Origin of the sequence: Streptomyces sp. NPDC048192 (assembly GCF_043202415.1) — a bacterium.
Classification (GTDB): domain Bacteria; phylum Actinomycetota; class Actinomycetes; order Streptomycetales; family Streptomycetaceae; genus Streptomyces.
The window spans coordinates 1-56812 of record NZ_JBIDAL010000021.1 but is presented as its reverse complement, the minus strand read 5'-3'; the positions used below and the strand labels follow the sequence as shown (position 1 = coordinate 56812).

51 protein-coding genes and 4 pseudogenes (1 of these 55 cut by a window edge) are annotated in these 56812 nt (G+C 70.6%); 17 read left to right on the top strand and 38 right to left on the bottom strand.

Annotated elements, in window-relative coordinates; all coding sequences use genetic code 11:
* From ACGFZN_RS34600 to ACGFZN_RS34565, 8 genes are all read right to left on the bottom strand, one after another.
* On the bottom strand, positions 1-953 hold the 5' portion of the coding sequence (locus tag ACGFZN_RS34600; RefSeq protein ID WP_393862425.1) for an amino acid adenylation domain-containing protein. It extends 895 nt beyond the left edge of the window; the window shows 953 of its 1848 coding nt (coding positions 1-953); it begins with the start codon at positions 951-953; its stop codon lies beyond the left edge, outside the window.
* A complete protein-coding gene (locus ACGFZN_RS34595; protein ID WP_393862424.1) occupies positions 950-1990 on the bottom strand; it encodes an acyl-CoA dehydrogenase family protein in 1041 nt (346 codons plus the stop codon). Before ACGFZN_RS34595 ends, ACGFZN_RS34600 begins: the two co-directional genes overlap by 4 nt.
* A complete protein-coding gene (locus ACGFZN_RS34590; protein WP_393862423.1) occupies positions 1980-3137 on the bottom strand; it encodes an acyl-CoA dehydrogenase family protein in 1158 nt (385 codons plus the stop codon). The genes ACGFZN_RS34595 and ACGFZN_RS34590 overlap by 11 nt, the downstream gene beginning before the upstream one ends.
* Positions 3122-4012, bottom strand: a complete 891-nt coding sequence (locus ACGFZN_RS34585) for a thioesterase domain-containing protein (RefSeq protein WP_393862422.1) — start codon at positions 4010-4012, stop codon at positions 3122-3124. Before ACGFZN_RS34585 ends, ACGFZN_RS34590 begins: the two co-directional genes overlap by 16 nt.
* Positions 4009-5325: a condensation domain-containing protein gene (locus ACGFZN_RS34580; protein ID WP_393862421.1), complete on the bottom strand. Its 1317-nt coding sequence runs from the start codon at positions 5323-5325 to the stop codon at positions 4009-4011. Before ACGFZN_RS34580 ends, ACGFZN_RS34585 begins: the two co-directional genes overlap by 4 nt.
* Before the next feature lie 107 nt (positions 5326-5432).
* Complete coding sequence (locus ACGFZN_RS34575) at positions 5433-6293, bottom strand: class I SAM-dependent methyltransferase (RefSeq protein WP_393862420.1); 861 nt, start codon at positions 6291-6293, stop codon at positions 5433-5435.
* 116 nt (positions 6294-6409) lie between these two features.
* Positions 6410-7732, bottom strand: coding sequence for an arginine deiminase family protein (locus tag ACGFZN_RS34570; protein WP_393862419.1), 1323 nt, complete (start codon positions 7730-7732; stop codon positions 6410-6412).
* Between the two features lie 167 nt (positions 7733-7899).
* Entirely contained in the window at positions 7900-8109 is a 210-nt protein-coding gene (locus tag ACGFZN_RS34565) for a phosphopantetheine-binding protein (RefSeq protein ID WP_393862418.1), read from the bottom strand.
* Between the two features lie 490 nt (positions 8110-8599).
* Here ACGFZN_RS34565 and ACGFZN_RS34560 point away from each other — a divergent pair, with 490 nt between their 5' ends.
* Positions 8600-10183: an amino acid adenylation domain-containing protein gene (locus tag ACGFZN_RS34560; RefSeq protein ID WP_393862417.1), complete on the top strand. Its 1584-nt coding sequence runs from the start codon at positions 8600-8602 to the stop codon at positions 10181-10183.
* 371 nt (positions 10184-10554) lie between these two features.
* Here the strand turns inward: ACGFZN_RS34560 and ACGFZN_RS34555 are convergent, their stop codons facing one another.
* Complete coding sequence (locus ACGFZN_RS34555; RefSeq protein WP_393862416.1) at positions 10555-10734, bottom strand: hypothetical protein; 180 nt, start codon at positions 10732-10734, stop codon at positions 10555-10557.
* A 1004-nt stretch (positions 10735-11738) separates the two neighbouring features.
* Here ACGFZN_RS34555 and ACGFZN_RS34550 point away from each other — a divergent pair.
* The 4 genes from ACGFZN_RS34550 to ACGFZN_RS34535 all read left to right on the top strand — a co-directional run bounded on the left by ACGFZN_RS34550 (position 11739) and on the right by ACGFZN_RS34535 (position 16812).
* Positions 11739-12335 carry an RICIN domain-containing protein gene (locus ACGFZN_RS34550; RefSeq protein ID WP_393862415.1) on the top strand — a complete coding sequence of 199 codons (597 nt, stop codon included), beginning with the start codon at positions 11739-11741 and terminating at the stop codon, positions 12333-12335.
* Positions 12336-13222: 887 nt separating this feature from the next.
* Complete coding sequence (locus tag ACGFZN_RS34545; protein ID WP_393862414.1) at positions 13223-13840, top strand: hypothetical protein; 618 nt, start codon at positions 13223-13225, stop codon at positions 13838-13840.
* A 564-nt stretch (positions 13841-14404) separates the two neighbouring features.
* Positions 14405-15010: a hypothetical protein gene (locus tag ACGFZN_RS34540; RefSeq protein WP_393862413.1), complete on the top strand. Its 606-nt coding sequence runs from the start codon at positions 14405-14407 to the stop codon at positions 15008-15010.
* A gap of 737 nt (positions 15011-15747) precedes the next feature.
* A complete protein-coding gene (locus ACGFZN_RS34535; protein WP_393862412.1) occupies positions 15748-16812 on the top strand; it encodes a sodium:calcium antiporter in 1065 nt (354 codons plus the stop codon).
* Between the two features lie 449 nt (positions 16813-17261).
* Here the strand turns inward: ACGFZN_RS34535 and ACGFZN_RS34530 are convergent.
* The 5 genes and pseudogenes from ACGFZN_RS34530 to ACGFZN_RS34510 form a co-directional block, all read right to left on the bottom strand.
* A pseudogene (locus ACGFZN_RS34530) lies at positions 17262-17964 on the bottom strand (SDR family NAD(P)-dependent oxidoreductase); the annotation flags it as partial.
* 471 nt (positions 17965-18435) lie between these two features.
* Positions 18436-18807, bottom strand: coding sequence for an SgcJ/EcaC family oxidoreductase (locus ACGFZN_RS34525; RefSeq protein WP_393862411.1), 372 nt, complete (start codon positions 18805-18807; stop codon positions 18436-18438).
* 14 nt (positions 18808-18821) lie between these two features.
* Entirely contained in the window at positions 18822-19136 is a 315-nt protein-coding gene (locus ACGFZN_RS34520) for a muconolactone Delta-isomerase family protein (RefSeq protein WP_393862410.1), read from the bottom strand.
* 231 nt (positions 19137-19367) lie between these two features.
* Positions 19368-19979, bottom strand: a complete 612-nt coding sequence (gene wrbA / locus ACGFZN_RS34515; protein ID WP_393862409.1) for an NAD(P)H:quinone oxidoreductase — start codon at positions 19977-19979, stop codon at positions 19368-19370.
* A gap of 236 nt (positions 19980-20215) precedes the next feature.
* Positions 20216-20788, bottom strand: a complete 573-nt coding sequence (locus tag ACGFZN_RS34510; protein WP_393862408.1) for a TetR family transcriptional regulator C-terminal domain-containing protein — start codon at positions 20786-20788, stop codon at positions 20216-20218.
* A gap of 325 nt (positions 20789-21113) precedes the next feature.
* Here ACGFZN_RS34510 and ACGFZN_RS34505 point away from each other — a divergent pair, with 325 nt between their 5' ends.
* From ACGFZN_RS34505 to ACGFZN_RS34495, 3 genes are all read left to right on the top strand, one after another.
* Positions 21114-22130 carry an alcohol dehydrogenase gene (locus ACGFZN_RS34505; RefSeq protein WP_393862407.1) on the top strand — a complete coding sequence of 339 codons (1017 nt, stop codon included), beginning with the start codon at positions 21114-21116 and terminating at the stop codon, positions 22128-22130.
* Positions 22131-22279: 149 nt separating this feature from the next.
* On the top strand, positions 22280-23323 hold the full coding sequence (locus tag ACGFZN_RS34500) for a hypothetical protein (protein WP_393862406.1): 1044 nt from the start codon (positions 22280-22282) through the stop codon (positions 23321-23323).
* 253 nt (positions 23324-23576) lie between these two features.
* The gene (locus ACGFZN_RS34495; RefSeq protein WP_393862405.1) at positions 23577-24293 is read left to right on the top strand and encodes an alpha/beta fold hydrolase; all 717 of its coding nucleotides are present in this window, start codon (positions 23577-23579) and stop codon (positions 24291-24293) included.
* Positions 24294-24381: 88 nt separating this feature from the next.
* Here the strand turns inward: ACGFZN_RS34495 and trxB are convergent, their stop codons facing one another.
* Together trxB and ACGFZN_RS34485 are read right to left on the bottom strand one after the other, a co-directional pair.
* The gene (gene trxB / locus ACGFZN_RS34490; RefSeq protein ID WP_393862404.1) at positions 24382-25377 is read right to left on the bottom strand and encodes a thioredoxin-disulfide reductase; all 996 of its coding nucleotides are present in this window, start codon (positions 25375-25377) and stop codon (positions 24382-24384) included.
* A 511-nt stretch (positions 25378-25888) separates the two neighbouring features.
* Complete coding sequence (locus ACGFZN_RS34485) at positions 25889-26533, bottom strand: TetR/AcrR family transcriptional regulator (protein WP_393862403.1); 645 nt, start codon at positions 26531-26533, stop codon at positions 25889-25891.
* 56 nt (positions 26534-26589) lie between these two features.
* Between ACGFZN_RS34485 and ACGFZN_RS34480 the strand changes: the two genes are divergently transcribed.
* Positions 26590-27546 carry an NADP-dependent oxidoreductase gene (locus ACGFZN_RS34480; RefSeq protein ID WP_393862402.1) on the top strand — a complete coding sequence of 319 codons (957 nt, stop codon included), beginning with the start codon at positions 26590-26592 and terminating at the stop codon, positions 27544-27546.
* Between the two features lie 360 nt (positions 27547-27906).
* Here the strand turns inward: ACGFZN_RS34480 and ACGFZN_RS34475 are convergent, their stop codons facing one another.
* Entirely contained in the window at positions 27907-28848 is a 942-nt protein-coding gene (locus ACGFZN_RS34475; protein WP_393862401.1) for an SDR family NAD(P)-dependent oxidoreductase, read from the bottom strand.
* Positions 28849-29047: 199 nt separating this feature from the next.
* Here ACGFZN_RS34475 and ACGFZN_RS34470 point away from each other — a divergent pair, with 199 nt between their 5' ends.
* On the top strand, positions 29048-29629 hold the full coding sequence (locus ACGFZN_RS34470) for a TetR/AcrR family transcriptional regulator (protein ID WP_393862400.1): 582 nt from the start codon (positions 29048-29050) through the stop codon (positions 29627-29629).
* Between the two features lie 25 nt (positions 29630-29654).
* On the opposite strand, the gene ACGFZN_RS34465 is transcribed toward ACGFZN_RS34470, so the two are convergent.
* The gene (locus ACGFZN_RS34465; protein ID WP_393862399.1) at positions 29655-30524 is read right to left on the bottom strand and encodes a helix-turn-helix transcriptional regulator; all 870 of its coding nucleotides are present in this window, start codon (positions 30522-30524) and stop codon (positions 29655-29657) included.
* A gap of 190 nt (positions 30525-30714) precedes the next feature.
* On the opposite strand from ACGFZN_RS34465, the gene ACGFZN_RS34460 reads away from it, so the two are divergent.
* Positions 30715-31503: an SDR family oxidoreductase gene (locus ACGFZN_RS34460; RefSeq protein WP_393862398.1), complete on the top strand. Its 789-nt coding sequence runs from the start codon at positions 30715-30717 to the stop codon at positions 31501-31503.
* A gap of 148 nt (positions 31504-31651) precedes the next feature.
* Here the strand turns inward: ACGFZN_RS34460 and ACGFZN_RS34455 are convergent, their stop codons facing one another.
* From ACGFZN_RS34455 to ACGFZN_RS34445, 3 genes are all read right to left on the bottom strand, one after another.
* On the bottom strand, positions 31652-32458 hold the full coding sequence (locus tag ACGFZN_RS34455; protein ID WP_393862501.1) for an alpha/beta fold hydrolase: 807 nt from the start codon (positions 32456-32458) through the stop codon (positions 31652-31654).
* Positions 32459-32662: 204 nt separating this feature from the next.
* Positions 32663-33538 (bottom strand): alpha/beta fold hydrolase, encoded by an 876-nt coding sequence (locus ACGFZN_RS34450; protein WP_393862397.1) that lies wholly within the window; start codon positions 33536-33538, stop codon positions 32663-32665.
* 339 nt (positions 33539-33877) lie between these two features.
* Complete coding sequence (locus ACGFZN_RS34445; RefSeq protein WP_393862396.1) at positions 33878-34561, bottom strand: haloacid dehalogenase type II; 684 nt, start codon at positions 34559-34561, stop codon at positions 33878-33880.
* A 193-nt stretch (positions 34562-34754) separates the two neighbouring features.
* On the opposite strand from ACGFZN_RS34445, the gene ACGFZN_RS34440 reads away from it, so the two are divergent.
* A complete protein-coding gene (locus ACGFZN_RS34440) occupies positions 34755-35396 on the top strand; it encodes a uracil-DNA glycosylase (RefSeq protein WP_393862395.1) in 642 nt (213 codons plus the stop codon).
* Between the two features lie 499 nt (positions 35397-35895).
* Here ACGFZN_RS34440 and ACGFZN_RS34435 read toward each other — a convergent pair.
* A pseudogene (locus ACGFZN_RS34435) lies at positions 35896-36090 on the bottom strand (transposase family protein); the annotation flags it as partial.
* A 381-nt stretch (positions 36091-36471) separates the two neighbouring features.
* On the opposite strand from ACGFZN_RS34435, the gene ACGFZN_RS34430 reads away from it, so the two are divergent.
* The 4 genes and pseudogenes from ACGFZN_RS34430 (at position 36472) to ACGFZN_RS34415 (ending at position 39072) form a co-directional block, all read left to right on the top strand.
* A complete protein-coding gene (locus ACGFZN_RS34430; protein WP_393862394.1) occupies positions 36472-37059 on the top strand; it encodes a hypothetical protein in 588 nt (195 codons plus the stop codon).
* Positions 37050-37574 (top strand): annotated as a pseudogene (locus tag ACGFZN_RS34425) (trypsin-like serine protease); the annotation flags it as partial. The gene ACGFZN_RS34430 and the pseudogene ACGFZN_RS34425, both read left to right, overlap by 10 nt.
* Entirely contained in the window at positions 37516-37836 is a 321-nt protein-coding gene (locus tag ACGFZN_RS34420) for a trypsin-like serine protease (RefSeq protein ID WP_393862393.1), read from the top strand. The pseudogene ACGFZN_RS34425 and the gene ACGFZN_RS34420, both read left to right, overlap by 59 nt.
* A gap of 384 nt (positions 37837-38220) precedes the next feature.
* Positions 38221-39072 (top strand): MarR family transcriptional regulator, encoded by an 852-nt coding sequence (locus ACGFZN_RS34415; protein WP_393862392.1) that lies wholly within the window; start codon positions 38221-38223, stop codon positions 39070-39072.
* A gap of 377 nt (positions 39073-39449) precedes the next feature.
* Here ACGFZN_RS34415 and ACGFZN_RS34410 read toward each other — a convergent pair whose 3' ends face one another.
* Positions 39450-40241: a hypothetical protein gene (locus tag ACGFZN_RS34410; protein WP_393862391.1), complete on the bottom strand. Its 792-nt coding sequence runs from the start codon at positions 40239-40241 to the stop codon at positions 39450-39452.
* 122 nt (positions 40242-40363) lie between these two features.
* Between ACGFZN_RS34410 and ACGFZN_RS34405 the strand changes: the two genes are divergently transcribed.
* Entirely contained in the window at positions 40364-40900 is a 537-nt protein-coding gene (locus ACGFZN_RS34405; RefSeq protein ID WP_393862390.1) for a MarR family winged helix-turn-helix transcriptional regulator, read from the top strand.
* 54 nt (positions 40901-40954) lie between these two features.
* On the opposite strand, the gene ACGFZN_RS34400 is transcribed toward ACGFZN_RS34405, so the two are convergent.
* From ACGFZN_RS34400 to ACGFZN_RS34330, 15 genes and pseudogenes are all read right to left on the bottom strand, one after another.
* A complete protein-coding gene (locus ACGFZN_RS34400; protein ID WP_393862389.1) occupies positions 40955-41773 on the bottom strand; it encodes an amidohydrolase family protein in 819 nt (272 codons plus the stop codon).
* A 3-nt stretch (positions 41774-41776) separates the two neighbouring features.
* Positions 41777-42238 carry an amidohydrolase family protein gene (locus ACGFZN_RS34395; protein WP_393862388.1) on the bottom strand — a complete coding sequence of 154 codons (462 nt, stop codon included), beginning with the start codon at positions 42236-42238 and terminating at the stop codon, positions 41777-41779.
* Positions 42235-42798: a nuclear transport factor 2 family protein gene (locus ACGFZN_RS34390; RefSeq protein WP_393862387.1), complete on the bottom strand. Its 564-nt coding sequence runs from the start codon at positions 42796-42798 to the stop codon at positions 42235-42237. The genes ACGFZN_RS34395 and ACGFZN_RS34390 overlap by 4 nt, the downstream gene beginning before the upstream one ends.
* Positions 42795-43694 carry a methylenetetrahydrofolate reductase gene (locus ACGFZN_RS34385; RefSeq protein ID WP_393862500.1) on the bottom strand — a complete coding sequence of 300 codons (900 nt, stop codon included), beginning with the start codon at positions 43692-43694 and terminating at the stop codon, positions 42795-42797. Before ACGFZN_RS34385 ends, ACGFZN_RS34390 begins: the two co-directional genes overlap by 4 nt.
* Positions 43695-43750: 56 nt before the next feature.
* Complete coding sequence (locus tag ACGFZN_RS34380) at positions 43751-44683, bottom strand: carbohydrate kinase family protein (protein WP_393862499.1); 933 nt, start codon at positions 44681-44683, stop codon at positions 43751-43753.
* 22 nt (positions 44684-44705) lie between these two features.
* The gene (gene metK, locus ACGFZN_RS34375; RefSeq protein ID WP_393862386.1) at positions 44706-45914 is read right to left on the bottom strand and encodes a methionine adenosyltransferase; all 1209 of its coding nucleotides are present in this window, start codon (positions 45912-45914) and stop codon (positions 44706-44708) included.
* A 4-nt stretch (positions 45915-45918) separates the two neighbouring features.
* Entirely contained in the window at positions 45919-46611 is a 693-nt protein-coding gene (locus ACGFZN_RS34370; RefSeq protein ID WP_393862385.1) for an O-methyltransferase, read from the bottom strand.
* Positions 46608-47549 carry a TauD/TfdA family dioxygenase gene (locus ACGFZN_RS34365; RefSeq protein ID WP_393862384.1) on the bottom strand — a complete coding sequence of 314 codons (942 nt, stop codon included), beginning with the start codon at positions 47547-47549 and terminating at the stop codon, positions 46608-46610. Before ACGFZN_RS34365 ends, ACGFZN_RS34370 begins: the two co-directional genes overlap by 4 nt.
* Positions 47546-49150 carry an AMP-binding protein gene (locus ACGFZN_RS34360; protein WP_393862383.1) on the bottom strand — a complete coding sequence of 535 codons (1605 nt, stop codon included), beginning with the start codon at positions 49148-49150 and terminating at the stop codon, positions 47546-47548. Before ACGFZN_RS34360 ends, ACGFZN_RS34365 begins: the two co-directional genes overlap by 4 nt.
* Positions 49137-49784, bottom strand: a complete 648-nt coding sequence (locus ACGFZN_RS34355; protein ID WP_393862382.1) for a thermostable hemolysin — start codon at positions 49782-49784, stop codon at positions 49137-49139. The genes ACGFZN_RS34360 and ACGFZN_RS34355 overlap by 14 nt, the downstream gene beginning before the upstream one ends.
* Positions 49785-49814: 30 nt before the next feature.
* Positions 49815-50819: a methyltransferase gene (locus tag ACGFZN_RS34350; protein WP_393862381.1), complete on the bottom strand. Its 1005-nt coding sequence runs from the start codon at positions 50817-50819 to the stop codon at positions 49815-49817.
* Positions 50820-51130: 311 nt separating this feature from the next.
* Positions 51131-52585, bottom strand: a complete 1455-nt coding sequence (locus ACGFZN_RS34345) for an amidase (protein WP_393862380.1) — start codon at positions 52583-52585, stop codon at positions 51131-51133.
* A 46-nt stretch (positions 52586-52631) separates the two neighbouring features.
* A complete protein-coding gene (locus ACGFZN_RS34340; RefSeq protein ID WP_393862379.1) occupies positions 52632-53243 on the bottom strand; it encodes a flavodoxin family protein in 612 nt (203 codons plus the stop codon).
* 276 nt (positions 53244-53519) lie between these two features.
* Positions 53520-54522 (bottom strand): annotated as a pseudogene (locus ACGFZN_RS34335) (IS5 family transposase).
* A gap of 84 nt (positions 54523-54606) precedes the next feature.
* On the bottom strand, positions 54607-56553 hold the full coding sequence (locus ACGFZN_RS34330; RefSeq protein WP_393862378.1) for a S9 family peptidase: 1947 nt from the start codon (positions 56551-56553) through the stop codon (positions 54607-54609).
* Between the last annotated feature and the right edge of the window lie 259 nt (positions 56554-56812).

Genomic DNA, 56812 nt, shown 5'->3' with positions numbered 1-56812 from the left:
ACGGCGTACTCGGTGGGCCCGTACATGTTGTGCAGCCGGGCCGTGGCGTGGCGCAGGAAGCGGTCGTGCAGCGGCCGGTCCAGTCGCTCGCCGCCGACGAACACCTCGCGCAGCCGCGGGCAGGACCGCAGGCCCTCGTCCTCGTCCAGCAGGGCGCGCAGCAGTGAGGGCACCAGGGCCAGGGTGGTGACGTTCTCGCGGGCCAGCAGCCGAACCAGGTGGGCCGGATCACGCTGTCCGTCGTCGTCGGCGACGACCACGCGGGCCCCGGTGACCAGCGGCGGGAAGATCTCCTGGAGGGAGATGTCGAAGGCCAGGGAGGTGCGGTGCAGAACGCTGTCGCCGGGCCCGCTGGGAAAGGCGTCCGTCTCCCAGATCACCCGCGAGCGGATGGCCCGGTGCGGCACCACGACCCCCTTGGGCCGTCCGGTGGAACCGGAGGTGTGGATGACGTAGGCCGGCGTGTGCGGCTCCGCCTGCCCGCGCGGCACCCCGGCGGCTCCCCCGGCCGGTGCCGGGGGGATCGCGCCGACCGCCACGGCGGGGACGTCGTCGCCCAGCAGCCGTGCGGCCTCCTCCAGGTCGTCGGCCAGGACGAGCCGCGGCCGTGCGTCCGTCACGACCGCGCGCAGCCGCTCCACCGGGTAGGCCGGGTCGAGGGGCACGTACGCGGCGCCGACGTTGAGCACCGCCAGGACGGCCGCCACCGCGTCCGCGCTCCGGTGGAGGGCGATCCCGACCAGTGTGCGGGGGCCGCAGCCCGCGTCGGCCAGGTGGACGCTCAGGGCGTCGGCCCGCTCCTGCAGCTGACGGTACGTCAGGGTGCTGGTGGCGTCGGTGACGGCGGGGGCGTCCGGGGTGCGCAGGCTCTGGTCGCGGACCAGGTCGTGCAGCAGGCCGTCGCGCGCCGACGGAGGCGACAGGCCCGGGGAAGGATGGGCGAGGCTGGTCATCGGTCATGCCCTTCGGGTACGGCGGTTCGGTGTGAGCTCTGCCGGGCGAGCGTCGTGTGGAACAGCGCCCGCCGGTAGAGCAGTTGGGCCGGTGAGTCGTCGGTGAGCCCGTGCGCGCCGTGTACGTGCAGCGCGCACCAGGTGGCGTCCAGGGACAGTGCGCCGGTGTGCCGCACGAGGTGGGCCACCCGCTCGGTGAACGGGCGCTTGTCCTCGTCGTCGGCCGAGGCCGTGCCCCGGTCTGCGGCGGCGGCGATGGAGTGGGTGAGCAGACGGGCGGCGCGCAGGCGCGCGGTGAGGGCGGCCAGCGGGAAGGCGACCGCCTGGTGGCGGCCGATCGGCACGCCGAACTGGTGCCGCTGCCGGGCCTGTCGTACCGCGGCGCCGACGGCGGCATCGGCCAGCCCCCACACGTACGCGGCCCGGCGGATGCCGTCGAGGTCGGCCGGACTCGGGCCGCCGTCGCCCGGGGCCGCGCCCTCGTCCGCGGTGAGGACGGGGCCCGCGCGGCCGTCGAGGTCCAGGCGGTGGCGCCGCTCGCCGTGCAGGCCCGGCTGCGCCCGCCACGCGGCGCCGTGCAGCGCGACGAGCGTGAACCGCACGCCGTCGCCGGGGACCGGGGGCAGCCGCAGCAGCGCCGTGGCGGCCGGCAGTCCGACGGCGAAGTCCCGGTGCCCCGGTGGTTCGGCGTCGTTGCCGTGCCGCTCGCCGGGTGCGGGCCACCAGCTCACCGCGGGGACGTCCGCGCCGGTGGTCAGGCCGTCCAGCACGGCGGCCGCCGGGCCCGGGCCGGCCGCGGCGAGCGTCTCCGCCGCGGCGATCATGTCCAGCAGGGTGCCGTCGCGTCCGGCTCGGCCGGTCTCTTCCGCGACCAGCACGGCCGCCGTCTGGTCCAGCCCGCGGCCGCCGCGGGAGCAGGGCACCGTCAGGGCGGCCCAGCGGGGCGCGAGGGCGGCCGTCTCGGCCTGGCACGTCTCCAGGGCGCTCCGGAATTCCGCGGCCAGGCCGGGGGGTGCCGAGCCGGGCTCACTGCGCATCGCCGGCCTCCAGTCCCAGGTTGCCGGCGATGACCTGGAGCATCATCTCGGAGGTACCGGCCGACAGGCTCAGCCCGGGCGCCTCCCGGTTCAGCAGCAGCGCGGTGCGGTCCTCGGGCGCTCCCGGATCGTGTGCCGTCAGCAGGTCGTGCGGCAGGGACAGTTCCTGCGACAGTTCCCACACCTCTCGCATCAGCTCGCTGTTGAGCCATTTCGACTCGGCTGCCTCGGCGGGGTCGAGGTCGCCGTCCGCGAGCCGGCCGGCCATCGACCAGGCCAGCAGACGGCCCGCCTCGGCGGCGGTGGAGATCCGGTCGAGACGTTCCGCCACGGCACTGCCGAAGCCGCGGTCGGCGGCCCGCCGCCGCAGCCAGGCGAGGTGAGCACGCACCCGGGCGCTGTAGTCCATGCCCACGCGCTCGACGGCCAGCCCTTCGGTGATCACCAGCCAGCCCTCATCGACGTCCCCGACGACGTCCTCCGGGCCGACCCGGAGACCGTCGAGGAGCACCTGGTGGAACGGTTCGTGGTTGACGCCGTCGACAGGGCGGACGGTCACTCCCGGGGCGCGCAGGTCGACCACGAACAGGGTGATCCCCAGCAGCGGTTCGGGGTGCTCGCCCGTGCGGGCGGCGACGATCGCGAGGTCGCAGTGGGCCGTCTTGACGCTGTGCACCTTGGTGCCGTGCAGTCGCCAGCCGTCGTGTGCCGGGCGGGCGATGGTGCGCAGGGAGGCCAGGTCGGAGCCTGTTTCGGGTTCGCTGTAGAGCACGGCGGCCAGGACGTCGCCGCCGGCGAGGAGCGGCAGCAGGCGCTCGCGCTGCCGGTCGCTGCCGCACAGCAGCAGGCAACGGCCGGCGTTGCGGACGCTGTTGACGTGGGCGCTGTCCGGCACGTGGTGGACGGCGAGTTCCTCGGTGAGGATGTTCGCGCACACCGTGTCCAGGCCGGCTCCGCCCCGCTCGGCCGGCCAGTCGGGGGCGAGCCACCGGTGCCGGCCCAGCAGGCGGTAGGCGGGCCGGGGATCGGGGTCGTGCGGGTCCGCGCGGCTGCCGTCGCGCAGGGCCTGTCGCATCTCCGGGCCGCCCAGCAGTTCGCGGAGGCGGGCGCGGAAGTCTTGCTGTTGCGGGGTCAGCAGGAAGTCCATGGCGCCTCTCCGGGGTCCGAGCGCTCGACGGCGGCGGCGATGTCCGCGGCGGGTTCCGGGCCCATCAGGCCGAAGTGGTCGGTGGGCACGGTCAGGCGGTGCACGGGGCCGGTGAGGTGGGGCAGCCATGCGGCGCCGCGCGCGGGGCCGCCGTCGGCCGGCTGTGTGTCCACCACGAGCGTCGGGCCGGAGTGGGGGTGGACGGCCCGGTGGCCGGTCAGGCTGCGGCTGTGCCGGCTGAAGACGTCGAAACGCCGTGCGGTCTCCTCCGGGCCGGCTTCGGGATCGGCGCGGGCCAGGTCGCGGGCGGCCGCAGCGAGCGGATCCGCGGCGGGTGCGACGCCGGCCTCGGCGTCGGACATGCCGTTCATGCGGCGCACTTCGTACAGGAACTGCCGGGCCAGGGTGTCGTCGTCCATGGCGCCGCTCACGCTGCCGGGCGCAGGTGCGTCCAGCAGGACGAGCAGCCGTACGGCGCGGCCGCGCCCGGTGAGCCGGCGAGCCGTCTCGAAGGCCACCGCGCCACCGAAGGACCAGCCGCCCACCAGGCAGGGACCGCTGCTGTCGGCGTCGATCCGGGCGGCGTAGTCCGCAGCCAGCTCGGACAGTTCACCGGGGGCGGAGTGCCCGGACAGCAGCGGTGAGGAGATGCCGCGTACCGGGTGGTGGGCGGACAGGGCTCGGGCCAGGGGCAGGTAGCACAGCAGGCCGCCGCCCACGGGGTGCACGAGATAGCAGGGGGCCGTCCCCGGCGGTCCGGGCAGCAACGGCGTCACCGCGTGGGAGGTCTCCTCGCCGGCGCCGCCGGCCGCGTCGGCACGCGGCCGCGGGTTCGTGAGCGGGGTGCGGCCGGGAGGCATGCGGGAGGGGGTCACGGGGCGCCCCCTTCCGGTCGGCCGTCCCGGGGCGGCGGCGCGGGCCACAGGAGGGCGTCGAGTGCCGTCAGCACCGCGTCGGCCTGCCGGGGGGCGACGGCCGCGGCGTCCGTTCGCAGCACCAGGCGTACGGCGTCGCGCCCGATGCGGGCTTCCAGGTCCAGCGGGTACTGCACGGAGCCGGCCTCGGTGTCCACCGCCTCGCTGCGGCAGCCGCGCAACGGCAGCCGGGCGACCGCCTCCTGGCGTATGTCGAGGACGGCCTGGTACGGCGTTTCGAGTGTCGCCGCGCCCGCTGCACCGGCCAGCACGGCGGCAGGCACGGTGCGGTGCCGCTGCGCCTCGATGCTGCGCTCACGGACCTGTCCGAGCAGGGCCACGCCGAATCCGTCCTCCGGCCGCACCCGCAGCGGGAGCATCGTGACCAGGCAGTCGACGACGTCCGCGTCACCGGCGCCGCGCAGCGAGACGGGGCAGCCGACGACCACCTCGTCCCGCTGGAAGACGTCCGCCAGAGCTGCGGCATAGGCGGCGGTCAGCACCATGTGCACGGTCGCCCCGGCGGAACGGGCCGTCTGGCGCAGGGCCCGGACGGCGGGGGCGCCGCGTCGCAGCTCCCCTGTCCGCGCCGGCCGGCCGGTGGCCGGGACCCGGGCGGCCGGGGCGTGCACCAGCGGAGCCGGCGGCGCGCTCATGCGGTGCGCCCAGTAGGCGGCTGCCGCCTCGGCGTCGGCCCGGCCTGTGACGCTCCGCCGCCCGGTGGCATGCGACGGCCTCGGGCGACCGCTCGGACGGGTGGCCGTACCCGGCGGTCCCCCGCTGGTCCGCGCAACGTAGGCCTCCGCGAGGTCCCGGCAGAACACGGCGGCCGAGACGGCGTCCATGGCGATGTGGTGGAAGCAGAAGGCGACCAGCGTCCGGCCGTCCGGGTCGGGACGGCTGATTCCGGCACGCACCGGAGGCTCGGTCTCCAGGTCGAAGGGGCGCCGGTGGAAGTCGGCCAGTTCCCGGTCCGATCCGCTGCCCAGATCCGACCAGTCGGGGGCGCCCGGGGGCGGCTGGACACTGCGTACGGGGCTGCCGGAACCGTCCGCGGGGTGCAGGGAGCGCAGTGCCGGGTGGGCGGTGGTGACGTCCTCCAGCGCGCGGTGCAGTGCCGTTCGGTCCAGTGGCCCGGACACCCGGAAGGCGCGCACCACGTGCAGGTCGGCGTCGCCCGGCCGTATCTGGTGGGCGAGCCACAGCCCGAGCTGGGCGTCGGTGAGCGGGCTGGGCATCGTGTCGGGGGGTGCTGTCGTTTCCTGAAGAGGCATGACGGGGTCCTGTGAGTGCGCTGCCTGAGCGATGCCGACGGGGTGGTACGCAGGTGCGCCGGGCCCGCCGTTGAAGCCCTCTGGCACGGCGGGGCCCGGCGCGCGGGTCAGTGCCGCGGTTTCACGGCCTCGACCAGCAGGTGGTAACCGAGGTGGTTGAACGGCGGGGTGTCGCACAGGGCACGTTCGAAGGACTGCACCGCGAGGGCGACGGCGGGATCGCCGAGCACCTCGTCGGCCAGCCAGGCCGCCAGCGTCGAGTTGCCCCGTAACTGCGTGACCACCATGCCCTCGGTGGCGAACAGTGCGTTGAGGTCCTGCGGGCTGAAGCTGTACCAGGGCGCGGAGTACTCCTCGCCGCTACGGGTGCGGGTGAAGACCAGTTCCTTTCCGTCCACGTCGGTGACGTCCACGGAGGCGAAGCGGTCGGCCTTGAAGAACTGCTCGATGAGGCTGTTCTTGACCCCCAGCAGCATCTTGCCGCCCGGCCGCAGCACCCGCCTGACCTCGGCGAAGACCGCGGGCCTGTCCTGGAGCGGGATGTGCATCAGGGCGAGCATGCTGGTGACGACGTCGAAGGACTCGTCCGGGAAGGGCAGCGCGGCCATGTCGCCCTCGCGGAGGTCGGCCTCCAGCCCGCGTGCGGAGAGTTTGTCCCGAGCCATGTCGAGCATGGCCTGGGACAGGTCCAGGCCTGTGACCCGGGCGCCGCGCTCGGCCATGGGGACGGTGAACCGGCCGGTCCCGCAGCCCATGTCCAGCACCCGCTGGCCGGAGCGGATCTTGTGCAGGAGGAAGGCGCGCTCCGTAGCGGTGAACATGTCGTCGGCTGGACCGGCGCCGGGGATGCGCTCGTCGTACTCCTGGGCGACGCGCTGGTAGACGGAGCGGACGGTGTCCTTGACCTGCGACGCCTCGCGGGGCGGTGCGGTGGTGTCGGTGGTCAGACCCTCGTCGTAGGTGGTCATCCTGGTTCTCCCGGAGAGGATGTCGGCCGGGCCGCGGGCGTGCGGGCCCGGGTGGTGGGCGGCGGCGGACAAGGCGCCGCCGTGGTGGGTGATGGCTGGTGCAGGGGGGCCGTCGTTCAGGACGGCTCACGCAGCAGCGGACAGGACAGGCAGTGCGGTCCGCCGCGGCCGCGGGCGAGTTCGGAGCCGGGGAAGGTCAGCACCTCGATGCCGGCACGTCTCAGACACCGGTTGGCGGCGTCGTTGCGGTCGTAGGCGATGACGAGTCCGGGGCGCAGCGCCAGTACGTTCGCGGCATCGCTCCACTGTTCCCGGCGTACGGCGAAACCGTCGTCGCCGGTGTCCACGATCCGCAGGGCCGGCAGGCCGAGGGCGTCGGCCAGGGCCGCGAAACCGTCGTCCACCGCCCTTGCGCGGATCTCGCCGCGGCTGTCGAGTTCCAGGGTGTGCCAGCGGCAGTCCTGGTGGTGGGTGCGGCTGACCAGGACGGTGTCGTGGTCGACCATCGTCATCACGGTGTCCAGATGCATGGTCTGACGGTCCGCGGGCAGCGAGACGGCGAGGACCCGCCGGGCGACGCCACCGGCCAGCAGCGAGCGTGCCAGTTCCTCGGCCGCCGCGGCTGTGGTACGTCGTCCCACACCCACCACCACGCAGCCCCGTCCGGCCACCATGATGTCGCCGCCCTCGAGGGTGAGTGGCCCGGGGTCGGCCGACGGGAGGAGGCCGGGCACCTGAGCGCTGCGCAGGAGCGCGTCGAGCAGAACTCCTTCGCGGGCTCGGGCCGTCGAGGCCATCCGGCCGACGGCGCTGTGTCCGGCGATCCAGCTGAGCGTGTCGCGGACGAACATGGCGTTGGGCAAGGGGGACAGCGCGAGCCACCCGGGCGGTCGCTCACCGATGCCCAGGCTCTCCCCCAGGGCGGCACGCCGGTGTGCGGAGAGCTCCTCGAGTGTGGCGCCCAGGAGGAGGTGCGCGGCCAAGTGCTGCGGGGGCAGATCGTGCAGCCAGCGCCGCAGTTCACGTGCGGCCCTTCGGCCGTGAGCGAAGCCGGCGGTCCGGCCGATCGCCGCGTCGACCAGGCGCCGTCGTCCGTCGGGCAGTGCCGCGGCGGCGGCCAGCAGGTCGGTCAGCTCCACCACGACGACGCCGCGGTCCCGCAGGAGAGCGCTGAACGCGTCGTGCTCGCGTTGGGCGGCACTGAGCCAGGGGATGTCGTCGAAGAGCAGCTCACGGTGGTTCTCCGGTACCAGGCGCTCCAGTTCGCGGCCGGGCCGGTGCAGCAGCACACGCCGCAGGGTGGTCGTCTCCGAGTCCACTCGGCAGCCGCCGAGGGCAGCCTTGAGGAAGCCGGCCGGGTCGTAGGACGACTGGGCGGCCGGCCCGCGCGCGGTGACATGAGGGTCGGCCGGACGAAGGGTGCTGTGTGAAGCGGTCACTGACCCCGGCTCGAGCCAGGGACGTGGCGGTGCGCCGACCGCGGTGGGGGCCGTGGCCGGTGGAACGGCGGACGGGGGGCTCACCGCCGGGTGGTTCGGTAACGGATCATTCAAGAGTCTGTCCCGATGTGAGGCAGGGCAATGGCGGGGGTGCGGACGGCGCCGGCTCAGGCCGTGGTGCGCTCGTCCGCCAGTGCCGACAACGCGCTCAGGTCATCGCTCGTGAGGACGTCGAGGTAGTCGACTTCGGCGCCGGTGATCTCGTAGAGGCGCGTGGACAGCAGCACGGCGTGGAACGAGTCGCCGCCGTTGTCGAGGAAACTTCGCGTGGGGTCTGCGGAGGGACCGAGGATTTCCCGCCAGAGGGCCTGCGTCACGCTTGAGGGGGGACCGGAGCTTAAGGCACCCGGATTGTCTGCGGTGGTCATTCATCCTCCCACGAAGATGTGGAGGGGCAGAGGTGAGGGATTCGGCGAAGGCCGCCACCCGAGGAGTACGACGCTACGAAGGCGCGGAGTTCGATGTCAACCGGCAGAGTACGAAGAAGGGGCTCCGGCGGGGGTTGCGAAGCGAGGAAAAACACCATCCCGACCTGGGCACATGATGACCGCGCCTGCCTCACCGAAGAAATATTGAACAAGTCCTGTGAACAAATGGATCATCATCATCCGCTTGCCGTTACTCCCCGAAGAACCGGACTCCACCTGCATCGATGTCACGGCCGAGAATGTTTGTTTCAAGCAGGAAGCCTCGGGTACCCAGCGTCTGACCCTCTCGAAAATGACGAGAGAAAAGCAGGCGTAATGAGGCCGGACGGCCGCGCCTGCCCTATTTCATGCTCGCGCCAGAAGCCAGCGGAGTGAGTCGATGACGCCTTCTTTACCCTCATCCGCCTTATCCGAACTACTTTCGGCCACAGCCCGCCGCGACACGGAGGGGGTCGCCCTGGAAATACGCGGGAAAAGCTACAGCTATCGCACACTTTTCGGAATGGCTGAAACCATTGCCGCTCTCCTGGCGAAAATAGCCGGAGAGCACCCTGCCACGCTGGCACTCTGCGCAGCGCGCAGCCTGCCCGCCTACGCCGGCTACCTGGCCGCGGTCCGCCTGGGCTGGACAGTGGTGCCGCTCAACCCCCAGTTCCCCGCTGAACGCAACGCCGCAGCGGCACAGGCGGCCGGCGCACGACTGGTGCTCGCAGACGAGTCCGGTGCCGGGCAGATGGACACCGTCGCCGACCGGACCAGGGCAGTGGCACTGGCCCTGGACGACGACTGCACCGAACTACGCAGGGGCGCCGCCGACCCGCCGATCGCCCGCAGCGGACCGGACGACATCGCCTACGTGATCTTCACCTCGGGCACGACCGGCCGTCCCAAGGGCGTGCCGATCCGCCACCGCAACCTGATCCCCTTCGTCCGGCACTGCGTCGACGCCTACGCCATCGGTCCGGACAGCCGGCTCTCCCACACCTACGACCTGACCTTCGACCCCTCGGTCTTCGACATGTTCGCCACCTGGTGCGGGGGCGGCACCCTCGTCGTACCGGACCGCAGCGCGGCGCTGCGCCCCTCCGCGTACGTGAACGAGCACCGCCTCACGCACTGGTTCTCCGTACCCTCGGTCGTCTCGGTCGCCGAACGACTCGGAGACCTCGACGAGGGCAGCATGCCCGGCCTGCGCTGGACCCTGTTCGGCGGAGACCGCCTGACCCGGCACCAGTGGGACCGGTGGAGGGCGGCGGCTCCCCACAGCGTCATCGACAACACCTACGGCCCGACGGAGGCCACGGTCTTCTGCACGGCCTTCCGGCGCACCGCGGGCCAAGACTGCCCGGCGACCTCGAACGGCACCGTGCCCATCGGAAACACGCTGCCCCACCTGGAGCACCTGATCGTCACCCCGGACGGGCAGCCCACCGAGCAGGGCGAGTTGTGCGTACGAGGCCCCCAACGCTTCGCGGGTTACCTGGACCCGGCCGACAACACGGGCCGCTTCGCACTGGGCACGCCGGACACCGGCCTGCGTCCGGCCCCGCCGGGAACTCCACCCCCCGAGGCGTGGTACCGCACCGGCGACCTCGTCGCCCGCGAGGACGGCGAACTCGTTCACCTCGGACGGCTCGACCACCAGGTGAAGGTCCGCGGCTACCGCATAGAAGTCGGAGAGATCGAATCCGCACTGCGCTCGTTCCCGTCCGTCACCGACGCGTGCGTGATCGCGCTGGGACCGCCCGAGGCACGCGAACTCCACGCCGTCTACCTCGGACCGTCCGGACTGGCCGCTCCACTCCTGGCTGGACTGCGACGCCTCCTGCCGCCGTACATGCTCCCCCGCCGCATCGTCCATCGCGACGCCCTACCGCTGACCGCCAACGGCAAACTGGACCGCGCCCGCCTGACCCTGGAACTGGAAGCGCCGAACGGGGCGCACCCAGGCGGACGGCCCTGACGGAGAAGATTCGTCCTGCGTCGGCAGCGGTGCGAGGGCCCTCACCCGGGAGCGCCGGCGAACCGGCCGCCTCCCGCGCCGCCGGGTTCGCCAGGCCCCGAGGGCCGGGGGCTGCCGGTGCCCCGGCTCGGCGGCAACGGGCGGTGCCGGCGGTCGGCAGCGGCGGACTCCGGAGGGTCCTTCCGCGGCCCCGCGCAGCATCCGTCACCCAGACGACGACGCGCGCCCGCACAGCGGCGGCAACGCATCACAGCGCCGGGAAGCAGGAAAGGGAGCAGGCAGTATGCTGACGCACGGACGAGGGCAGCAGCGTCCTGATCAGGCGATCTACGGCGGGACCGGGGTCGGCTGCTCGGGCTGGAAACCAACTCTCAGAACGCGAGAGGGATGCCTAGCGGGGCGCCCACAAGAGTGCTGACGGGTTGTTCGACCAGTCCATCGGTGACGTCGTCGGGATCCGGCGCCTGGGCGGCTGCGGCGGGGACGATCGCTCCGAGGGAGAGAAGTGCGCTCACTACGGCGACGGTCATGATGCGACGGGCAGACAGCACGGTGGTTCCTCTTCCGGGACGAGGGCGTCGGGCTCAGGGACGTATGGACACAGGAACGTGCACGAGACTTACCACTCACCAGGACAGTGCACCCCTCGTGTCACTCGTTCAAGGGACGACCACGCCTGCCGGCGGGCGAGTGGCAGGCCATGAGCGGCCTTGCCCGCAGACCTCTCAGACAGCCGTAGCTGTCGAGCCCGTCTTCCTGTGGAAGCGGACACCACTTGTCGATGAGTCCGAAGACGAGCTGTGGACCATAAGAGTTCGGCATGTCGACGACAGCTGACACCACTTCGAAGCGGCCAGCCCATGTCCGCAGGCGTTGTCGCTGAGTACTGACGCCCGGTGGGGTGATGCGGCTTGGGGTCCTCTGATGGGCCCGAGAACGTCACCGGCTGCGGTCGGCTGACGGAACCTGGGAACGTCTGCTCCAGCAGGTCCAGGCCGCGGCAGTTGCGGCGGGTGAAATCGACTGGGACATCTCGGTCGACTCCACCATCCTCCGCGCACATCAGCACGCGGCCGACGCCCGTACCGACTCGCCTCCGGCCGCGAGATCAAAAGGGCCGAGGGCACGGAACACCGGACGAGACACCGGGGCAGAGTCTCGTCGCCCGCCCTGGGGGAGGTGGTGCTGGAGGCGCGGGTCTGGGCCGCTCACGGGACGGGTTTACCAGCAATCTCCACCTGAGCGCGGACGGCCGCTGCCGCCGGCTGTCCCTGATCTCCCAGGGACGGGCCCGTCGGGGGTGCGGAACCTCCGCCCGAACTCACATGTCCGGTCCCGTGCACCGAAACCCTCAGCTCCCCGTCGGCTCCCGTACCACCAGGGGTTGACGGGGGCCGGGCTACTACCGCGGCAGGTGGAGGGTCAGCCCTGCGCGGAAGGTTGACGCCGGGTCAAACCCTCGTGCGACGCGGTGCCCTGGGCGGGTGCCTAGCGTGGTGACGACGGCAGCCGCGCAGTCGCAGGACGCCGCGGCACGACAGGAAGAAGGAGCCGTATGGACACCATAGCCAGGCACGGCATCCGGCTGGTCGGCGCGCTCACGCTGATGGCGGCGATGATCAGCGGCGGAGCTGGCGCGGCCCAGGCGCAGGGTACGCAAAGCGCGGCGGGCACGGGCGGGACGGTGCACGCGACGGCCGCGACGAGCGACAGCGGAAGGTACATCTACGCGCGGATCCATGGGAAGGACCGCTGCATCGAAAACCACGGGTACACCAAGGCCAAGGGCGCCGCGATCGACGCCTGGGACTGCGTGTCGCACCACAAGAACGAGCAGTGGACCGCCATCGGCCCGTTCACCGACCACGGCTACATCTCGTTCCTCATCAGGAACGACTACAGCCATCAGTGCCTCAATGTGGCGGGAGCGAGCAAGAAGCAGGGCGCCTGGGTGGTCCAGTGGCCGTGCAGTCGCAGTTACGAGAACGAGGTCTGGCACGTGGCCTCGGCCGGTGACAAGCCGCAGTTGCTGAAGAACAACCACAGCGGGCTGTGCCTGAACATCTCAGGCTCCAGTACCGCGAACGGCGCGCATCTCGTGCAGTGGGCGTGCAGCGTCCGCTACGCCAACGAGATGTTCTACAGCAGCTGAGCCCCCGGCCCGCCGGCCGGTCGGCGCCCTCCGGAGAGGACGGCCGCCGGCGGGTCCGGCGCGACGTGAGCACCGGAGTGGGCACCCAGCTGGGTAACATGGCCAGCCGCCGGCTCCGTACGCGTCTGCTGCGCGAGCGGGAGAACCAGGAGCCGCTGGCCTTCCGCTCGGGCCCGTCCTGGTCCAGCTCCGCCGCAGCAGGTCGCGCTGCTCGTCGGTGAGCATCCGCGCGCCGGATGCGGCGGGAGGGTCCGGCAGTACGCCGCGGCCGGTCCCGGCGCACCGGCCACGGGCTCATCAGGCCCCATACCAGCGGCACAGCGAAGAGTGCCCCCGGCATCAGGCACCCGAAATCGGCGATCGGGTTGTCGGTGGTGTGCGCTGCTCCATCTCAGCTCGCATAGGGCGAAGGGGCGGCTCTTGCCGCGCAGGGTGGCCAGCAGGGCCGCCGGGACCGGATGCTGCGATTGCGCGCCAGGATCGGAGGCCTTGTCGGTGACTCGGCCAGCCCCCGTCCGTGTCCACCCTGATCAGGCCGGCGAGCAGCCGCTCGGCGGCCGCGGCCTCGTCGACGTGGTGATGGCGCTTTTTGAAAACCGCCACTCCTGCTCGAGGGTTACCCGACACCCGCTCGATGGATCTCCCCACCTATGCGGCCCTTGGCTTGTGGCCGGATGCCGTAAGGGAGGGGCCGCTCGTGAGCGGACACGAGTGGTTGCGGTAGAGGAAGTCCCGTCGAGACCCGTCATGGTTGGTCGGCGCACCGTTCAAGGCACCGCTGAGGTTCGGGCGAGGTCATCGGACTGGCACGAGCCTGAAGTGGCATATTTCCTTTTGCCCACAGTTTCACCACCACGTAGGGTCACCGTGCCCCAGGAGGTGAGGCCGTGACCACATACGGCACGATTCTGATTCCCGTGCCGCTCGAACAGGCGGCCCCCGTCCTACGCGAGGTCTGCGCGGCTGGCTACGCGACTCCCGCCGGGCCGAGATTCTGCCTCGTCCATCCGGACCGGTCCGTCGATGACAACAGTGTCTTCATGCTCGCCGGGCCGATCAGCGCCGAGTTGGGCGCCCCGGTGCTGGCCGCCTTCCAGTACGACGGCGACCGACTGGAGTTGGAGGTCTGGCGGGACGGAGCGCGTGCCCACCGCTACGACTCCTGGCCGGCTCGGGACGATGAGAGCGCCAACGACGCGCCCTTGGGCGCTGACCCCTCTGCGTTCCTGGACTTCGCCGCCGGGCCCGTGGACAGTCACCGCTTGGCCTCCGCGCTCGCGGACACCCCGATCGACGTGCAGGACATGGACGTCGACGGCGAACCGGGATACGTCTGGGCCCAGGCCCTGCACTGGGACGTGTTGCGCGCGCTCAGCCACCCGGACCAGGTGATCCACCGCGCGCAGTGGGACTACTTCCACATGCGCGGCGCGCCGCAGGCGCTCGCGAAGGTGCTGGGCAGCACGGAACTCGTCGTCCTGGGCACCACCGGTCCCCTGTTGTGAAGCCCCACCAACCCGCGCACGGCAAGAGTTCTCATCAGGCGGCACGCACGGTGTCAGCCGGCCAGGTCCAGAGGCGGGACGGACTGTCCAAGGTGGCCGGAGAACGCGTCCGGCGCTCGCTGAAACTCCCCACTTCGTCGAACACCGAACCAAGTGGGGCGACGAGCGTCCTTGGCCGTTTTCAAAGATCCTCATCAGTGGTGGAGCCGGCCGACCGCACCGATGCGGATCAATGTCCAGTGACTTCCGGCCCCGCCGCGTTCCTGCGATCGGTCCGTTCACCGACCAGCCACAGGTCATCCAGGACCACGTACACCAGCGCTGTCGACGCCAAATGGCGGCCCGTCAACGGCATGTGACTCACGCCCTGCTCGTTTTCCCCTCGCCCGAGGAGGCGCCGGTAGCGGTCCGCAACCCGGTTCATCACAGCACCCGGAATGTCTGCCGAGAGGTTTGCCCGTTGCGGGCAGCGTGGTCAGCCTGGCGGCATGGGGAGTTCGAGGGGCCCGGACGTGCTGAGGGCGTGCCGGGGGGTGGGTAGGGCTTTTCGCCGTGGGGTCGTTCGTGACGACCGGGTTCACCCTGGCCACGACATGGGTGCTGCTGACACTGTGGGCGCAAGGACACCGGAACCTGATGGCCTTCTTCCTCGCGTGTGGCGGGGTGGTCGTCTCCCTGGTCGTCCCGGTGCTGTCGGCTGTGTATCTCCACCCTCGCGGCCGTGAGAAGACGTCCTATGTCGTCGGAGGCGGCATCGGTCTGCTCGTGCTCAGTGCGTACGGCTTTGTGCTCTATTTCGGCCAGACGGATTCCGACCAGCAGGCTCTGCATGACCGCGGGGTCGCGGTGACCGGTGTCGTGACCCGGCAGTGGAAGTCGTCAACTCCGGACGGCACCTCATCCGGGGTGTTCGTACGGCTGCCGGACGGGACCATGCACAAGCTGTCGGTCGCTGCGGTGGCGCTCGGCTGCGCAGCATCCTCCTTCTGCTGCGCTGGGCTTCTCGCCGAGGACATAGGGCGCCGGCTGCGCCGAAAGGGGCCGGTCGACCGGCGGCGGGCGAGGATACGGCGGTCCAGGAGCTCTGAGGCTTCCGGGCGTGGTCACCGATCGCGTGACGGCGGCACCGGACGGAACACTGACGGCGCCGGCGCCTTGCCGAACGGTTGAATACCGCACCCCGTGATGGCAGGCACGCCGAGGTGCGGGAGGAGCGGATGCACCGGCAGGGTCAGGCGCCCGGCCCGGTAGATGTGCGGTGGCGAGCGGAGGCGTCGGCCTTCTTCAGCTCCGAGCTGTGGCCCCGGGCAGGGCAGCTGACCGCTGAGGAGGGCACGGCTCGCTACCTTCCAAATGGCCACCGTCCTGCGGAGTTGTGGTGGCATCCACCGCTCGCAGCCGCTCGCCCACGGTACCCTCCGCGGGCGAGGTGTGCCCCAGGGCAGCCGTGCGTGGCCGCCGCCGCTCTGCGAGCCACGCGCCAAGCTGTCCGCGCTGCTCCTTTCTGAGGTCGTCGATCGGCAGATCCTCCATGTTCTCCTGTCTTCTCCCCTTCGCTCCTAATTCCCGGCCCTCCGCAGGGGCTGAGCGGTTCCGGGACGCGCAGAGTGCGCACTTCGGCGAACCGATGCAAACGGTCACCCGGGTGCAGGACCAGGTCCCCAACCCGGCAGGGGCCGGGCCCGTGCACGCCGAAGGGCAGGTACTCCCGGAAGCCGCCGGCCAGGCCTCGTACGCCCTGCTTCTTCCCCGAGGCACCGGTCGTCCAGGGCGTGGACACCGGAGGGCAGGCAGCAGGCCGATCTCCTGACCACACCGTCGGTGCCGCACGTCCAGGCTTGCCCATTTGACCTTTTGATGGGCAGGCCCATGCCAGGTCACGTCCCTTTCCGGGTACTCGCCGCCGCATGGGATCTTTGAGTTCGCCGGTGCTGCTGGTGCTGTTCGTGGTCAGTGCGGCCGTCATCTGGTACGCGGGCATCAAGCTGTCCGACACCACCGACGTCCTGGCCGAACGCCTCCATCTGGGCAGCGCTCTGGGCGGGCTGATTCTGCTGGCGATCGCGACGAACCTGCCGGAGATCGCCATCACCGTCTCGGCCGCCCTGGCCGGGCAGCTGGACGTCGCCGTCGGCAACATCCTCGGCGGCATCGCCATCCAGACCATCGTCCTGGCCGTCCTGGACGCTGCCGGGGTGCGTCCACGTGCACCGCTGACCCGTCTGGCCGCGAGCCTCCAGCTGGTGCTGGAGGGCGCGCTCGTGGTGGTGGTGCTGGCGGTGGTGGTCATGGGCACCCAGCTCTCACCAGGCCTGCATGCGGCGCGTCTGGCGCCCGCGTCGATGGCGATCGCCGCACTGTGGGTGATCGGGCTGGTGCTGCTGAACCGGGCGGGCCGGGGGCTGCCGTGGCGTGAGGGCGGTGACGCCCCGGACAACCAGCCCGAACCCCGCGGCCACTCCCGCGGCAAGAAGGAGAAGGCCGCCACCGACCGGGGCGTCGGCACCGGGCGTGCCGCTCTGGTGTTCGCCGCGGCGGCGTTGGCGACGCTGGTGGCGGGTGTGGTCATCGAACGCAGCGGTGAGGAGTTCTTCGCCCGCCAGGGCCTGAGTGGGGTGCTGTTCGGCGCGACCGTGCTGGCCGCGGCGACTTCCCTGCCCGAGGTCAGCACCGGCCTGACCTCCACCAGGCTGGGCGATTACCAGCTCGCCGTCAGCGACATCTTCGGCGGCAACGCGTTCCTGCCCGTGCTGTTCCTGCTCGCCACCGTCATCTCCGGCAAGCCGGTCCTGCCGGCCGCGCACGACACCGACATCTATCTCACCGGACTCGGGATCGTCCTCACCGTCATCTACATGACCGGACTCGTCTTCCGGCCCCGCCGGCAGTACGCGCGGATGGGCATCGACAGCATCACCGCCGTCGTCGTCTATCTCATCGGCATCGTCGGACTGGCCACCATCGCCACCTGATCCAGCCCGCCGCCCGCCCGGCAGTCCGGGGTTTCGTCGCAGCAGCACGCGTCCACCGGTGGACCGGCCCGGCTGCGTCAACCACGACGACACGCGCACCACCTCGCCATCGGGCACGGTCTCCTCCGCGCCGTCGACCGGGCCAGGCACTGGCCAGGCGGCCGATGACAGCGCCGGCGGCGACATCGCTGGGATAGTGGGCGCCCGACTGCACCCGCTCGACGACGACCACTATGGCGGTCGGCACCACGCACAGCGCACCTGCGGCCGGCCAGGCGGGACGAGGGCGACGGCCAGGTGCGGGACCGGGCATGCAAGAGCCCCGGCGGCCGCTGGGCGCGGGCCGGGGCTGGGCCGGGGTTGGTGTTGGTGCCGGGTGGGGGTCAGCCGCCGGGGCGTGCGTCCAGGGGGCGGCGGGCCGTTCGATGCGCGCAACCGGCCGTCGTTCGGGCCCGGGTATAGCCGCCGCCGGCGAAGAGTTCGGCGCCGGTGACGAACGACGAGGCGTCCGAAGCCAGGAACAGGCAGCCTCGGCGATTTCCTCGGCGTCGGCCAGCCGCCCCAGTGGCACGGTGGCCTCGGCGAACCGGTCGGCGCCCGGCCCCGCCGCGCCCAGCAGGCCAGGGGTCCGTGTGGGTCCCGGGCTGAGCACGTTGGCCCGGAACCGGCGCTCGCGCGACTGCCGGGCCCAGTTGTGCACGAGGTTGCTCACCGCTGCCTTCGAGGCGCTGTAGACCTCGAGTTGCTCGTTGGGCCGCGCGCTGTTGGACGAACCGACGACCACGACGGAGGCGTTCTCCGCCAGCAGCGGGAGTGCCTTCTGAACGGTGAAGAGCGTGCCCTTGACGTTGACGGCGAGCGTCAGGTCGACGTTCGCCTCGGTGTGGGCGCCGAGCGTGGCGTCCGCGGCGATTCCCGCGTTGGCCACCAGCACGTCGATGCGTCCGGCCTCAGCACGGACCCGCGCGTAGAGCGCGTCCAGGTCGCGAGGATCGAGATGTCGGCCCGCACGCCGGTGGCCGCGGAGCCCGACTCCTTGACCGCCGCCTCGAGGCGGTCGATGTCCCGGCCGGTCACGAGGACCCGTGCGCCCTCCCGGACGAAACGATGGGCGATGGCCAGCCCGATCCCGCTGGTCCCTCCGGTGATCACGGCCACCTTCTCCTGCAGTACGCCCCTGGCATGTCGAACCGAAGCGCCACGCGCCTCCCCCGACCACTGGGTTCATGCCGCGGCAGTCCGAGGTGTGTCCGGTGCACGGGAGTCCGTGTCCCTCTCGTCACGCGGTCGCCGGGCTGCCCCCGGAGGAGCCGTCATGACGGTACCGGGCAGACGGATGCGGCGCAGCCTGGGAAGATCGTCTGCGGACTCGGGATGCTTCATGGCCTCTTCCCCTCAGGTGTCGATGTCTGATGCCCGCAGCGCTCACGGCACGCGCCGATGCGCCGGGCGAGGCGAATGCTCGGGACAACCGCCGGCGACCACGGCGCATTCCTTGACGGCCCGAGGCCCCCAGGACCGGGTGTCGACGCCGGCCGCCCTCTGATGGGTCGTCACGTCCAGGGGCTGTCGGGGTGGAGGGCGTCCCGCCGATCGGGCCGAGTGCGGCCCGTCCGCGCCACGTCAGACGAGCTTTGACACCTGATAATGAGAGAGGTACCACTGGCCGCCGAGGCGCCTGAGCACCACGCTGAGAGTGACCTGGAGGGCGGGCCTGTCGGTGAACGTGAAGTCGACACCCAGGTAACCGAGCAGGGCGTCCTCCGCGAGCCTGCGTGTCTCCAGCACGCGATAGTCGGCTCTCAGCCCCATCGGCTGGGAATCGTAGTAGTCGGCGACGCCCGGACGGCCGACGGTGTAAGGGTGGAGTCCCTGGAAGATGGCGTCCTCGGTGAAGAGCGAGGCGACCTGCTGCGGTTCGTGCGCGTCGACCGCGGACTTCCACCGGTCCATCACGCCATGCACGATGGCTTCCTGTGCTGCTGTGCCGTTCATCGGTTGCCTCCTGGCTACGGCCTGAAAGCCGTGGGTCGGCTGCTGGTGCCCGGGTCGTTGGGATGCGGCTGCAGCGCCGTGACCTCGGCGGTCATCCAGGGCCACAGGGGCAGCGTGCCGAGGACGTTCTCGCGCAGGTCGGCCTCGTCGTCGGCGCGCCACAGGCCGATGCTGCGCAGCTCACCGACGGGGCGCCACAGCCGGCCGAGGTGACCGGTGGCCGCCAGCTCCCTGGCGCGGACGGCTTCGGCGGCACGGCGCCGCGTGACCTCCTCCGGGTCGGTCCCCTCAGGGACGGTCGTGGTGAGCACGACCAGGAACTCCTTCATCGTCTTTCGTCCTTTCTCGGTTCTGACCCGGCACCGGCAGGCGCAGCCTCTCGGGCTTGAGGACGCTTCTGCATCCCCTCGCGGGCCGGTTCCTCGGCGTTGGAAACATGGTCGGCCGGTCACCGCCGGACGGCGAGGCGCGCGTCCGGCAGGTCATGGTGGGGTCCGTACGGCCCCGAGCCCGCAGGCGGCCATGGGCGGCCGCCTGCAGGTGCACGTCCGGTGGTGCGGTCAGGCGGCGGTCTTGAGCTTGCCGGCGACCTTGACGACGCGTTCGGCCTGGATGCGGGCGGCGGTGCGGGTGACCTCGTCGACGGGGTTGGTGCCCTGGCCGTCGGCGTGGGAGGTGCCGTACGGGTTGCCGTCGGTGAACTTCGCGGGGTCGGTGAAGCCCGGCGAGACGATGATGCCGCCGAAGTGATGGACGGAGTTGTACAGGGCCAGCAGGGTGGACTCGTGGCCGGCATGAGCGGTGGCCGTGGAGACGAAGCCGCTGTACACCTTGTCGGTCAGCTTGCCCTGGGCCCACGGTCCGCCGAGCGTGTCGATGAACTGCTTGAGCTGCGAGGAGACGTTGCCGAAGCGGGTGGGGGTGCCGAAGATGACGGCGTCGGCCCACTCGATGTCCTGCGTCGTGGCCTCGGGGATGTCGGCGGTGGCCGCCTGGTTGGCCGCCCAGGCGGGGTTGGAGTCGATGGCGGCCTGGGGAGCGAGCTCGGCGACCCTGAGCAGACGGACCTCGGCGCCGGCCTTGACGCCGGCGTCGTGGAGTTCCTTGGCGATCTCCGCGATCGTGCCGGTGGACGAGTAGTAGACGATGGCGAGCTTGACAGGCGTGGTCATCGGGACGCTCCGGTTCATGAAGGTGATCGATAGGGGGCCAATCGGCATTGAGAGCAAGCCGACCGGTCATCTAAAAAGCTAGACGACCGGTCTACTTGCGTCAAGAGCCTCGTTTCCCTCTCCCGCGCGCAGGCGCAGCCGCCTCCTGGGGCCAGTGAAATGCGGCTGCGGCCGGCCGCGGTCAGGTACGGACGGACGGCGAGCAGGCCGTGCGACGCGGTGCGGCCCGGCCGGTCCTATCGCAGGACGACGTCGAAGACGGTTCGGAAGAACGCCTCAACCGGCGCCTCGGACTTGTGCGCCCGGGCCGTGATCAGGGTCCCCTCCCAGGCGCTCAGGATGAACAGCGCGGTGGCCGTCACGTCGAGAGCGCTGTCGAGATCGCCGGCCTCCTGGGCCTCGACGAGCACCCGCTGGATGTGCGCGGCCCACCGGTCGAAGCCGCGCCGGACGGCCGAGCGGATCTCCTCGTTGTGATCCGCCACTTCCGCGCCGAGGTTGCCGGCGAGGCACCCACGGACGAACCCGTTGTCGAGCGTGTCCCTGCCGAGGTACTCGAAGTGCGTCCGCAGCCTCTCCAGCGGGGGGCGCCCGGGCTCTTCGAGCATGTCGAAACGCAGAGTGCCGGCATACCGGGCCAGCGCCTCCAGAGCACTGTCCTCCTTGCTGGCGAAGTGGTTGTAGAAGGATCCTTTGGGCACGCCGGCGGCCTTGGTGATGTCGTTGATGCCGGTGGCGTTGAAGCCCTGCGCATGGAACTGCCTCAGGGCAGCCTGTGCGATTTCCTCGCGTTTGGACGCACGCCCCATCCTGAACCACCTCCTGTCAAATATGGCCGGTCGCCTTAAGCGGCGTCAACCCGGGATGCCTGACCGAAGGAGCGGTGCTGTCGGGCGACGCTCGCCCGACACCCGGGCCCAGCAGCATGCGGGGCCGTGCGGCAACACAACGACGATGCGGCCCGTCGGCCAGATCCGCTTGACTCAACTAAGTAGACCGGTCATATTCGAACCGCGCCTCCCACCCGCCCACGGCTGAGCCCGTGGCCGCGGACGGCGCACGACCGCCGCGCCCGAGAGCCACCCCCGGCCTCACAGAGGGCTTCACCTCGCACCACCACCCAGGAGCCAGAACATGTCCACCTATCGAGCCTTCGAGGCCACCGGAGTCCACCACCTCCGGCTGGTCGAACGTGAGCTGGCCGAACCCGCGCCGGGACACGTCCGGATACGCGTCCAGGCCTGCGGCATCTGCCACACCGACGTGCTGGCCGTGGAGGGCCTGCGGCCCGACCCGTCGCAGCCCGTCGTTCCAGGCCACGAGATCGTCGGCGTCATCGACGCCGTCGGGGCCGGCGTCACCGCCTGGCAGCCCGGTGACCGCGTCGGCGTCGGCTTCCTGAACGGGCACTGCTGGGAGTGCGAGCCCTGCCGCCGGGGCGACTTCGTCAACTGCCTGAACCAGGCGCAGACCGGGACGACGACCGACGGCGGCTACGCGGAGGTGGCCTATGCCCGGGCGAGCGGGCTGGTGCGCATACCCGAGGGCATATCGGCCCTGGACGCCGCTCCGCTCCTGTGCGCCGGCCTGACCACCTTCGCCGCGTTGCAGCAGGGCCGCGCCCGGGCGGGGGCCCTGGTGGCCGTGCAGGGCATCGGCGGACTCGGCCACCTGGCCCTGCAGTACGCGCGCAGCCTGGGCTACAGGGTCGCGGCTGTGGCACGGGGCGAGGAGAAAGAGGCGCTCGCCCGTCAGCTGGGCGCGCACGAGTACATCGACAGCACCAGCACCGACCCGGGGGCCGCCCTGCGCGATCTGGGTGGCGCCTCGATCATCGTCGCCACCGCCTCCAGCGGTGCCTCCATGAACCCGCTGGTGCGGGGTCTGGCCCCGAACGGCAAGCTGATCGTGGTCGGTGCCGCGCCCGACCCGCTGACCGTCTCGACTCCCGACCTGATCTTCGGCACTCGCGCCATCGCCGGCAGTCTGACCGGTTCCTCCATCGAAAACGAGGACAACCTCGCTTTCAGCCTCGCCCACGACATTCGTCCCAGCCTGGAGGTACTGCCCTTCGAACAGGCAGTGGAGGCGTACGAGCGGATGCTCTCGGGCAAGGCCCGTTTCCGCGTCGTGCTCGACACGGCGGCCTGAGACACCGGCTGCCGAACGGGGCAAGGCCTCACGGTGCCGTGCGGGCCTACGACGGCCCCCGCCGGCACGGCCGAGCCGGAACCACGATCGTCCGCCGACACCACCCGTTCGCGCCCGTCCCGAGCGGGCCGGCCTCCCCAGGGCTTTTGATGACCAACACCACGGCAAACGACTCCCACCCCGTGACCGCACCGCTGATCCGACTTCCTGCCGGCTCCGACGGACACGCGGTCCGAGCGGACCGGATCGGACTGCTGTCCATCTCCCTCGGCACCGCTGGTCTGGGTGGCGCCTGGCAGGCATCGGCGACCGTCCATCCGGCGGCCCTGCCGGTCAGCGACGGCCTCTACGCGATCAGCGCTCTGGTGTGGCTGGTGCTGCTGATCCAGTACCTGCGCCACGGAGGGGCCAGGTGGCGCAACCTCCGCCACGACATCCGCCATCCGGCTCAGGGTTTCGCGATCTCCTACGTCCCCATCATCGGCATGCTCGTCGCCGGTCACTTCGCCCGGTTCGGAACCGACGGTGCCCGGTGGGCGTACGCCGTGTTCACCGCCCTCGCCGCCCTGGTCGCCGCACGCCTGCTGGCCCACTGGCTCACCGGTACACTCAGCGCCACGCTCCTGCACCCGGGTTATCTGCTGCCGGTCTCCTCCGCCCCGTTCATCTCGAGCGCCACCGCGTCGACACTCAAGCTCCCCGGTATCGCCGACGCGGCGTTCGCGATCGGAATGCTCTACTGGCTGACGTTCGGCACCGTCATCCTGGGCAGCCTCGTCGCCTCCGGGCCCCTCCCCCAGCCGGCGCGTCCCGTCCTCACGGTCCTGACCATTCCACCGGCGACCGGCGGCATCGCATGGACCGCGGCCCACAAGGGCCTCCCCGGTCCGGTCGGCTACGGCTTCGCGGGCACCTTGCTCTTCACCGTCCTCCTCGTCGCCTTCCTCCTTCCCGACCTGCGCCAGCCGTCCTTCCATCCCGGACTGTGGGTCTACAGCTTCCCCGTAGCCGCGAGCACGAATTTCGCCATCCGGCTGATCACCGCAACCCGGGGCCCGGCCTGTCAGGTTCTCACCTGGGCGCTGCTGGCCCCGGCCAGCGGCGCACTCGTCCTGCTGTCGGCCGCGACCCTGCGTCACGCCGCCGGCGGCGCCCGCGGCTCGACCGGCCTGAATCCTCCTCGACGAGCATGACCGCGACTCCGCGCGAAGGCGGGTGACTGCTCGTCAATCGTCCTGCGGCCGCCCCGCGGTTCGGGCCGCCCCGGTCGCACCCGCTCCGCCGCCCCGGCCCCGCCGCTCCACCATCGAGCAGGCCGCTGACGCCACCGTCCGCTGAAGCCCGCTCGCACCAAGCTCCAGGCCGAGCCCCGAAGGGACCGGGGCCGGCATCACAGAAGAAGGCGCCGTCCGTCGCGCCACCCATGAAGAAGAGGAGAACCCCACCATGAGCAGCACCTCGGAGAACAGGCCCACTGTCGTGCTCGTGCACGGAGCCTTCGCGGACGCTTCCAGCTGGAACGGCGCCATCGAGCTGCTACGGCACGAGGGCCACTCAGTGGTGGCACCGGCCAACCCGCTGCGAGGGCTGGCCCACGACGCCGGCTATCTCAGCGATTTCCTCGACAGCCTCGACGGACCCCTCGTGCTGGCAGGCCACTCCTATGGAGGTGCCGTGATCAGCCAGGCCGCCGCGGGCAACCCGCGGGTCAAGGCGCTCGTCTACGTCGCCGCGTTCATCCCCGAGACCGGCGAGAGCGCGCTGGAACTGTCCGGCAGATTCCCCGGTAGCACCCTCGGCTCCAATCTCGACTCGGTCAGCACCGGAACCGAGACGGACCTTTACATCAAGGCCGACGCGTTCCACCACCAGTTCGCAGCCGACGTGCCGGCGCCCGTCACCGACCTCATGGCCGCCACCCAGCGCCCGATCACCGCCTCCGCACTGGAGGAGAAGGCCACCGCCGCCGCCTGGAAGACCGTTCCCTCGTGGAGCCTGATCGCCACGGAAGACTTCAACATCCCGCCGGCCGCCCAGCGTTTCATGTCCGAACGCGCCCGGGCGCACACCACGGAGGTCAGCGCCTCCCACGCCGTCTCCGTTTCCCAGCCCGCCGCGGTCGCGCACATCATCGAGCAGGCCTCCCAGGTCATCGCCGGCTGACCCGGCGCCTGCCACCGCCTCGGCATCGGTCGTCGTCAGCCGGTCACGGAGACGACGGCCGATGCCCTGTTCCGTGGCCGCTGAGACGTCAATGCACCAGCTCCGCAACGGCGGTGGCCTCCAGGCGCGCCTCTTCACAAGTGGCGCAGGCGGACAGCGCCGACAGGTACCTCTCCGCATCCAGGGCAGCGGAGCATCCGCTGCCTGCCGCGGTCACCGCCTGCCGGTACTCGTGATCGACCACGTCACCGCACGCGAAGACGCCGTCCAGATTGGTGCGTGTGGAGCGGCCCTCCACTGCCACGTAGCCGGCGTGATCGAAGGCGATCTGCCCCTCGAACAAGCCCACTTGCGGATCGTGCCCGATGGCGATGAAGACGCCGGTCACGGGCAGGGGGCTGACCTCTCCGGTGTCCACCGTACGCAGGAGGACACCGGTGACCCGGTCCTGCCCGAGGATGTCCACCACCTCGTTGTTCCAGACGAAGTCGATCCTCTCGTCGCGTCGCGCGCGCTCCTGCATGATCTTCGACGCCCGAAGCCTGTCACGCCTGTGGACGACGGTCACCCGACGGGCGAACCTGGTGAGGAAGGTGGCCTCTTCCAAGGCGGAGTCGCCCCCGCCGACGACCAGGATCTCCTGGTCCCGGAAGAAGAACCCGTCACACGTGGCACACCAGCTCACGCCGCGTCCCGACAACCGCTGCTCGTTCTCCAGGCCCAGGCGCCGGTACCGGGACCCTGTCGCGAGGATCACCGCTCTGGCCCGGTGGGCCACTCCGCTCGCGTCCACCACCTCCTTCACCTCGCCCGTCAGCCGCGTCTCCACCACGTCGTCGGGCACGAAATCGGTACCGAAGCGCTCTGCCTGTGACCTCATCCCGTCCATGAGATCGGGGCCGTGCACCGCTTCGGGAAAGCCCGGGTAGTTCTCCACGTCGGTCGTGTTCATCAAGGCACCGCCGGCCGATACGGCGCTCTCGAAGACCAGGGGACGCAGTTTGGCACGCGCCGCGTACACGGCGGCGGTGCAACCGGCCGGACCGGCACCGACGATGATGACGTCACGGACGTCGTCCGACATGTCGATCACCACCTCGCAAAGACGCCAAGGCCGGGTGTCACGCAGCGGCGGTCAGGTTCCATACTGTGCCCGGTCGGCTGCCGCTGCACCTCGCCACAAACCACCATCGGCGCACAGTGGCCAGCTACGGGCGCGTGGCCGGTACGGACCCCCGCTTCGCGATGCCCGGACTCCGCTCCGAGAGTGGGCCGGTGGACGACACGATCTGTGTCGCCGTCAGCGCCGACGGAACTGCCGTTGTCGCATGTTGGGTGACAAGCCGAGGGACGGTGTGGGCTGCCCGCGTCCAGGTCGATCCTCCTGTCGAGCCCAGCAGGTGGACCGGATACGGGGACACCACCCGCAGGGCGGGCTCGGCGGCGTTACTGGGATCAGGCTCAGTCCGCTAGCCGGTGCCGTGACGATGCTGCCCCAGCGCCGGGGCAACAATTTCCTGGCAGAACGGTTGGTGCGCTCACGTCGGCAAGCGGCAACACGGTCCCGGCAATCGCTCGGCTGGTTCGGTATGGCGTTACTCTGCGCAGGCGTCCGGCGGTTCGAGTTGGCTCGGCCGGGCGGGCCGCAGGCCGTCCATCAGGAGGTTCAGCAGGCGGCCGGCCCTGGCTTCACGCGCGGACGGAGGGGCCACGGTGAAGATGCCGATGAGCGAGGCGGCGATGTCTTCGGCCGTGACGTCGGAGCGCAGGTCGCCTGCCGTGCGGCCTGCGTCGAGAATCGTGGTGATGGCCGTCAGCAGCTCGGTTCGAGTCTGTGCATGGGCGATCTCGCCGGATTCGATCATCGCAGGCAGCGTGTCGAGCATGCCGTTCTTGGTCGCGACCCAGTCCCCGAACAAGTCCATCCAGCGACGCATCGCCGCAGCTGGGGAAAGCCGACCGAGCAGCTCACGGGCTCCGGTCGTCAGCCGCACGACCTGATCTTGGTAGACCGCGTCGACCAGCGACTCGCGGGTCGGAAAGTGCCGGTAGAGCGTGGCGACGCCGACCCCGGCCTCACGGGCGATCGCGCGCATCGACGGCTCGGCGTCGGCCGACATGAACACGCGGGTCGCCACTGCGAGCAGCTGGTCCCGGTTGCGGGCTGCATCCGCCCGTGGCGTGCGGACTTCCACTCCACCAGAAACGGAACGCGTTCCGTTTGTGCTACGGTCCTTCATGAAACGGAGCATAGTCCGTTTCTGCGTGTCGCCCCGGCCCAAGGAGACAGACGCACATGCTGACACAGAGCAAGCAACCACCCGCAGTGCGCAGCAGGGCGGTCCAGCTGGACTCATTCGGCGGCCCCGAAGTCCTGGACGTCCGCGATGTCCCCGCGCCGCAGGCCGGTCCAGGGCAGATCCGTGTGCGGGTCACCGCAGCCGGCCTGAATCCGATGGACTGGATCATGACCGCCGACGCGGACACGGCCACCCGGTTCGGCCTGACCCTGCCGGCCGGGTTCGGAACCGACTACGCGGGAGTGGTCGACCAGGTCGGTGACGGGCTGACCGGCTTCGCACCCGGCGACCGGGTGTTCGGAGGCGCCCTGTCCCGCGCAGTCGCCGATTTCGTGGTGGTCGACCCGGCCGGGGAGACCGCGGCGAACGAAGCCCACCACACTCCCGACGGCGTCGACGACCGTACCGCCGCCACCCTCACGATCGCGGGCCGTACGGCATCCGCCGCCCTCGCCGTGATCGACCCCGGCCCGGACGACACGGTTCTGATCGGCGGCGCCGGGGGCGGAGTCGGGGTGTTCGCCGTCCAGCTGGCCCGGATCGCCGGAGCGCGCGTGATCGGGACAGGATCGGCAGCATCGGCCGATCATCTACGCGATCTCGGAGCCGAGCCGGTCGCCTACGGTGACGGCCTGACCGACCGGGTCCGAGCCCTCGCTCCCGGCGGTGTCACCGCCGCCATCGACCTGCACGGAGTGGAGACCGTGCACGCCGCACGGGAACTCGGCGTCCCGGACAGCCGCATCTGCACCATTGCCGCACAGGTCGACGGCGTAGCGGCAGCCAACGGCGCGAACGCCACTCCCGGCGCCCTGGAAGAAATCGCCCGCCTGGTCGCGACGGGCCGGCTGCGGGTGCCCATCGCGGCGAGCTTCCCGATCGAACAGATTCGCCACGCAACCGAGCTCCAGGCCCGCCGGCACGTGAAGGGCAAGGTCGTCATCGACCTCTGAGGTCAAGCCCGTCGCGATGACTGGACGAGACATCGCCGTCACGATCAGGGGAGGACGGCCTCGCTTCCGCCCCTTCGGCACGGCCCACGGCGTGCTGCGGCCACCTCGTGGTCCTCCGAAGGCGGCGGACGAGGACAGCGGGACCACCGACTGGGCGTCAGGGGTCGGCGAGCGCGGCATTGATCTCGTTGGGGCGTCAGTCGTCACGGACTGCTCGTCGCCCTGTCCTTGCCTACGGCGCGGGCGCCGTCGGCGGGACGGCCGGCCCACGACGGCTCACGCTTGCCCAGCCTCCGCCGCACTCCCCCGGCCAGGTCGGCGATCGTGGACAAGGCGCAGCGTGGCCGGCCGGAGCCGCGTTCACCGGTCGCCGGTTGTCATCCCCACCGACAGGTCCCAGAGCCTGCGGGCGCTGTCGGGGTCGACGGCGTGAGCGGCGACACCGCGGCGTACCCCGGGAGTGTGCGGTCCCGCTTCCTGGCAGTCTTCGAAATACCGCCCGGTGATGCCGTTGACCAAGGGAGACGCGGCCAGCAGGACCGAGGTCGCGGCGCCCTGGGCGATGTTCTTCTCGGAAACCCCGGAGGCGCCCGACGGATCGAAGGATGCGGGCGGTGCGTCCATGTGGCGGCCGAGGCCGGTCTCCCAGATGCGTCCGGGGTTCAGTGCGTTGACGGCGATACGGTCCGCGGCCCAGCGTTGTGCGGCCTCCACGGCGAACAGGACGTTCGCCGTCTTGGACTGGGCGTACGCCAGCCACGGGTCGTACGGCTCCTTGGTGAAGTCGGGATCGTCGAAGCGGACGGGGCCGTTGACGTGCCCGACCGAGCTGACGACGACCACACGGGCGTCGTGCGCCGCGGCGAGGGCGTCGTGGAGGCCCACGGCGAGGGCGAAGTGGCCGAGGTGGTTGGTCGCGAACTGCAACTCCCGGCCGGCAGGGGTGCGCAGTTCGGGAGTGGCCATGATGCCCGCGTTGTTCACGAGGATGTGCAGCGGCCCGCTCCAGTGCGCGACGAAGGCCGCGACCGATGCCGGGTCGGCGAGGTCGAGCCGCGCAGCCCGCGTCAGGCTGTTACCCGTCTCGGCGGTGATCTCCTGTGCGACCGCCGTAGCGGCCTGCAGCGTGCGGCCCGTGACCGTCACTTCGGCGCCCGCCGAGGCCAGTGCACGGGCGGTCTCCCGGCCGAGGCCTCCGGTGGCTCCGGTCACGACGGCTCGGCGGCCCGTGAGGTCGATGCCGGCGACGACCTCGGCGGCGGTGGACTGCGCGCCGAAGGGTGTGGTGAGGCGGTGCGTCATGGTTCTTCCCTGCTTCTGGTGGGCGCGACTTCTGGCGGACGCGACTTCTGGTGGACGCACGGCTGGGAGTGCCCAGCGACTGCGTGCTCGTGAGGTTGGGCGGATACGGGACGTCCGCTTACGATGGAGGAACAAGCGGAGCCAGGTCCGCTTAGGGGTCGACTGTAAGCGGAGCCGACTCCGCTTGCAAGGAGGAGTGATGCAGCGCTCGCTGCGGGCGGATGCCCAGGCCAACCACGACCGCCTGCTGGAGGTGGCCGCCCGCGCCTTCGCACAGCAGGGTGCTGACGCCTCGCTCAAGGCGATAGCCGCCGAGGCCGGAGTCGGGATCGGAACCCTCTACCGCCGCTTCCCCACCCGGGAAGACCTCATCGAGGCCACCTACCGCAACGAGACCGACCGACTGTGCGCCTCAGCCCGCGAGCTGCTCGCCGGCCGCGCGCCCCTCGCCGCGCTGCGGGAGTGGGCGGAGGCTTTCGTGGACTACATGCTGACCAAGCAGGGCATGGCCGACGCGCTGCCCGCGATCCTCGCCGCCCGCGAGGGCCTGCGCCGGCACAGCCGCGACGCCCTCGGTGAGGCAGTGACGACACTGCTGGAGGCGGGGATTTCAGCCGGGCAGGTGCGTGCGGACGCAGAGCCGAACGACGTCCTCATGGCGCTCGGGGGAATCACCCTCATCAGCGGGCACGAGCACCAGCGAGACCTCGCCTCCCGGCTCGTCGTCCTGCTCCTCGACGGCCTCGCCGCCGGCCGTGGAACCCCGCCACCCCCGGCGTAGCCGCCTCGTGAGGTATCGGGTCCGCTCAGGCCCCGGGCGCGGCCGGACGGGGGTCCGGGGCAGTGCCGGGAGCCCAGCTGCTGAGGATGCGCAGGGACTCGGCTGTGGAGGAGCCCGGCTCGGGCATGTAGACGCACAACGTCTGGTTCTCGTCGCCGGGCGGCTGCAGCGACTCGTACGAGAAGTGCAGGTCACCGACGAGCGGGTGCCGGTAGTGCATGGTCCCGTGCATGCGGCGCAGCACGCGGTGGTCGTTCCACCATGTGCTGAACTCCGGTGACTTGAGGGTCAGTTCGCCGATCAGATCGGCCAGCCGCCGATCCTGCGGGCAGCGGCCCGCCTCGAGACGCAGCATGGCCACGGTCTCGGCCGCGATCTGCTCCCAGTCGCCGGTGCGCTCGCGGGCCTCGGGGTCGAGCAGGTAATAGCGGGCGAGGTTGCGCCGCTGGATCGGCAGCGCCTCGAAGTCGGTCAGGACGGCGCGGGCCAGGCCATTGGAGGCAAGGACATCGGTGCGCCGCCCGATGACGAACGCGGGCACCTGGTCCAGGGTCTGGAGCATGAGGTGCAGCCCCTGCCGAACCCGCTGCGGGCTGACCGGTGCCCGCCGCCCGCCCGGACGGGAGAGGAGATTGGTGAGGTGCTCGTGCTCGGCGGCGTCCAGACGAAGGGCACGGGCCAAGGCGTCCACCACCTCGGGTGAGGGGTGTGCGGCTCTGCCCTGTTCCAGCCGGGTGTAGTACTCGGTACTCACGCCCGCGAGGCGGGCTGCCTCCTCACGACGCAGTCCGGGGACGCGGCGGGCGCGCCCGTCGGCAGGCAGCCCCGCCGACTCGGGGCTGACCCGCGCGCGACGGGTGCGCAGAAAGTCGGCGATCTCGCTGCTGCGGTCCATACACCCAGTCTGAACTCCCCGCGCGCTGCTCGCCCCGCGCTGGGTGGCCCTGCCAGTACCTGCCTCGGCAGGGCCACCTCCGGGCCGTCCCGGCCGGTTCCGCGGTGGTCTGCTGGATGCAAGGGCCCACGACGACGGACGTCCGACCGCCCCCTGCCGTATTCACTCACCCTTCGGAAGGGGTCAATCCATGACCACCGAGACCTCTGCCACGCCCTCCGCTCAGCCACTGGACGGCCGGGTGGCCGTCATCACCGGCGCGTCCAGCGGCATCGGCGAGGCGTCGGCCGAGCACCTGGCGTCGCTGGGCGCGAAGGTCGCCGTGCTGGCGCGGCGCGCGGAGCGGCTGGACGACCTCGTCGCGCGTATCGGCAAGAACGGCGGCACCGCCGTGGCGATCGCCGTCGATGTGACCGATGCCGCCGCCGTGCGGGCCGCGGCCGACCGCGTGGAAGCGGAGCTGGGCGACGCCGACCTGCTCTTCAACAACGCCGGCGTGATGCTGCCCGGGCCCATCGAGGAGCTGCGTGCCGACCAGTGGCAGCAGCAGATCGACCTGAACATCTCCGGGCTGATGAACGTCATCGGCGCCTTCACCCCGCAGCTGGTGCGGGCCGCCGAGCAGCGCGGCGTGGCCGACCTGATCAACACCTCGTCGAGCGCCGCGCAGAACCTCTACCCGACTTTCGCGGTCTACGCCGGCACCAAGGCGTTCGTGTCGCACCTGTCAAAGCACCTCCGGGTCGAGCTGGGCCCGAAGAGCGTGCGGGTCTCCGCGATCGAGCCCGGGATCGTGGGCACGGAGCTGCAGGATCACGTCACTGACACCGGTGCCCGAGCATGGCTGGAGGGCTCGAAGGAGTCCGTCGACTGGCTGCTGCCGGACGACATCGCGCGGACGGTCGGCTTCATCGCCTCCCTCCCGCTGCGGGTCAACCTCCCTCAGGTCTTCATCATGCCGACCGGTCAGCCCAGCTGACACCATGCAGGCGCAGCCCAGCCATGGAACCGGTCCAGAACCGGTCCGGCTGCGGCCTCTCGCCTGTCGCCTCGCGCTGTTGCGGTAACACGGCGGTACGGCACGGGCACCGACGCGTTGCCGCCGGTGCCCGTGCCGCGAGCTCGGATTATTCCCCGCCGGTCGCCTGGGCGAATTCACGCAGGCGCTGCAGGAGCGTCTCCGGCTGTTCCTCAGCGATCCAGTGGCCCGAATTCTCGATCGGTCGTACGGTGACGTTTTCCGCGACCTCCAAGATCATCTTCTCGGCCAGGGGCAAAAAGAAACTCGCGGTGCCTCCCAGTCCGAGCACGGGCATCTTGAGCCTGCCCTTTTCGGACAGGATGCGCCGATTGTCTTCAGCATCCTTCTCGAAGGCCCGGAAGAGCTCGAGGCCCGCCCGCATGGCTCCGGGAGCCGTGTAGTCGGCGACGTACCGCTTCGCGTCCGCCATGGAGATGGCGTCCGGATTGGCGCTCAACTTGACATAGAAATTCCGCAGATACGGAAATTCGTTGCCGGCGATAAGCGTCTCGGCTTCGTTGCCTGCTGCCCCGTGGAAGTGGAAGTGCCACAGCCGGTTCTCACTGTACTTGGTCGTCGCCAGACTGCTCTCATACGCTTCGGTGCCCGGGATCGGAGCCTCCATGAGCACAAGACGATCGACCTCGTTCGGATGGAGCGAGGCGTACGCGTAGGCAACCAACATGCCGGGGTCGTGACCGACGAGCGTGATCGGGTGCGTCACTCCAAGATGATGGAGCAGCGCCCTGATGTCGCCCGCCATCGTTTGCTTGTCATATCCGCTCTCGGGCTTCGACGACCCGCCGGCCCCGCGAACATCGGGAGCCACGACGAACCACCCTTCGGATCGGAGCGGTTCTATGACACGGCGCCATTCCCACCACGTCTGAGGCCAACCATGCAACAACACCATCGTTCGGTCGTCCCCACCATTGCTCGGCGGTGTACCTGCGTACACGTAATGGATGCGGACACCTGGGGCGTCGAATATGTTGTGGTGGAATTCCGGCATGGCGATGCCTCCTGACGATGAATGGCCGTTCAGAGGATTTCAGTCGGGGCTTTTCCTGCCTCTGAACGTCGGCCCTCAGGGCCTCCCGCGCGGGGCCGATTTCGGTTACTTCGCGGCTTCCTGCACATGCTTGAGAATGTGCTCCGCCCATGTTTCCGGAGAATCGACCGGGCTGAAATGCCCTGTGTTCTCCATGAGGCGCAGGTCGTAGTCGCTGTAGAAGTCGTCCAGCGTGTCACTCCATTCCTGAGGGAAGAGCGCATCGCTGTCCGGCCACAGGATGGTGATGTTCTTCGGGAACCTGTCACCCGGCGCCGGTTTGGTCTCGTTGGCGTAATAGGTGATGGGGTTGCCCTCGGGGTGGCGGAACCACATCGCGCTGGCCACGAATGCGCCTGGTTCCGAGTGATTGTCGGTGAGATGGTCGAGAAGTTCGTCGACCGCGGGCGAGCCGGGGGGCGACCAGCTCACCAGGTTCTCCCGCAGCGCGGCACGGACGGCTTCGGGCTTCCCGTCGATCAGGTCTTCGACCAGTCTTGTCTTGTACATGATTGCATGCAGGAACGCGTTGACGGCCTTCTCCTCGAGAATCCGCCTCCCGACTCCCATGGTCGGCGGCGCGATGACCAGGGAATGCGCCAGATCGGGACGCTTCATGGCGATGGTTTGGACGGTGAAACTGCCCACGTCGTATCCGCACAGCACCGCGTTACTGATGCCCAGTTCGTCGATGAGAGCGATGACACCGTCGACCTGGCCGCTCAGCGAATAGGCGTTTCCGACGTCTTCCAGGTGTTTGTCCGACTTTCCGTACCCGCGCAGATCCGGAGTCACCACGTCCACGCCGTCACCCAGAAGCGGCACCACACGCGAGAACTCCATATGATCTCCTGGGTTGCCGTGCACGAGCACAACCGGCGTTCCGCTGCCCGAACGCTCGAAATAGTTGCGGAAACCCTGCGTAGGCTGTGAAAAAGGCATGGAAATACCCTCCTGTTGCCTCTCACTTGGCTGACTGCCCGAAGATCAAAGGAGATGGAACGGACAGGCGCGGCACGGACGTAGTCCGACTTCAGGACCCGTTGGCCGTGCCGTTGAATTGATCCAGTGCGGCGCCTTGCCACACGCATCCAGGGCGCTCCAGCGTCTCCAGCCACCGATGACGCGCCGGAAAATACATCCCTCAAACATCATGGGGTCTGAGGCCACCCCACGCATCTGGGCACCTCCCCCTTGTTGAGACCGGCCCCGCCGAGTTGGAGGTCACCCGCGGCACGAGCCCAGCTCAGGAAACAGAGTGCCCCGCATCACCCGGCAGCCTCACCCCATGAGCTGGTCGGCCAAATCGGACAAGTCGTGGGCCTGCACGTCGAAGTTGCCTGGTGAGCTGGACTGCGCTTCGCCTGGTCGTGCCAGGAAGGCTGTTGCGACGCCTTGTTCCGCTGCTGCCAGAAGGTCCCACTCGTGCGCGGCCACCATCATCGTCGTACGCCGGTTCAGTCCGAGGGTGTCCAGCGCCCAGCGGTACACCGCGGGATCGGGTTTGTACGTCCTCACCACCTCCGACGACAAGACGCAGTGCCATCTCAGGCCACCCGCGGCGGACAGACGCGCCAGACCGGAGAAGCTGGAATTCGACAGTGCCACCACAGTGAAGGAGTCGGCCAGTCTTCCCAGCATGCGCGGTGAATCGGGCCAGGGCCGCAGACGGTGGGTGGCGGCGGCGAGGTCTTGCCGGGCCTGGTGAGGCAGGTCCTCCATTCCCAGCGCTCTCACGGCACGGTGCAATGCGTCCCGCGTCAGCGCGTCGTGAGATTTCCACGCGGCTCGCTTCGTGCGAACGTCCGTCATCAAGGCGTTGAGTTGTGTGAGCCACGCCTCCACCAGGGCATCTGCTGGCTCTGAGTCCATACCATGCGCGGACAATGCCGAGCGCGTTGCGGCATGGAGCGATCCCTGAAGGTCGACGACGGTGCCGAGCACGTCGAACAAGAGCGTCGACACGGAGAACGGGTACCTGTCCCCCGCTGCACGACCTTTCACCATGGGTGCATCACCCCTGTCATTCTGTGCCGATCATCACGACACAGGAAGTGGTCAGAAGCTCCGCAACCGACAGGGCAAGGGAGCTGCCTGGCTCCATAATGAGAGCAGGCTGGACGCGCCGTTACCGGGCCGACTCTCCGCAGGGTGGTTGATGAAGATGGTCGACACCGGAAAATTCTGGAGGCTGTTGTACAGCCTTCCAGTCCCTGGCGATGCCGAATTCCTGTACGGGCCGCAGGAGCACGGGCGGCTGCGGGAGCGCAACCTCCGCCTGTACCTGGAGCACATGGCGGCCACCCGGCCCGTCATCCTGCTGGTGGGTGAGGCTCCCGGCTACCGTGGACACGCCGTCACCGGCATCCCGTTCATGAGCGTGCGCGAGCTTGCCGCCCGGCCGGGTCTCATCACCGGGAACGCAGAGGGTGATGGATTTGAACTTCCCGTAGCACCGGCCGCCCAGTGGGAGGCGTCATCGGCCGCCGTCTGGAACGCGATGGCAGCATGGCGCGGTCCCTTGCCGATGTTCTGGCCGATCTACCCGAACCACCCTCATGAGCGGGGAAACCCTGCCACCAACCGCGCCCCACGGGCCGAGGAGATCACGGCCGGGACGCCTGTCGCCCTGGCCTTGGCCGAAGCCTTCGGCATCACCACCCTTGTCGCCGTGGGCCGAAAAGCCCAGACTGCCTTGCAACGCGCCGGCGTGACGGCCGAAGCCGTGCGCCATCCGGCTCAGGGTGGCGCACGGATCTTCGCCGGCCAGCTCGCCGCCCTCAACGAGGCCCTGGCGTAGGGGCCTGGCGTAGGCGACAGGGGCCACAGGCGTCCGGCGCCGTCCGGGCCGACGGCATAGCGGGCGACGCCGTGCAGGGCGCCGGAGCGGTGGTCGAGCACGTCCTCCTTGCCGCCTCACCTGTCCTCCAAGGCGTCGGCGGCCGCCGTAATCGGCGACTGCAACGGGACGGAGGTGTTGGACGCTCTTGCTCGGGGAGCGGGGATTCTGCCTGCCTGGACCGCCGGTGTGACGCTGCAAAATCGTGTAGATCGCACCGGGCATGAGCGCGGCGGTGATGTTGTCATCCGTCCGCGGCTTCCAGCGCGAAGAGCACCTTGGCGGTCGTGGACTGGCCATAGGCGGACTACGGGTCCGACAAGGGCTGTCCCGCAAACGCTGGCCGGGTTGTGCTTGGGTGAGAGCGGGACACCCGCGGGAGTCCGGCGCGGCGGCTGTGGCAGCCGGTTGGCAGGCCGTGAGAGCCGCGAGAACATGCAGGCCGGCACTACGCCGTCCTGTTCTTCGAACGCTCGGCGACGTTGTGATCGCGAGTGGGAACCAAGGTGCCGTCCACGATCAGCACGGCATCCCTGCGGTACCGCCAGCGCTGGCGCAGGGCGAAGGGTGGCCCGAGGTGGTCGATGACGCGGCCTGCATCCGACTTGGAGATCCCGAAGAGCGGGGCGAGCTGACGTAGAGTCAGGTTGGTTCGCCCTCGGGGTAGTTACGTCGCGCACACCACGCTGACCCCCTGCAGTGCGGTACGAAAGTCGGACCTGTCAGCGCGCCAGTGCCGGGACCTTCGGCGTGGGGATTCAGGACGAACTGGCTCTCTGCGCCGACCACTAGCGCGGCACTGACGACCTCGCTCCACGATGGCGTGCCCTTGTCACACTCTCGGAGAGGTCCCGGCAGGGGCATAGTCCACGCCGGGGCCGGGCCGCGAGCGAGATGACCTTTGCCAGATCTTCAGTTGACGAAACCTTTGATTGACGTTTTCTTCACGTCAACTTCATGATCAGGCCCTGACTTCGCCACGGAGAGCGACCCCATCATTTCCCCAGGGGGGAATTTGTCCAGTCGTCACGGACCCGTGAAGCGCCCTTACGCAGTTCGCGCAAGGCTCGCCGCCATCACGTCCGGCCTGTTTTTTGGCCTGCTCACCGGCTGTTCGGGTACGGCTTCCGTCCGCTCCGTCGCCTACGGCGGACCCTTCGACGGCAAGGACCAGCAGCCGATCAACTCCGGCCAGATGTGTGTGCCCGTCCCGACCGGTGGATCGGTCGCCTTCGGCGGCGACGACCTCGACAACTACGGTGATCAGAAGGCGGTGATCGACAAGGTCACCCTTCTCGGTCCCCACGGCCTGCACCTCGTCACGGCCTTCCTGTTGGGTAAACGGTCCACCGACTACGGTTACTCCTCCTATCCGCCGCCCGCCGACTTCCTCTCGGCGGGCTGGGCGGCGCGGCAGCCGGCGGTCGGGGCGACCCTGCCACCCGAAGGCGTCAAGGAATGGATCGTCTCGGCGTACAACCTGGTGACGGTGGTCAAGGTGACCGGCACTACACACGTCGGCATGCGTGCTGTACTGGTCGACTACCACGTCGGCTCGAAGAAGTACCGGTGGCACAACCTGATCAGCCTCCAGGTGGAGACGAAGAAGAAGCAATGCTCCTGAGATCGGCACGTGCCTCCCTGTGGGTGGTGCTCGTCGGCGGGCTGCTGTCCGGAGGGGTCACCCTCCGCGCCGGCGGCCCGCCGGCCCGGCCCTCCGTCCGTAACGTCGTCGCGCTCGTCAACGCCTCCGCGCCACGAAACGACATCTTCAACGGCCAGTTCTGCGGCGGCACCCTCGTCGCACCCGACCTCGTACTCACCGCGCGGCACTGCCTGCTGCGGCCGCCACGAGGGTCCATCGACGCGGTCGTGGGGGCTGACAACCTGTGCCACACAGCGCCCGTCACCGGCCAACGCCTGCACGTCACCCGCACGCCGGCATACCCGGATCGCTCCGTGGACGGGGCGCTGCTCGTCCTGGCCGGCTCTGTCCGCGTGCCGCCCGCACGGCTTCCCATCCGGCCATCATCCCTGCCGGCCACGGGCACGGCATTCGGCTGGGGAGGGGACGGCTACGGTGGCGTGGCCCCCTGCCGGCGCTCTGAAGTGGCTCTCCGGTTCACCGATCCGCAGCGCTGTGTACGCGCCCAACGCGATCTCGGCAGTCCCGCCGCGCCCGCAGTGGCAGCTGCTGCGCGCCCAGCCGGCTCCCGGGGCCACATGGAACACATGCACCGGCGATTCGGGCGGCCCCGTCCTGGCGACACCTTCGGCGACGACCGTCACCGGCATCATCAGCCGGGGTCCCAGCTGCCGCGTCGACGACGTCAGGGTGTACGTCAGCGTGGCACCACTGGTGCCGTGGAGCGACCACGTGGCGAACACACCGCGCGAGTGATCGCCGTCCGGCGGCGTCGTCACCCGCCACGGCCGGCCGCGTTGCGGGCGGGATTGGTTGACGGCCAGGACCTCTTTCGGCCGCAAGCAGGGCAGCGGCCGGGGGGAGGCGCGCGGGCGGGGCAGGACGGTGGGGACATGCGGGATGGGCCGCCCCAGGGTGGGACGGGCCGTCGGCGACGCGTGACCAGGTCAGGTCGCGTCCAAGTCCAGGCGGGTGGTGGAGTCGACGCGTAGCACCTGCCGTGGGTTTGGCCGGCCATCCACCCGCAGGTAGGTGTGCTCCAGCTGCTGCTCGCAGTTCCGCACTGCTTCCCTTTGGGCGCCGATTAGTTTCCGTGTGCCGGACGGTCCAAGTCGGCACACCTAACAAGGGGAGAACCCGATGGGCACGACGCGCTTGCATCCGACGACCGACATCGCCCGTCGCATGTTCGAGCTCCTGGAGCCGATCTGTCTGGTCACCTACTTCGCCGACGAGTGCAACGAGGAACTGGCCGCCCTGGGCCACCGCACCTACTGGGACGGCTACTTCGCCAGCCGGGCCGCACCGCTGGGACGGGTTCCGGCCCAAGTCGTGCACGCAGCCTTCTACAACTTCGCCGACGGGGAGGCCGCACGGCACATCCCCAGCGCCTGGGAGACGATCCCGCCCGAGGCCTCCGTCGCCGCGCGGGAACGGGGCAGCGCCGCCTCGCTACGGCGCATCCTCGGCGACGAGCTAGCCGACTCCCCGGGCCTGGTGCGCGCCGCGGACCTGACCACCAAGGCCGCGACGAGCGCCCCCACCGAAGGCCGGGTGATGTACGCCGGCATGCGCACCCTTGAGGTACCCAGCGACCCCGTCGCCCGGCTGTGGCATTCCGCGACCATGCTGCGCGAGCACCGCGGTGACGGGCACATCGCCGCTCTCGTCGGCGCGCGCATCGGCGGCACGGAGGCCCATGTGCTCTCCGCTCTTGAGCAGGGCATCCACCCCCCGGAGTCGTTCGGGCGCATCCATCATCTGCCGAAAGAGCGCCTGGCCGCGGTCATGGACGGCATGCGTGAACGCGGGCTCGTCGACGCCGACGGCCACTTCACCGACGCCGGCCGCGCGACCAAACAACGCATCGAAACCCTCACCGACGAACTCGCCACCCCGCCCTACGACGCCCTCTCCCCCGCCGAACTCGACGAACTGATCACCGAGCTCGAACCCATCACCGAGGCCCTGGTGGCCACAGGCTCGCAGTGACACGGCACTTGCACCGTGGCTTCGTCGTCCAGGGGCGCAGCGACGATGCCGCCGCCGACACCCGTGCGGCGTGGCCGCAGGCGGCATGGCGGAATGACTGCGGCGGCGCTGGGCTCGTGATCGCCTTCGAGGACGAGACCGCGTTCTCGAAAACGCCGCCGCGCGCCCGCACCTGGGGCAGGCGTGAGCACACGCCGTTGGTGGGGGGTGCGTGGCCGCTCCCGGCGCAGCTGGTCGATGGCCGGGAGCGATTGCCGCGACCTGATAGTCCGCGCACACGTCCAGCTCCAGGCCCACATCGTGCGGAGCTGGATGTGGGCCTGGGCCCCGATCTGCAGCCGCCTTGCAAGCTAGGGACTCACTCTCCCACCAAGGGGTCAGGCACCCCGGCTTGACGTGGTCGCGTGCGCGAACGACAGCTCCAGGAACGTGTCCAGTTCCTTGCGCGCCCGGTCGGCGTGTGGGCCCGTGAAGATCTCCGCGGCGTGGAGCGTGCCGGGAAGGACGACCACCTCGGCGCTCGGGAAGCTCGCCGCGACCTCGTGCAGGCGGCGGGCGTCGGCCAGCGGGTCGTCGGCCGTGCCGAGGAGGAACAGCCGGCCGTCGTAGGGCGTCGAGGCGGAGGTCCCGTAGCCGCCGAGCGAGGCGAGGGGGCTGATACCCGCCACTCCGACCGGGCGTTCGGCGCCGCTTGTCTTCGGCGCCAGACCCAGCATCACGTTGCCGCCCATGCAGCCGCCGACCCAGGCGACCCGGTCGGCGCCCTGGGCGCGCAGCAGGCGGGTGGCGTGCGAGACGGTGCGTTGCCGGTCGGTGCCCCAGTCGATGCTGGCGACGCGGTAACCGGCCGCAGCCAGGCGTTTCGCCTCGGCGGCCCACTCACAGGCGTCGCCCCAGGAGATGGGGGCCAGGACGACTCCACGGGGGCCGGAGCCCAGGGTGACGATGCGGGAGCGGGAGGTGCCGGGCTGGAGGTGAGCGGTGGCGCCGCTGCCGGCGAAGCAGGGCGGTGCGGCGGTCTCGGACAGGCGGAGGTCCGGCACGGCGGTCGCCTTTCTGGGTGCGGGTGCGGAGCTGCGGTTCTCGGTGGCGCCGTCGCGCGCGCAGGCTCCTACGGCGGTCAGGACGAGGGTGGCCATCAGTACGCGGCGTGCGTGACGAGTGCCCATGCAGGGAACACTAGCAACAAAGCATTGCGCAAAGCTATCCGTAAAGATAAATAGAGAACCGACCCTGTGCGTTAGGCGGCTGGCCTGGTGTCCTCGCGTTTCGGCCATCCAGTATCTTTATCGTGAGCAAAACAGGAAAGGTGGCGCCAGTGGAGCCCGACCACGTTGACGAGATCATCTCGGCCTGGCGCGTCGAGATGCCGGAGATCGCCGGCCTCCCCCTCGAACTCGCCAAGCGCACCGCCCTGCTGGTGTCGGCCTTCGATCTGACCGCCGCCGCCGCGCTGGACAAGCTGCATCTCACCCAGGCCGAGTACGGCGTGCTCGCCACCCTGCGCCGGGTCGGTGCGCCGTACCGGCTCAAGCCGACCGATCTGACGCAGGCACTGCTGCTGTCCTCCGGAGGCACCAGCAACGTGATCAAGCGGCTGGTGGCCGCCGGGTACGTGAGCCGGGAGGCCGACGCCGAGGACGGACGGAGCAGCTGGGTCGAACTCACCCCGCTGGGCGTCAAGACAGCCGAAGAGGCGGTGCGGGCCACCACAGCGGCCCACGCCCGCCTCGTCTCCCGGATGCCCGACGCCACCGCCCGGGCCCTGAGCGAACACCTGCGCGTCGCCCTCGCCGCCGTAGAGGAGGGCGTCCTCATCCACCGGTGAGCCCGGTGGTGGCCGGCCCGGCCCAGCGGTGGCCGGGTCCGCCACAGCCGGTGCTCACCTCTTCGGCGCCGGCTCCCGCAGTCGGTCGCGTACCGCTGCCGCGCGTTCCAGCAGACAGGGCAGACCAGGGTGCAGCAGCCTGCCTTCGCGCTTCACCACACGACCGGCGACGAGCACCGTCTCCACATCACCCGGGCCCATGGCCGAGACCACCGTTCCCACGGCGTCGTACACCGGAGCCACCCCCGGCCGGTCGCTGCGCAGCACCACCACATCCGCCTGCTTGCCCGGCGTGAGCGACCCCGTCACACGACCCAGGCCCAGGACCTCCGCACCGGCGATCGTGGCGTACTCCAGCAGGTCCCGGGTCGTGGGCAGGGCGACCTGCCCGTCCGTCCCCTCTGTCAGACCCTGCAGGGCCGCCAGGCGCGCCACCTGGAAACCCGTGCGCATCGGGCCGAACATGTCGGCCGCGGCGGCCACCTCGACGTCCGTGCTCAGACCGGGCCGCAGCCCCGCCGCGGCCGCCGCTCCGAAGGGCGGCAGACCGTGGCCCATGGTCATCTCGATGGCGGGCGCGATGGAGAGCGCCGCCCCGCTGTCGCGCATCAGCCGCAGTTCGCCCTCCTCCAGGCCCGTGCCGTGGATGAAGACGGTGCCGGGCCTCAGGACGCCCAGCCGGTGCAGCCGGGAGACCGGCCGGCCGCCCCGCACGTGCAGGGCGGCCGGAACGGCCAGGTCCCGGGCCAGGGACCAGATCCGCCGGCTGTCGTCGTCCCCGCCGCCGTCGGCGTTGATGGCCATCGTCACCAGGGCGTCACCCGTGCCGAGCCGGGTCTCGCGGACACGGCGGGCGTCCTTCGCCGGCCCCATCCCTTAGGCGAAGACACAGCGCACGCCCGAGGACTCCAGGGCGTCGAGGAGGGCGTCGGTGTGCTCGGGAGTGGGTTTGCCGACGTTCGAGATGTCCTGGACCGTGGTCACACCGGCGTCGAGGGCCGCCAGCGCGCTGAGCGCGTTGCCGACGTACAGCTCGTCCGGGGTGAGCCGGGGGCCCAGGGCACCGAGGACGGTCGCGAAGTACTCCCCGAGCGTCTGGTCGGCTCCGCAGCCGCGCAGCACCGCCTGCCACATGTGCCGGTGTGTGTCGACGAAACCGGGCAGCACCAGGCGGCCACGGGCGTCGATGCGGTCGTCGACGTCCGCGGCACCGGCGTCCGGGCCGACGGACCGGATGACGCCGTCCTCCACCAGCACGTCGGCGCACGGCAGTTCCCCGATCGCCGGGTCCATGCTCAGCACGTGCCCGCCGGCGATGAGGGTACGGCGTCCGCTCACGCCCGGCCCCAGCCCTGCGGAGGGTCGTGGCGGCCGGTGCGCAGGATCCAGTACTCGCTGTTGCGGGTGCACAGCCGGTCGGATCCGACGGTGCCGAAGGTGAGGACGTTGGTTTCGATCAGGGTGATCCAGTGGTCCCCGTCCGGATTGGCGGCCGGGGCGCGCAGGGTGACCCACATCTCGACGGCCGCCCGTTCACCGGTGACGACGGGGGTGCCCTGCCGGTAGCCGATGTCGGACTGCCCCGAGGTGACGTCGCGCCAGTAGCGGCCGATCGCGTCCCGGCCCCGGTAGGTCTGGGACTCGTCGCCGGGCACCGCCTCGTACAGGGCGTCGGGGGCGAAGAGACGTACGGCCGCCGCGGCGTCCTTGGTGCGCCACGCCTCCAGGTAGGCGGTGGTCCACCGGGACACGAAGGCGCAGGTGAGCGCCTGGCTCCCGGGCTGCTCGCCGGACGGGGCGGCGACGGCCTGCCCGGCGAGGGCCGGTGCCGCCGTCAGCAACGGCACGGCGGCGACACCGGCGCGGAACAGGGAACGGCGGGCGGGTCGGAGAGTCATACGCGCTCGGCTTCCAGTCGTAGGGGCGGCGCCGTCGTGGGCCGCGTCCCGATGCCCAGGGCGTCGAGGACGTGCCGGGTGGCCGCCGTAGTGTTCAGGGAATAGAAGTGGAGGGCGGGAACGCCCTCGTCCAGCAGCCGCGCGCACAGTCGTACGGCGGCGTCCAGGCCGGCGGCCCGGAACGCCGCGGGGTCGTCGGCGTACCGCGTCAGGGCCCGCGCCTGCTCGGGCTCGCCGCGCACCCCGGACAGCTCGACCGCCTTGCGCAGCACCTTGGGGGTGGTCATCGGCATGACGCCGGGCAGCAGCGGCACGTCGCAGCCCTGTCCGTCGAGCCGGTCCCGCAGCCGCAGGAACGCCTCCACGTCGAAGAAGAGCTGCGCCACCGCGAAGTCCGCGCCGGCCCGGATCTTGCGCACCAGGTGGGCGAGGTCCGAGGCGGCGTCGGGCGAGCGCGGATGCCCGTGCGGAAAGGCGGCCACGCCGACGCAGAAGTCGCCCAGGGTCCGGGCCAGCGCCACCAGTTCAGCGGCGTGGGTCAGGCCCTGCGGGTGGGCGATCCACTCGCCGCCCGGGTCCCCGGGCGGGTCACCGCGCACCAGCAGCAGGTTGCGTACGCCGGTCGCCGCGTACCACGACAGGGCGTGCCGCAGTTCGGCGACCGAGTGGCCCACCGCCGCCAGGTGGGCCACCGTGCACAGGGTGGTCTGCTCGCGCAACCGGGCCGTGGTCTGCACCGTACGCTCCCGGGTACTGCCGCCGGCGCCGTACGTCACCGAGGCGAACACCGGGGCGAGTGGCTCCAGTTCCCGCACGCACCGCCACAGCCGCCGCTCGCCCGCCGGGTCGCGTGGCGGGAAGAACTCCACCGAGAACAACGGTCCGGGGCGCCGCAGGGCCGACGCGACGGTGACGTCACGGCCCCCGCCGCCGCCCCTCACAAGGCCGCCGGTCACCGCCCCACCCCCGCGAGGGCACGCTCGCGTACCGGCCCGTAACTCGCCTCGTAGTCCTGGCTGCCGACCGACTCCAGAGCGGTCGCGGCCAGCGCGCAGCCGGTTCTGGCCGCTTCCGTGTCGTCGCGGCCGCGCGCGTGTTCGGCGAGGAAACCCGCCCGGAAGGCGTCGCCCGCTCCTGTGGGGTCGGCCACGCGTGCGACGGGGACGGCGGGCACGGTCACGGCAGGAGCGGCGTGCCGCTCGATCCGGGCGCCGTCGGCACCGAGCGTGACGACCCACGCGCCGACCCGGCGCAGCACGTCCTCCCCGCTCAGGCCGGTGCGCTGCAACAGCAGCGCCTGCTCGTAGGCGTTGGTGAACAGATAGCGCGCGCCCTCGAACAGGCCCCGGATAGCGGCCGGTTCGAGGCGGGCCAGCTGCTGGGACGGGTCCGCCGCGAACGGCATGCCGTGGCGGCGGCACGCCTCGGCGTGCCGGACCATGGCGGCCGGGTCGTCGGGGCCGACGAGGACGAAGTCCGCGTCGACGAAGAACTCCTCCAGCCGGATGTCGGCGGCCTCGGCCATCGCCCCGGCGTAGAACGTGGCGATCTGGTTCTGGTCACGGTCGGTGGTGCACACGAACCGTGCGGTGTGCCGGGTGCCGGAGATCCGCACGGGCGAGGTGTCCACGCCCGCGGCCTCCAGCAGGGCGCGCTGTTGGGAGAAGTCCCGGCCGGCCGCGCCGACGAGCAGCGGGCGCAGACCCAGACGGGCGAGCCCGTAGGCGATGTTGGCGGCGACGCCACCGTGCCGCACCTGGAGGTCGTCGGCGAGGAACGACAGCGACACGTGGTCGAGCCGGTCGGCCATCAGGTGCTCGGTGAACCGGCCGGGGAAGACCATCAGATGGTCGGAGGCGATGGACCCGGTGACCGCGATGCGCAGCGCGGCCTCCGCCAGGCCGGGTTCAGGCATCGGCGGCGTCCTTCAGCGCGGCGGCCCGGTCCAGCCGCTCCCAGGGCAGGTCGAGGTCGGTCCGGCCGAAGTGGCCGTAGGCCGCGGTCTGCCGGTAGATCGGCCTCAGCAGCCCCAGGTCGCGGATGATCGCGGCCGGACGCAGATCGAAGACGTCGCGGATGGCGGCCTCGATCCGCACCGGGTCGACGGTCTCGGTGCCGAAGGTCTCCACGAACAGCCCGACCGGGGCGGCCTTGCCGATCGCGTAGGCGACCTGGATCTCGGCGCGTTCGGCGAGCCCGGCGGCGACCGTGTTCTTGGCCACCCAGCGCATGGCGTACGCCGCCGAGCGGTCCACCTTGGAGGGGTCCTTGCCGGAGAAGGCGCCGCCGCCGTGCCGGGCCATCCCGCCGTACGTGTCGACGATGATCTTGCGTCCGGTGAGTCCGGCGTCACCGACCGGACCGCCGGTGACGAAACGGCCGGTGGGGTTCACGAGGGTGCGCAAACCGTCGGTGGCGAGGTCGAGGGCCTCCAGCTCCGGCTTGATCACATGGGCCAGCAGGTCCGGTTCGAGCAGCCCGGTCAGGCTGACGCCGTCGGCGTGCTGCGCGGAGACGACCACGGTGTCGAGACGCACCGGACGCTGTCCGGCATACTCCACCGCGACCTGGGTCTTGCCGTCGGGCCGCAGATAGGGCAGCAGACCGTCCTTGCGGACCTGGGTGAGGCGGCGGGCGAGCCGGTGCGCGAGCGTGATCGGCAGCGGCATCAGCTCGGGCGTCTCGGAGCAGGCGTAACCGAACATCAGGCCCTGGTCGCCGGCGCCCTGACGGTCGAGGTCGTCGTCGGTGCCGCCGTCCTGGCGGGTCTCGTACGCCTCGTCGACGCCCTGGGCGATGTCGGGCGACTGGGAGCCGATGGAGACGTTGATGCCGCAGGAGGCGCCGTCGAATCCCTTGCCGGAGGAGTCGTATCCGATACCGGTCACCACGTCCCGCACGATGGCGGGGATGTCGGCCCAGGCACGGGTCGTCACCTCGCCCGCGACATGCACCTGACCGGTGGTCACCAGGGTCTCGACGGCCACGCGCGCGTGCGGGTCGTCGGTGAGCAGTGCGTCGAGGATCGCGTCGGAGACCGCGTCCGCGACCTTGTCGGGGTGGCCCTCGGTGACCGATTCGCTGTTGAACAGCCGGCCTCGTGACGATGTGGACATCTGCTCAGGCTCCTTCGCCGGTCGGGTGCGGACGGGTGCGTACGGTCAGTTCGATGCCGTCGCCCAGCGGAAGCTGCTGGGACAGATAGCCGTTCGCGGGCTCGCGGACGTACGAGAGGAACTCCTCCGGGAGCATCGGCAGATTGTCGGAGACGATCAGCGCGCCGTCCGCCAGAGCCGGTTCGAGGACCCGCAGAACCGGCAGGTACAGCTCCTTCCAGCCGTCCAGGAGCAGCAGGCCGACCGGGCCCGGCAGGTCGGACAGCTCCTCGCGGGCGTCGCCGGTGCGGATCTCGGCGAAGTCCAGCAGGCCCGCCCTCTCCAGGTGGGCAACGGCCCGTCGGGCCTTGCCGTGGTGGAGTTCGGAGCCGATCACCCGGCCGGTGCCGTTGTCGCGCACCGCGGCGGCCAGATAGAGCGTCGAGGCGCCGAAGGACGTTCCGAACTCGACCACGAGCTGCGGGCGCGCGCCACGGACCAGTTGGTAGAGCAGCGTGCCGACCTGCGGGTGGACCGGCAGGGCGGCCTCGGCGCACAGCTCGGCCGCCTCCTCGGCGGTGGGCGGCGCCGGCCAGGCGGCGACCGTGTCGTAGGCACGTCGCACGACGTCGTCGTCATGCCGGGCGCCCCGGGCGATGTCGTCCAGTACGGCCGTGATCCGCGGGTCGGTGAGCGCGTGGGCAACCGCCTGGGTCATCGGCCCTCGCCTCCCCCGGTGACACCGTCGACCAGCTCACGGCGGATGTAGCTCTGGGCGTTGTAGATGGTGCGGTCGGTGTCGAGGATCTCCCGACGGCCGTGCATCACGCGGGTGTTGTCGATGAGCGCGACATCGCCGTCCTGCCAGTCGATGTCCTCGGTCAGTTCGTCGGTGAGGGTCTTCAGCTCGGCCTGCAGATCGGCGGGGATCTCCTCGCCGTCCTGCAGGGTGATCCGGGGTGTCTCGTAGTTGTACGACGGCCCGAAGATGCTGTTGGCCCAGGCGAGCCGCGTGCCGAACAGGGTGCTGTGGGCGGCACCGGTGGTGTACGCGTACCGGATCGCGCCGTCCTCCTCCAGGGTCAGGCGCGTGTGCGGGTCCGCGCCGACCAGGGCCTCCATGTCGGCGAAGGTGATGTCGGCCGGTTCCTTGCGGCCCTCCAGCTGGTGGGCGACGAACGCCTTCCACTTGGGCTCCTCGACACGCCGGCTGTAGGTGATCGGGCTGCCGCCGAACACCTCACGGGCGCGCGGGCTCGACGCGTCCCATACGCGGTAGCCGTCGCAGACGGTGGTCTGCGAGCCGGCGGAGGCGGCCTTCTCGCAGAAGAACCAGGTCAGGTCGGGGCCGAAGGGGCTGTTGCCGTTCTCCAGGTGCAGTCCGACGGCCGCGGTGCCCGCGTCGACCTTCTGGGCCACCTCGCCGCCGTGGAAGCTGCGGGCGGGGTCGAGCGTGATCCGTGCGGAGTGCGCCTTGACGAACGCCGAGAACTCCTCCAGGTCCGTGTGGAAGCCACGGAACAGCAGGAATCCGGAGTCCGCGAGCAACCCGGTGACCCAGGCGGGGTCGAGGGTGCCGAGCGAGTCGGATCCGCCCGCGATAACGAGCTTTCCGGTCGCCGTGCCGTAGGGGCGGACCGCGGCGGTGCTGGTCATGCTTCTGCTCCTTCGTTGGCTTCGATGGCTCCGTCGGCTTCGCCGGCGTGCAGCTTTCCGGTGACGAGGTCGTGCTGGACGGCCCTCCTCATGGGCCTGCCGGTGACGGTGAAGTACCGGCGGTACAGCTCCTCGGAGGCGACGACGATGTGCGGCTGCGCCACCCGCTCCACCTCCGACAGGTGCTCCTCGCCGAAGGCGCGTACAGCCTTCTCGGCATCGGCCGGATCGACCGAGCCGTCGACCAGGAACAGGCCGTGCAGAGCGGTCAGGCCGTCGCCGACCACGGCCACCGCCCGGACGAACGGCAGCTGCGCGTACTGGGCCTCGACCCACTCCGGGGCGACGTTGCGGCCCGCCGCCGTCACGATGACGTTCTTCTTGCGTCCGGTGATGCTGATGAAGCCGTCCTCGTCGATGTCCGCCAGATCGCCGGTGTGCAGCCAGCCCTCGGCGTCCAGGACCAGGCTGGAGGGGTCGTTGCGGGTGTACCCGGCGAACAGCGAGGTGCTGTTGACCAGCAGTTCGCCGTCGTCCGCGATACGGACGGTGACGTGCGGCAGCGGGCGTCCCACCGTTCCGGTACGGCGGGCGGAGGGAGTGTTCCAGCTGACCACGGAGCTGTTCTCGGACAGTCCGTAGCCCTCGTGGACGGGCAGCCCGTACCCCTCCAGGCGGCGCAGCAGATCCGGATGGACGGGTGCACCGCCGCAGCAGATCAGCGGTGCGTCGCCGGTCCCGAACAGGGCCGTGGCGACGGGCTCGCCCGCGCCGAGCGCCGCTTCCGCCCGGGCGGCGAACGCCTCGACCAGCGCCGGCGTGGCGACCGTCGCGGTGGGCCGGGCCGCCGCCACGTGGGGCAGGACGTCGGCCGGTGCCGCCGCCGCAGTGCCGACCAGCGGCATGTCCTCGGGAAGCAGCACCAGGGTGCCGCCGTCGAGGAGGACCAGGTACAGACCGGTGACCTGCTCGATCAGCAGGCTGAACGGCACGACCGACAGATAGCGGGTGAACGCTCCCTCGGGCATCACCGTGCGCAGCGAGGTCAGCAGCGCGTCGAGGCCGTGGGCCCGGATGCGTACGCCCTTGGGACGCGAGGTGGTACCGGAGGTGTGGATGACCTTGCACTCCCAGTCGGCCGCGGTTTCCGGGTCCCCGGGGGCCGCGAGGCGCAAGGGCGCGTCGGGCACCGGCCCGTCGGCGGTCACCGTCACCAGGGGGCAGTCGGCGCCGAGGACCCGCCGTCTGCCCCACTGCTCGAGCCGCTCCTGCCCGGCCCGGTCCACCAGGCAGAGGTCCACGCCGTCCAGCAGTCCCGCGGCCTGCTCGGCGGAGAAGGCCAGCGGGACCGGCACCTCGACCGCCCGCCGAGCGATCAGCGCGAGGTCGGCGATCACGAACTCCGGGGTGTTCCCACACACCACACCAACCCGTGGGGCCCGCCCGTCGACGGGGCGGAGCCGTGGGGCGAGGGCCTGAGCGCGCCGGCTCACCTCGCGGTAGCTCAGACTTCTGACCGGTGTGCCGCCGGGGCCCTGCACCTCGACCAGCGGACGGTCCGACTCCGCCGTCCGGACCAGTGCCTGTTCAACGAGTCGCATGCTCGGCTTCCTCGAACTCGGGGATACGGAACTGCAGTTCGGTGACGGTGTAACGGCCGGTGGCGTCGGCGAACAGCCGGTGCAGGGAGTTGAGCGGGATGACCCCGACGGTGGGTTCGTGGGCGTAGTACGTGCCCCAGCGGCCCAGTTCCTCCGAATCGATCCGGCCGGGGTCCGCCGGCCCGATCGGCACGAACGCGATCCCGACGCGGTGCAGCGTGGTGACCAGGCTCCGTGTGGCGGTGCACAGGATGTACTCCATCCCCAGGCACCAGGACATGATGGGTGTGACGCGGATGAGTTCCCGGCCGGCGGTGCGCCGCGCGCTGGCCAGCGCGCCGACCTCGACCACCCGGCTGCGGTCGGCCGAGGTGCCGAGAGCCGCCTTGATGGCACCCTCGATGTCGGTGTCGAGGTACCGCTCGGAGAACAGCGGACGGTCGGTGCCGAAGGTCAGCCCGGCACAGGCCACGACCTCGCCGTCGCCGCCAGCGCCCCCGCTGGGTCCGGCGACGATGAACAGATCGGGGTTCGGGACCACGTCCGCCTCGTACGACGTGGCATACACCTGGTGCGCAAGCTCCGCTGCGTTCTGCCACTGCCGGGTCGACCGGCGGGCCAGAGCGATCTGCACGCTGTTTCTCCTCCCCCTAGGCCGGCACCGTCACTTGGTGCCTATGACCAGGGACACGGAGGACGGCAGCCGAATCTGCTCGACGCCGCCGAGCCCGGCGTCCGTGAGCCAGCCGGAGATCTCGGGGAAGCTGTAGGTGCGGTCGCCCGAGCAGGCGAACATCGCGAGGCTGAACGCCGCGTTGTGGGCGTCGAGTTCCGCACCGCGCACGTCCTCCAGGACGACGATCCTGCCGCCGGGCCGCAGCGCCTTGGCGGCGCGGGCGATCAGGTCGCGGTTCTCCTCGTCGGTGTGGTTGTGCACGATCTCGAAAAGGAACACGAGGTCGTAGTCGGAGCCGAGGTCGCCGCTGAGGAAGCTGCCCCGGCGCAGCGAGACGCGGTCGGCGAGACCGGCCTTCTCGATGGCCGGCCCGGTGTTGGCGAGCGCCTCGTCCAGGTCCATGATCGTCGCCGTGAGCTGGGGGTGGCGCCGGCACATGGCCATGGAGTGCAGGCCGTGCGAGCCGCCGAGGTCGAGCAGCTTGCGGGCGCCTTCGGGCAGTTCGACGGCGTCCACGATGGAGTCCACCGTCAGCCGGGACTTGATCTTCATGTACTCGGAGAAGTCCCGCCCGGCGTCGGGGTTGTTCTCCCAGCGCTCCCACAGCGACTGGGCGGGCTTGCCGTGCCGGACGGCCTGCGGCAGCTCCCACATGACGTTGATCAGCTCGTACGCCCACAGCAGCGCGGGGGTGAAGTCGTACTCGACCTTCCCGCCCAGCCAGCGCTCGGCGAGCGGGCCGTTGCGGTAGCGCCCGTCCTCCAGGGTGAGCCAGCCGAGTACGGCGACCACGTCGGCGACGGCACGGATGCCGTCGGCCGTGGCGCCGACCGCCTCGGCGAGTTCGTCGGCACTGAGCGGACCGCGCTCCTCCAGGGTGGCGAACAGACCGAGTTTCGCCGCGGTGGTGAGCGCGGCGTAGTGGATGGTGCCGCCGATCACTTCGTCGATCGGGTTGCCGGTCAGCTGCTCGTCAGTGGTGGTCTGGAACATGATGAAGCCTCCTGTTTGTGGGCAGGGTGGTCGCCGCGTGCGAGGACACGTGGTTGTGGGCGCGGCAGCGGTTGTGGGCGCGGCAGTAGGGCGGACGGTCGGCGCTGCGGGCGAGGGGTGGCACCCCCTGGCTGCTCTGCGCGTTGCGGCGGCGAACGGCTGTTCCGCTTCGGTGAGGGGCGCGAGCCGCTCCCACGAGGGCGGTGTCGGCAGGGGAATGCGGGCGTGCGCCATCGCCGCCGGTTCGAGGGCGGAGTGTGTGAGGGTGTGGGGCCCGGTTCAGGGCACGGGCCGTCGGCGCGGGGAACCCGTCAGGGGTGGGTGACAGGCGGTCTCAGCCGGGCCCAGGGCCGGGCCTGTTCCAGCTGGGCCGCGAGGGCGAGCAGGGTGTGCTCGTCCCCGTACCGGCCGGTGAACTGCACGCCGACGGGCAGCCCCGCCGGGTCCTGGTGCAGCGGCACGGACATGGCCGGCTGACCGGTCAGATTGGCCAGTGGTGTCTCGTGGGCGAAGTCCAGTGCCCGGGCGAGCTGTTGCTCCGGGTCACCGTGCGCGCAGAAGCCGAGGGGCGGCGGCGGGGACGCCGTGACGGCCGAGATCAGCACGTCGTAGGAGTCGTGGAAGGCGGCGAGGGCTCTGGCGGTGCGCTGCAGATGGCCGATCTGGAGGAGATAGTGCGCGCTCGACAGGGAGCGGCCCCGCTCGTAGAGCCACCAGGTGAGTTCCTCGACGGCTTCCGGTGCGGGAGTGCGTCCGGCCACCGTGCTCTGGGCGGTGATCGCCGAGGACACCCCGGCCGCCCAGACATCGAGGAACGCGTCGGCGACATCGGGCATCGCCGGTGCCGGCGCGTCCTCGGTGACGGTGTGTCCGAGGTCCGCGCAGAGCCGGGCGGCCTGCAGGACGGCCTCGACGCACGAGGCGTGCAGGGTGTCGGTGCCGGCGCGTGTGGTGAAGGCGATACGCAGCCGGCGCGGAGGCTTCGCGACCGCGTCGCGGAACGGGCCGGGCGGCGGTGGTGCCGGGTAGGGATCGCCGGGGGCGGGGCCGGCGATCAGGTCCAGGGCCGCCGCGCTGTCCCGTACGGAACGGCTGACCACATGCTCGCTGGCCAGTCCGTTCATGAGGTCGCCCACCTGGGGGCCGAGCGGGGTGCGGGCCCGGGTGGGCTTGAGTCCGAAGACTCCGCAGCACGCGGCCGGGATACGGATGGAACCGCCCGCGTCGTTGGCGTGGGCGAGTGGCACCAGGCCTGCCGCCACGGCCGCCGCGGCGCCGCCGCTGGACCCGCCGGCGGACCTGCCGAGGTCCCACGGGTTGCGCGTGGGACCGTGCCGGCGGGGTTCGGTCGTGGGCAGGACTCCGAACTCGGCCGAGTTGCTCCGGCCGAGGATGAGCAGTCCGCCGGACTTGAACCGCTCGACCAGCGTGCTGTCCTGGCCGGGGACGAAGCCCGCCAGCAGACCGGACCCCTGCGTGGCCTCCAGTCCGGCGCAGGCCGCCCCGAGGTCCTTGAGCAGGAAGGGCACGCCGGCCAGTGGTCCTGGTGGCTCCGATCCGGTGAGCGCTCTGCGGAACTCCGGGTCACCGGCCTGCTTCCGGGCCCGTTCGTAGTCGGTGATGGGCACCGCGCCGACCGTGGCGTTCGCCGCCTCGATCCGTCCGATCGCGGCTTCGACCAGTTCGTCCGCACCGATCTGCCCCGTCCGGACCAGATCGGCTTGGGCGTGTGCGTCGAGCCATGCCAGTTCCTGCCGGTCAGTCATCCCCATGCCCCCCCACAGGCTTCGACTGCGATGGCGTGCCCGCTGGTCAGGCGGACGCGCCCTCCAGGTCCACGGCCTGACGTCCGGCCAGGAAGACGTGCGTGGTCTCGGCGATGCGACGGCCCAGAGCCTCGGCGGTGCGCAGGTCGCTGGCGCCCGGCGTGACGTCGGGTCCCTCGTCGTTGTTGGCCTGGGACATGGCGCCGAGCCAGCTGCCGAGCCGGTTGATGTCCTCCGGGCTGCCGGCCGAGGTGTTCCAGCCGCCGTACTCGGCGAGGCCGACCCAGATCATGCCGTGCTGGGCGGCGAACAGGGCGATGTCGAACAGCGTGTTCAGCTTGTCGCCGGACATGTTGCCGCTGTTGGTGAAGCCGCCGGCGATCTTGTTCTTCCAGCGGAGGTTGTCCCCCCAGACCTTGCTCGTGGCCTCGATGAAGGCACGGAAGACGGCACTGCTGCCGCCCATGTAGGTGGGCGTCCCGAAGATGATCGCGTCGGACTCCTGGAGCGTCTCCCACAGCTCGTCGGTCAGCTCCGCGAGCGGGACGAGCGTGACCTGGGTGTCCGGAACCTTCTCCGCCCCGGCCGCGACGGCTGCTGCCTGCTTCGCCGTGTGCCCGTAACCACTGTGGTACGCCACAGCCACCTTGACCTGCATGAATCCCCCTTGTGAGACAGTGCCCGGAGCACCAAGTTATTTGTTCATAAAGCATCTCGAAAAGCTTTGACGGAAGAGACTCTACTCAGGTGCCGAGCCGGAAGGCAAGCAGCGCCGGACAGTCGGCGCGTCGTGGCGCGCGAGCCGCAGAGAGCCGGCATGGCCGCCCGCGTGCATGGCGGACCCGTCGGTGGGGCGGGCGACGGCGGTGGACGGCCGCCTCCTGGTACGAGGCCGACATCGAAGAAACCCTCTAGGGCGCGTATCGAGTCGTGATCAACGAGTGGCTCTGGTGAGGTCTTTGATCCAGATCATGGAGGCGCGGAGGTGGAGGCCGGCGGGGTAGCTTTGCGGGGTCTTGTCGTAGCGGGTGGCGATGCCTCGCCAGGCCTTCAGTTTGTTGATCAGCCGTTCGACGGTGTTCCTCTCCTTGTAGAGTTCGGCGTCGTGGCTGACGGGTCGGCCGCCCCGGGAGCCCTCCTTCTTGCGGTTGGCGGCTTGATCGACCTTTTCCGGAATTACGGCCTTGATCTGTCGTGTGCGCAGGTGAGCGCGGTCGCCCCGGGACGAGTAAGCCTTGTCTGCGGCGACGGCGTCGGGCCGAGTGCGGGGCGGCCGACGGGCCCACGGACACGGATCTTGCTCAGAACGGGGATGAACTGCGGGCTGTCGGCCGCCTGTCCTGCGGTCAGGAGGAGCGCCGGCGGGCGGCATTTGCGGTCGGCGGCGACGTGAACCTTGCTGGTCTGCCCGCCCCGGGAGCGTCCCAGGAGGGCGGCCTTCAGGCGGAGCTTCCGGCGGCGTCGGATGCGTCGTCGCTCTTCCCGCTCGGGATCCGCGTCGGCGTCTCGTCCGCTTTGTTCTACGCGGCCGCCCCTTTTGACCTAGCCTTCTCCTCCTCTGCGGCGGCCTTCCCCAGAGAGGTGAGCACGTCCTCGCTCATGTGCATCCCGGCGGCATCGTGGTGGGCGCGCGCGGTGGTGGAGTCGATGCTGACCAGCGACAGGTCCACCTCGCCCCGCTTCGCGGCCTCCGCGATCAGGCCCTCCAGAAGGGCCTCGAACACACCGGCGTCACGCCACTGCCGGAAGCGGTTCGAGACGGTCGACCAGGAGCCGAAATCCTGCGGCATCTCCCGCCACTGCCCGCCGGTCTTGAATCGCCAGATCACACCCTCGAACTGCTGCCGCCGCCGCTCGGGATACGGGCCATACTCGCCGATCGGCAGGTACGGCCCAATGAACTCCCACTCTTCGTCCGTCAGTCGCACTCGCGTCACTCAAGATGATCTACCGGATCAGAGGCTCAGGGCGGGGTCGAATCTGCAGATTGATCATGCACCGATACACGCCCCTGCTCGGGCCTATAGCCAGCGGTCGAACCAGGCGCGGATTCGCCGAAGGGCGTCGAGTTGGTGGGCACGCTCCTCGAGCCCGTGGCCCTCGCGGGGATAGACGACGAACTCGTGCTCGACCCCGAAGTGGCGCAGGGCACGATGGAAGTGGATCGCCTGGCCGAGCGGGACATTGGTGTCCTCTTCGCCGTGCAGGATCAGCACTGGGGTGTTGATCCTGGAGGCGTAGGAGATCGGACTGTGCCGGTCGTGGACGTGCGGTCCCGGGCCCTCCCATCCGGTGCTGCCGCCGAGCGCCGCGTCGAGGATGCCCCAGTCGCCGGTCCCGGCCTGCATGCCCCAGTCACTTATGCCCGCACCCATCACGGCGGCCTTGAACCTGTCCGTACGGCCTACCGCCCAGGCCGCCATGAAGCCCCCATGGCTCCAGCCGGAGATGCCCAGACGCTCGGGGTCGGCGACTCCCTGCGCCACCAGCAGGTCGATCCCGCTGAGGATGTCGGTCCACTCGTCGCCGCCGACCGCGCCTGCGGCCATGGCGGCGAACTCGTGGCCGTGTCCGGAACCGCCTCGGGGGTTGGGCAAGAAGGCGGCGTACCCGGCGGTCGCCAGCCACTGGCCGCAGTCGACGACGGTGAGGGCGAATTCGTCGGCGTGGCGGAAATACGGGCCGCCATGGACCAGGGTGACGAGCGGGAACGGGCCGTCGTCCCCAGTCCGGCCGACGGGCAGGATAAGCAGGCCGTCCAACCGGAGTCCGTCACAGGCCTGGTAGCCCACGCGCTCCTGGACGCCCCAGCGGATCCTGCGCAGTTCCGGCCCGGTGTCGCTGAGCCGGACCAGCGGTCCGCCGGTGCGTCCGGCATGGACGCTCTTGGGCTCGTACGCCGTGCTCGCCAGCAGGGCGACGGTCTCCCCGGAGCGACTTGCGCTGAGCCCGGCGAGCATGCCGGGGGCGGTGGACAACTGGTGGAACCGCAGGGACTCCGGGTCGAGCCGGTGCAGGGCGGTGTCCAGCCCGTCGGCGAACAGCGCGAGCAGCGGCCCGTCCGCGGCCTGCACCAGCTCGGTCGGACAGACGGGCATGCCGGCGGTGAGGTTGCGGTGTTCGACGGCCGGGCCGGTCGCCGGCGGGACGGTGTCGATCACGGCGAGCCCGCCGACCAGGTGCCCCGGGGTCACCGCCAGGTGGGCCAGATGCCAGACACCGTTGTGGTTCCACCAGGCCAGGGACTGGGCCTCGACCCCGACCGGACCCAAGCCCTGGACGACCGTCGAGCTCAGGTCGACCACATGCAGTTCCGCCGTCAGGACGCCAGGGTCGACCTCAGGGGTGGACCAGCTCAGCACCGCCAACGGGCCGCCGTCCGGGCGTTGGGCCAGCTCGATCACATGCCGGTCACCGAGGCCGTCCACGGTGCGGAGCACGCCGGTCTCCAGGTCGAGCAGGCGCAGCCGGGTGGCGGGAAGGTGCCGGCCCCAGACCTTGGCGTCGTCGCGCTCGGCTTCCCGGCGTTCGTCCTCGGCGAGCAGGGCGACGGTGCGGCCGTCGAGGAGCGGACAGTGGTCAAGGATGCCGCCGCGCCAACTGGTCAAGGCCTCGGCTTTGGCGATGTCCTCGCTGCCATCCAGACGGATGCGCTGGAGTTGGGCGGTGCCCTGCTCCTTGCGGTCGGAGGTGAAGAACAGAGAGGCCGAGTCCGGCGCCCACTTCGGGGCGAGATCGCGCGCCGTGCCGTCGGTCAGCCTGCGCGGGGATGTGCTCCCGTCGACGGCGGTGACCCAGATAGACCCGTGCGGACGCCCGCCCCTTCCGCCGTTCGTGACCACTCCGTAAGCGACCAGGCCGCCGTCCGGCGAGATGGCCGGTGCCACGGCAGCGGCAACATCCACCACCAGTTCGGCAGTGAGCGGGTCGGTCGAGTCGGGAGTCGGCCGCGGTGCGGGATGCGGCATGCGAACTGCCTTTCGCTGGTCAATACGGCAAGCGGACATCCTGTCGCACTATCGGGTCGGCATCACTCGAATTTGGAGAACGGGCCGTATGCGACCTGCCTTTGACGCTCTGCCACAGCCGATGGCACAGACCTATTGATCACGACTCGATACGCGCCCTAGTACCAATGCCGTGTAGTTAGGGGCTGAGCTGTTGTGTCAAGGTGCCTGAAGCAGAGATGGAGCTCCTGCTAGAACCGTGTCGACCAAGATCACTGTT

Coding starts and splice junctions, on each gene's coding strand:
- ACGFZN_RS34520 (WP_393862410.1), bottom strand. CDS start 19,136: ATGAAGGAGTTCCTGGTCGTGCTCACCACGACCGTCCCTGAGGGGACC.
- ACGFZN_RS34340 (WP_393862379.1), bottom strand. CDS start 53,243: ATGCAGGTCAAGGTGGCTGTGGCGTACCACAGTGGTTACGGGCACACG.
- ACGFZN_RS34390 (WP_393862387.1), bottom strand. CDS start 42,798: ATGACTCTCCGACCCGCCCGCCGTTCCCTGTTCCGCGCCGGTGTCGCC.
- ACGFZN_RS34595 (WP_393862424.1), bottom strand. CDS start 1,990: ATGCGCAGTGAGCCCGGCTCGGCACCCCCCGGCCTGGCCGCGGAATTC.
- ACGFZN_RS34330 (WP_393862378.1), bottom strand. CDS start 56,553: ATGCCGCATCCCGCACCGCGGCCGACTCCCGACTCGACCGACCCGCTC.
- ACGFZN_RS34365 (WP_393862384.1), bottom strand. CDS start 47,549: ATGACCAGCACCGCCGCGGTCCGCCCCTACGGCACGGCGACCGGAAAG.
- trxB (WP_393862404.1), bottom strand. CDS start 25,377: ATGTCGGACGACGTCCGTGACGTCATCATCGTCGGTGCCGGTCCGGCC.
- ACGFZN_RS34510 (WP_393862408.1), bottom strand. CDS start 20,788: ATGGGGCGTGCGTCCAAACGCGAGGAAATCGCACAGGCTGCCCTGAGG.
- ACGFZN_RS34505 (WP_393862407.1), top strand. CDS start 21,114: ATGTCCACCTATCGAGCCTTCGAGGCCACCGGAGTCCACCACCTCCGG.
- ACGFZN_RS34415 (WP_393862392.1), top strand. CDS start 38,221: ATGGGCACGACGCGCTTGCATCCGACGACCGACATCGCCCGTCGCATG.
- ACGFZN_RS34475 (WP_393862401.1), bottom strand. CDS start 28,848: ATGACGCACCGCCTCACCACACCCTTCGGCGCGCAGTCCACCGCCGCC.
- ACGFZN_RS34500 (WP_393862406.1), top strand. CDS start 22,280: ATGACCAACACCACGGCAAACGACTCCCACCCCGTGACCGCACCGCTG.
- ACGFZN_RS34495 (WP_393862405.1), top strand. CDS start 23,577: ATGAGCAGCACCTCGGAGAACAGGCCCACTGTCGTGCTCGTGCACGGA.
- ACGFZN_RS34480 (WP_393862402.1), top strand. CDS start 26,590: ATGCTGACACAGAGCAAGCAACCACCCGCAGTGCGCAGCAGGGCGGTC.
- ACGFZN_RS34350 (WP_393862381.1), bottom strand. CDS start 50,819: ATGTTCCAGACCACCACTGACGAGCAGCTGACCGGCAACCCGATCGAC.
- ACGFZN_RS34485 (WP_393862403.1), bottom strand. CDS start 26,533: ATGAAGGACCGTAGCACAAACGGAACGCGTTCCGTTTCTGGTGGAGTG.
- ACGFZN_RS34345 (WP_393862380.1), bottom strand. CDS start 52,585: ATGACTGACCGGCAGGAACTGGCATGGCTCGACGCACACGCCCAAGCC.
- ACGFZN_RS34465 (WP_393862399.1), bottom strand. CDS start 30,524: ATGGACCGCAGCAGCGAGATCGCCGACTTTCTGCGCACCCGTCGCGCG.
- ACGFZN_RS34450 (WP_393862397.1), bottom strand. CDS start 33,538: ATGCCTTTTTCACAGCCTACGCAGGGTTTCCGCAACTATTTCGAGCGT.
- ACGFZN_RS34460 (WP_393862398.1), top strand. CDS start 30,715: ATGACCACCGAGACCTCTGCCACGCCCTCCGCTCAGCCACTGGACGGC.
- ACGFZN_RS34550 (WP_393862415.1), top strand. CDS start 11,739: ATGGACACCATAGCCAGGCACGGCATCCGGCTGGTCGGCGCGCTCACG.
- ACGFZN_RS34440 (WP_393862395.1), top strand. CDS start 34,755: ATGAAGATGGTCGACACCGGAAAATTCTGGAGGCTGTTGTACAGCCTT.
- ACGFZN_RS34535 (WP_393862412.1), top strand. CDS start 15,748: ATGGGATCTTTGAGTTCGCCGGTGCTGCTGGTGCTGTTCGTGGTCAGT.
- wrbA (WP_393862409.1), bottom strand. CDS start 19,979: ATGACCACGCCTGTCAAGCTCGCCATCGTCTACTACTCGTCCACCGGC.
- ACGFZN_RS34455 (WP_393862501.1), bottom strand. CDS start 32,458: ATGGTGTTGTTGCATGGTTGGCCTCAGACGTGGTGGGAATGGCGCCGT.
- ACGFZN_RS34370 (WP_393862385.1), bottom strand. CDS start 46,611: ATGACCCAGGCGGTTGCCCACGCGCTCACCGACCCGCGGATCACGGCC.
- metK (WP_393862386.1), bottom strand. CDS start 45,914: ATGTCCACATCGTCACGAGGCCGGCTGTTCAACAGCGAATCGGTCACC.
- ACGFZN_RS34525 (WP_393862411.1), bottom strand. CDS start 18,807: ATGAACGGCACAGCAGCACAGGAAGCCATCGTGCATGGCGTGATGGAC.
- ACGFZN_RS34400 (WP_393862389.1), bottom strand. CDS start 41,773: ATGGGGCCGGCGAAGGACGCCCGCCGTGTCCGCGAGACCCGGCTCGGC.
- ACGFZN_RS34580 (WP_393862421.1), bottom strand. CDS start 5,325: ATGCCTCTTCAGGAAACGACAGCACCCCCCGACACGATGCCCAGCCCG.
- ACGFZN_RS34470 (WP_393862400.1), top strand. CDS start 29,048: ATGCAGCGCTCGCTGCGGGCGGATGCCCAGGCCAACCACGACCGCCTG.
- ACGFZN_RS34560 (WP_393862417.1), top strand. CDS start 8,600: ATGACGCCTTCTTTACCCTCATCCGCCTTATCCGAACTACTTTCGGCC.
- ACGFZN_RS34590 (WP_393862423.1), bottom strand. CDS start 3,137: ATGGACTTCCTGCTGACCCCGCAACAGCAAGACTTCCGCGCCCGCCTC.
- ACGFZN_RS34360 (WP_393862383.1), bottom strand. CDS start 49,150: ATGCGACTCGTTGAACAGGCACTGGTCCGGACGGCGGAGTCGGACCGT.
- ACGFZN_RS34575 (WP_393862420.1), bottom strand. CDS start 6,293: ATGACCACCTACGACGAGGGTCTGACCACCGACACCACCGCACCGCCC.
- ACGFZN_RS34410 (WP_393862391.1), bottom strand. CDS start 40,241: ATGGGCACTCGTCACGCACGCCGCGTACTGATGGCCACCCTCGTCCTG.